Annotated in this window: 56 protein-coding genes and 1 pseudogene (1 of these 57 cut by a window edge); 21 read left to right on the top strand and 36 right to left on the bottom strand. The window is 62.3% G+C overall.

Going from position 1 to position 56,359, the window contains the following annotated elements:
- Positions 1–192 precede the first annotated feature (192 nt).
- Positions 193–855, bottom strand: a complete 663-nt coding sequence (locus RXV90_RS15755) for a hypothetical protein (RefSeq protein ID WP_316649827.1) — start codon at positions 853–855, stop codon at positions 193–195.
- A gap of 109 nt (positions 856–964) precedes the next feature.
- Between RXV90_RS15755 and RXV90_RS15760 the strand changes: the two genes are divergently transcribed.
- Positions 965–2,284, top strand: coding sequence for an MFS transporter (locus RXV90_RS15760; RefSeq protein WP_316649828.1), 1,320 nt, complete (start codon positions 965–967; stop codon positions 2,282–2,284).
- Here RXV90_RS15760 and RXV90_RS15765 read toward each other — a convergent pair.
- Genes RXV90_RS15765 through moaA form a run of 3 tightly spaced genes read right to left on the bottom strand, consistent with a single transcriptional unit; the run spans position 2,281 to position 5,617 of the window.
- Entirely contained in the window at positions 2,281–3,342 is a 1,062-nt protein-coding gene (locus RXV90_RS15765) for a glycosyltransferase family 4 protein (RefSeq protein WP_316649829.1), read from the bottom strand. The two genes, RXV90_RS15760 and RXV90_RS15765, sit on opposite strands and share 4 nt — an antisense overlap.
- Entirely contained in the window at positions 3,339–4,607 is a 1,269-nt protein-coding gene (locus RXV90_RS15770; RefSeq protein WP_316649830.1) for a 3-deoxy-D-manno-octulosonic acid transferase, read from the bottom strand. The genes RXV90_RS15765 and RXV90_RS15770 overlap by 4 nt, the downstream gene beginning before the upstream one ends.
- Complete coding sequence (moaA, locus tag RXV90_RS15775) at positions 4,607–5,617, bottom strand: GTP 3',8-cyclase MoaA (protein WP_316649832.1); 1,011 nt, start codon at positions 5,615–5,617, stop codon at positions 4,607–4,609. Before moaA ends, RXV90_RS15770 begins: the two co-directional genes overlap by 1 nt.
- Positions 5,618–5,757: 140 nt before the next feature.
- Between moaA and RXV90_RS15780 the strand changes: the two genes are divergently transcribed.
- Positions 5,758–7,380, top strand: coding sequence for an AMP-binding protein (locus RXV90_RS15780; RefSeq protein WP_410482376.1), 1,623 nt, complete (start codon positions 5,758–5,760; stop codon positions 7,378–7,380).
- Positions 7,381–7,395: 15 nt separating this feature from the next.
- Here RXV90_RS15780 and RXV90_RS15785 read toward each other — a convergent pair whose 3' ends face one another.
- The 3 genes from RXV90_RS15785 to RXV90_RS15795 form a co-directional block, all read right to left on the bottom strand.
- On the bottom strand, positions 7,396–8,562 hold the full coding sequence (locus RXV90_RS15785) for a M20 aminoacylase family protein (protein ID WP_316649834.1): 1,167 nt from the start codon (positions 8,560–8,562) through the stop codon (positions 7,396–7,398).
- Positions 8,563–8,644: 82 nt separating this feature from the next.
- A complete protein-coding gene (locus RXV90_RS15790; protein WP_316649835.1) occupies positions 8,645–9,235 on the bottom strand; it encodes a DUF2585 family protein in 591 nt (196 codons plus the stop codon).
- A 67-nt stretch (positions 9,236–9,302) separates the two neighbouring features.
- Positions 9,303–10,586 carry a DUF3422 family protein gene (locus RXV90_RS15795; protein ID WP_316649836.1) on the bottom strand — a complete coding sequence of 428 codons (1,284 nt, stop codon included), beginning with the start codon at positions 10,584–10,586 and terminating at the stop codon, positions 9,303–9,305.
- Between the two features lie 167 nt (positions 10,587–10,753).
- Here RXV90_RS15795 and RXV90_RS15800 point away from each other — a divergent pair, with 167 nt between their 5' ends.
- Positions 10,754–11,710 (top strand): NAD(P)-dependent oxidoreductase, encoded by a 957-nt coding sequence (locus RXV90_RS15800; protein WP_316649837.1) that lies wholly within the window; start codon positions 10,754–10,756, stop codon positions 11,708–11,710.
- Positions 11,711–11,801: 91 nt separating this feature from the next.
- Here RXV90_RS15800 and yghX read toward each other — a convergent pair whose 3' ends face one another.
- The 5 genes from yghX to RXV90_RS15825 form a co-directional block, all read right to left on the bottom strand.
- Complete coding sequence (gene yghX, locus RXV90_RS15805; protein WP_316649839.1) at positions 11,802–12,695, bottom strand: YghX family hydrolase; 894 nt, start codon at positions 12,693–12,695, stop codon at positions 11,802–11,804.
- Between the two features lie 67 nt (positions 12,696–12,762).
- Positions 12,763–14,085, bottom strand: a complete 1,323-nt coding sequence (locus RXV90_RS15810; protein ID WP_316649840.1) for a multicopper oxidase family protein — start codon at positions 14,083–14,085, stop codon at positions 12,763–12,765.
- A gap of 163 nt (positions 14,086–14,248) precedes the next feature.
- Positions 14,249–15,769 (bottom strand): NAD(P)(+) transhydrogenase (Re/Si-specific) subunit beta, encoded by a 1,521-nt coding sequence (locus RXV90_RS15815; protein ID WP_316649841.1) that lies wholly within the window; start codon positions 15,767–15,769, stop codon positions 14,249–14,251.
- Between the two features lie 15 nt (positions 15,770–15,784).
- Positions 15,785–17,359 (bottom strand): Re/Si-specific NAD(P)(+) transhydrogenase subunit alpha, encoded by a 1,575-nt coding sequence (locus tag RXV90_RS15820; protein ID WP_316649842.1) that lies wholly within the window; start codon positions 17,357–17,359, stop codon positions 15,785–15,787.
- A 115-nt stretch (positions 17,360–17,474) separates the two neighbouring features.
- Complete coding sequence (locus RXV90_RS15825) at positions 17,475–17,930, bottom strand: methyltransferase family protein (RefSeq protein WP_316649948.1); 456 nt, start codon at positions 17,928–17,930, stop codon at positions 17,475–17,477.
- Positions 17,931–18,318: 388 nt separating this feature from the next.
- Here RXV90_RS15825 and RXV90_RS15830 point away from each other — a divergent pair.
- The 4 genes and pseudogenes from RXV90_RS15830 to RXV90_RS15845 form a co-directional block, all read left to right on the top strand.
- A pseudogene (locus tag RXV90_RS15830) lies at positions 18,319–18,627 on the top strand (GNAT family N-acetyltransferase); the annotation flags it as partial.
- Positions 18,628–18,705: 78 nt separating this feature from the next.
- Entirely contained in the window at positions 18,706–20,100 is a 1,395-nt protein-coding gene (fumC, locus tag RXV90_RS15835) for a class II fumarate hydratase (protein ID WP_316649843.1), read from the top strand.
- Between the two features lie 6 nt (positions 20,101–20,106).
- Positions 20,107–20,286: a DUF4169 family protein gene (locus RXV90_RS15840; RefSeq protein WP_316649844.1), complete on the top strand. Its 180-nt coding sequence runs from the start codon at positions 20,107–20,109 to the stop codon at positions 20,284–20,286.
- On the top strand, positions 20,283–20,519 hold the full coding sequence (locus RXV90_RS15845; RefSeq protein WP_316649845.1) for a ribbon-helix-helix domain-containing protein: 237 nt from the start codon (positions 20,283–20,285) through the stop codon (positions 20,517–20,519). The genes RXV90_RS15840 and RXV90_RS15845 overlap by 4 nt, the downstream gene beginning before the upstream one ends.
- On the opposite strand, the gene RXV90_RS15850 is transcribed toward RXV90_RS15845, so the two are convergent.
- From RXV90_RS15850 to RXV90_RS15865, 4 genes are all read right to left on the bottom strand, one after another.
- Positions 20,495–20,755 carry a hypothetical protein gene (locus RXV90_RS15850; RefSeq protein WP_316649846.1) on the bottom strand — a complete coding sequence of 87 codons (261 nt, stop codon included), beginning with the start codon at positions 20,753–20,755 and terminating at the stop codon, positions 20,495–20,497. The genes RXV90_RS15845 and RXV90_RS15850 overlap by 25 nt on opposite strands.
- Positions 20,756–20,960: 205 nt before the next feature.
- Positions 20,961–22,295, bottom strand: a complete 1,335-nt coding sequence (locus RXV90_RS15855; RefSeq protein ID WP_316649847.1) for a cytochrome P450 — start codon at positions 22,293–22,295, stop codon at positions 20,961–20,963.
- Positions 22,292–23,572: a hypothetical protein gene (locus tag RXV90_RS15860; RefSeq protein ID WP_316649848.1), complete on the bottom strand. Its 1,281-nt coding sequence runs from the start codon at positions 23,570–23,572 to the stop codon at positions 22,292–22,294. The genes RXV90_RS15855 and RXV90_RS15860 overlap by 4 nt, the downstream gene beginning before the upstream one ends.
- An 84-nt stretch (positions 23,573–23,656) precedes the next feature.
- Entirely contained in the window at positions 23,657–24,409 is a 753-nt protein-coding gene (locus RXV90_RS15865) for a cytochrome c biogenesis CcdA family protein (protein ID WP_316649849.1), read from the bottom strand.
- Positions 24,410–24,523: 114 nt separating this feature from the next.
- Here RXV90_RS15865 and RXV90_RS15870 point away from each other — a divergent pair, with 114 nt between their 5' ends.
- Positions 24,524–24,754 carry a sulfurtransferase TusA family protein gene (locus RXV90_RS15870; protein WP_316649850.1) on the top strand — a complete coding sequence of 77 codons (231 nt, stop codon included), beginning with the start codon at positions 24,524–24,526 and terminating at the stop codon, positions 24,752–24,754.
- A gap of 79 nt (positions 24,755–24,833) precedes the next feature.
- Here RXV90_RS15870 and RXV90_RS15875 read toward each other — a convergent pair whose 3' ends face one another.
- The 10 genes from RXV90_RS15875 to RXV90_RS15920 all read right to left on the bottom strand — a co-directional run bounded on the left by RXV90_RS15875 (position 24,834) and on the right by RXV90_RS15920 (position 35,409).
- Positions 24,834–27,467, bottom strand: coding sequence for an Rne/Rng family ribonuclease (locus RXV90_RS15875; RefSeq protein WP_316649851.1), 2,634 nt, complete (start codon positions 27,465–27,467; stop codon positions 24,834–24,836).
- 151 nt (positions 27,468–27,618) lie between these two features.
- Positions 27,619–27,852 carry a hypothetical protein gene (locus RXV90_RS15880; RefSeq protein ID WP_316649852.1) on the bottom strand — a complete coding sequence of 78 codons (234 nt, stop codon included), beginning with the start codon at positions 27,850–27,852 and terminating at the stop codon, positions 27,619–27,621.
- Between the two features lie 24 nt (positions 27,853–27,876).
- Positions 27,877–28,761, bottom strand: a complete 885-nt coding sequence (locus RXV90_RS15885; RefSeq protein WP_316649853.1) for an endonuclease/exonuclease/phosphatase family protein — start codon at positions 28,759–28,761, stop codon at positions 27,877–27,879.
- Positions 28,692–30,023 (bottom strand): sigma-54-dependent transcriptional regulator, encoded by a 1,332-nt coding sequence (locus RXV90_RS15890; RefSeq protein WP_316649854.1) that lies wholly within the window; start codon positions 30,021–30,023, stop codon positions 28,692–28,694. The genes RXV90_RS15885 and RXV90_RS15890 overlap by 70 nt, the downstream gene beginning before the upstream one ends.
- 22 nt (positions 30,024–30,045) lie before the next feature.
- Positions 30,046–31,812, bottom strand: coding sequence for a sensor histidine kinase (locus tag RXV90_RS15895; RefSeq protein ID WP_316649855.1), 1,767 nt, complete (start codon positions 31,810–31,812; stop codon positions 30,046–30,048).
- A gap of 31 nt (positions 31,813–31,843) precedes the next feature.
- Positions 31,844–32,512 (bottom strand): phosphoribosylformylglycinamidine synthase subunit PurQ, encoded by a 669-nt coding sequence (gene purQ / locus RXV90_RS15900; protein WP_316649856.1) that lies wholly within the window; start codon positions 32,510–32,512, stop codon positions 31,844–31,846.
- 265 nt (positions 32,513–32,777) lie between these two features.
- A complete protein-coding gene (locus tag RXV90_RS15905) occupies positions 32,778–33,815 on the bottom strand; it encodes an alcohol dehydrogenase catalytic domain-containing protein (RefSeq protein ID WP_316649857.1) in 1,038 nt (345 codons plus the stop codon).
- Entirely contained in the window at positions 33,815–34,045 is a 231-nt protein-coding gene (gene purS, locus RXV90_RS15910; RefSeq protein WP_316649858.1) for a phosphoribosylformylglycinamidine synthase subunit PurS, read from the bottom strand. Before purS ends, RXV90_RS15905 begins: the two co-directional genes overlap by 1 nt.
- 71 nt (positions 34,046–34,116) lie before the next feature.
- Positions 34,117–34,878: a phosphoribosylaminoimidazolesuccinocarboxamide synthase gene (gene purC / locus RXV90_RS15915; protein WP_316649859.1), complete on the bottom strand. Its 762-nt coding sequence runs from the start codon at positions 34,876–34,878 to the stop codon at positions 34,117–34,119.
- 102 nt (positions 34,879–34,980) lie between these two features.
- Positions 34,981–35,409, bottom strand: a complete 429-nt coding sequence (locus tag RXV90_RS15920; RefSeq protein WP_316649860.1) for a hypothetical protein — start codon at positions 35,407–35,409, stop codon at positions 34,981–34,983.
- A gap of 249 nt (positions 35,410–35,658) precedes the next feature.
- Here RXV90_RS15920 and RXV90_RS15925 point away from each other — a divergent pair, with 249 nt between their 5' ends.
- From RXV90_RS15925 to RXV90_RS15945, 5 genes are all read left to right on the top strand, one after another.
- Positions 35,659–35,973 (top strand): DUF1476 domain-containing protein, encoded by a 315-nt coding sequence (locus tag RXV90_RS15925; RefSeq protein ID WP_316649861.1) that lies wholly within the window; start codon positions 35,659–35,661, stop codon positions 35,971–35,973.
- A 134-nt stretch (positions 35,974–36,107) separates the two neighbouring features.
- Positions 36,108–37,127, top strand: a complete 1,020-nt coding sequence (gene bmt, locus RXV90_RS15930; RefSeq protein ID WP_316649862.1) for a betaine--homocysteine S-methyltransferase — start codon at positions 36,108–36,110, stop codon at positions 37,125–37,127.
- 62 nt (positions 37,128–37,189) lie between these two features.
- The gene (locus RXV90_RS15935; protein ID WP_316649863.1) at positions 37,190–37,567 is read left to right on the top strand and encodes a HesB/IscA family protein; all 378 of its coding nucleotides are present in this window, start codon (positions 37,190–37,192) and stop codon (positions 37,565–37,567) included.
- 163 nt (positions 37,568–37,730) lie between these two features.
- The gene (gene tpiA / locus RXV90_RS15940; protein WP_316649864.1) at positions 37,731–38,486 is read left to right on the top strand and encodes a triose-phosphate isomerase; all 756 of its coding nucleotides are present in this window, start codon (positions 37,731–37,733) and stop codon (positions 38,484–38,486) included.
- Positions 38,479–40,179 carry an ABC transporter permease gene (locus tag RXV90_RS15945; protein WP_316649865.1) on the top strand — a complete coding sequence of 567 codons (1,701 nt, stop codon included), beginning with the start codon at positions 38,479–38,481 and terminating at the stop codon, positions 40,177–40,179. Before tpiA ends, RXV90_RS15945 begins: the two co-directional genes overlap by 8 nt.
- 105 nt (positions 40,180–40,284) lie before the next feature.
- Here RXV90_RS15945 and RXV90_RS15950 read toward each other — a convergent pair whose 3' ends face one another.
- The 3 genes from RXV90_RS15950 to dksA all read right to left on the bottom strand — a co-directional run bounded on the left by RXV90_RS15950 (position 40,285) and on the right by dksA (position 43,151).
- On the bottom strand, positions 40,285–41,313 hold the full coding sequence (locus RXV90_RS15950) for a Fe(3+) ABC transporter substrate-binding protein (protein WP_316649949.1): 1,029 nt from the start codon (positions 41,311–41,313) through the stop codon (positions 40,285–40,287).
- A 136-nt stretch (positions 41,314–41,449) separates the two neighbouring features.
- The gene (locus RXV90_RS15955; protein WP_316649866.1) at positions 41,450–42,568 is read right to left on the bottom strand and encodes an FAD-dependent monooxygenase; all 1,119 of its coding nucleotides are present in this window, start codon (positions 42,566–42,568) and stop codon (positions 41,450–41,452) included.
- Between the two features lie 160 nt (positions 42,569–42,728).
- Positions 42,729–43,151, bottom strand: coding sequence for an RNA polymerase-binding protein DksA (dksA, locus tag RXV90_RS15960; RefSeq protein WP_316649950.1), 423 nt, complete (start codon positions 43,149–43,151; stop codon positions 42,729–42,731).
- A gap of 181 nt (positions 43,152–43,332) precedes the next feature.
- Here dksA and RXV90_RS15965 point away from each other — a divergent pair, with 181 nt between their 5' ends.
- The 5 genes from RXV90_RS15965 to RXV90_RS15985 all read left to right on the top strand — a co-directional run bounded on the left by RXV90_RS15965 (position 43,333) and on the right by RXV90_RS15985 (position 47,136).
- Entirely contained in the window at positions 43,333–44,172 is an 840-nt protein-coding gene (locus tag RXV90_RS15965; protein ID WP_316649867.1) for an AAA family ATPase, read from the top strand.
- A 1-nt stretch (position 44,173) separates the two neighbouring features.
- On the top strand, positions 44,174–45,082 hold the full coding sequence (locus tag RXV90_RS15970) for an AEC family transporter (protein WP_316649868.1): 909 nt from the start codon (positions 44,174–44,176) through the stop codon (positions 45,080–45,082).
- Between the two features lie 79 nt (positions 45,083–45,161).
- The gene (locus RXV90_RS15975; RefSeq protein WP_316649869.1) at positions 45,162–45,608 is read left to right on the top strand and encodes a GNAT family N-acetyltransferase; all 447 of its coding nucleotides are present in this window, start codon (positions 45,162–45,164) and stop codon (positions 45,606–45,608) included.
- On the top strand, positions 45,605–46,975 hold the full coding sequence (locus tag RXV90_RS15980; RefSeq protein WP_316649870.1) for a DUF2927 domain-containing protein: 1,371 nt from the start codon (positions 45,605–45,607) through the stop codon (positions 46,973–46,975). Before RXV90_RS15975 ends, RXV90_RS15980 begins: the two co-directional genes overlap by 4 nt.
- Positions 46,972–47,136, top strand: a complete 165-nt coding sequence (locus RXV90_RS15985) for a hypothetical protein (protein WP_316649871.1) — start codon at positions 46,972–46,974, stop codon at positions 47,134–47,136. Before RXV90_RS15980 ends, RXV90_RS15985 begins: the two co-directional genes overlap by 4 nt.
- A gap of 3 nt (positions 47,137–47,139) precedes the next feature.
- Here RXV90_RS15985 and RXV90_RS15990 read toward each other — a convergent pair whose 3' ends face one another.
- From RXV90_RS15990 to RXV90_RS16010, 5 genes are all read right to left on the bottom strand, one after another.
- Positions 47,140–47,829, bottom strand: coding sequence for a D-lyxose/D-mannose family sugar isomerase (locus RXV90_RS15990; protein ID WP_316649872.1), 690 nt, complete (start codon positions 47,827–47,829; stop codon positions 47,140–47,142).
- Positions 47,830–47,959: 130 nt separating this feature from the next.
- Complete coding sequence (locus RXV90_RS15995; RefSeq protein ID WP_316649873.1) at positions 47,960–48,736, bottom strand: gamma-glutamyl-gamma-aminobutyrate hydrolase family protein; 777 nt, start codon at positions 48,734–48,736, stop codon at positions 47,960–47,962.
- A gap of 100 nt (positions 48,737–48,836) precedes the next feature.
- Positions 48,837–49,265, bottom strand: coding sequence for a GlcG/HbpS family heme-binding protein (locus RXV90_RS16000; RefSeq protein ID WP_316649874.1), 429 nt, complete (start codon positions 49,263–49,265; stop codon positions 48,837–48,839).
- A gap of 12 nt (positions 49,266–49,277) precedes the next feature.
- On the bottom strand, positions 49,278–51,416 hold the full coding sequence (locus RXV90_RS16005) for a malate synthase G (protein WP_316649875.1): 2,139 nt from the start codon (positions 51,414–51,416) through the stop codon (positions 49,278–49,280).
- Positions 51,417–51,510: 94 nt separating this feature from the next.
- Complete coding sequence (locus RXV90_RS16010; protein WP_316649876.1) at positions 51,511–51,651, bottom strand: DUF2256 domain-containing protein; 141 nt, start codon at positions 51,649–51,651, stop codon at positions 51,511–51,513.
- A gap of 154 nt (positions 51,652–51,805) precedes the next feature.
- Here RXV90_RS16010 and pepN point away from each other — a divergent pair, with 154 nt between their 5' ends.
- From pepN to RXV90_RS16025, 3 genes are all read left to right on the top strand, one after another.
- Entirely contained in the window at positions 51,806–54,364 is a 2,559-nt protein-coding gene (gene pepN, locus RXV90_RS16015) for an aminopeptidase N (RefSeq protein ID WP_316649877.1), read from the top strand.
- Positions 54,354–54,785 (top strand): hypothetical protein, encoded by a 432-nt coding sequence (locus RXV90_RS16020; protein ID WP_316649878.1) that lies wholly within the window; start codon positions 54,354–54,356, stop codon positions 54,783–54,785. The genes pepN and RXV90_RS16020 overlap by 11 nt, the downstream gene beginning before the upstream one ends.
- A gap of 115 nt (positions 54,786–54,900) precedes the next feature.
- Positions 54,901–55,449, top strand: coding sequence for a VPLPA-CTERM sorting domain-containing protein (locus RXV90_RS16025; protein WP_316649879.1), 549 nt, complete (start codon positions 54,901–54,903; stop codon positions 55,447–55,449).
- Between the two features lie 22 nt (positions 55,450–55,471).
- On the opposite strand, the gene RXV90_RS16030 is transcribed toward RXV90_RS16025, so the two are convergent.
- Entirely contained in the window at positions 55,472–56,065 is a 594-nt protein-coding gene (locus tag RXV90_RS16030) for a transglycosylase SLT domain-containing protein (protein WP_316649880.1), read from the bottom strand.
- A gap of 99 nt (positions 56,066–56,164) precedes the next feature.
- Positions 56,165–56,359, bottom strand: partial view of a type 1 glutamine amidotransferase domain-containing protein gene (locus RXV90_RS16035; protein WP_316649881.1) — the 3' end only. It continues 366 nt past the right edge of the window; 195 of the gene's 561 nt are visible here — the last part of the coding sequence; its start codon lies off the right edge, out of view — the gene reads right to left on this strand; the stop codon is at positions 56,165–56,167.

Consider the following 56,359-nt stretch of genomic DNA (forward strand, 5'->3'; position numbering starts at 1 on the left):
CTCTTTCCACCAAACGAGTGCCGAAACCTCTTCAAGGCTGCCGGATATGTTGCAGATTAAATGGACGAGGCTCTAGACGAAGGGCGCATCACCGGCACAGGACATGCCCGCGCCAACGTCGTCGCAGGTGCCATGGTCCACCGAAGACATCCGGCCCGGAACTGTCTGATCCGCTCTGTCCGCCAACGCGGATCAGGGCCGCTCGGTATCGAACACGATATCCCATGAAACGATCTGCGCGAGATATGCGCAGCCATCCGGCCTTTGTGAGAAATGTGCCCAGACACGGGCGGCGAACGCATTGGGGTTCATCATCAGGAAAATCTGACTGAACTCCTCTCGGCTCACGCGCCGATCGATCCCGCCGGCGTCTTCGAAGGCCGCAATCTGCTCGGGCGACAAAGAGCGGACCTGCATCGCATAGGCCACGTATTCATCCGTGACCGGACAGGTTTCAAACGGGCACCCTGCGGCATCATAGGCGGCGTGGGCAAGCTCATGGGTAACGACACTGGCGAAGAAGTCTTCCGGCGACAGGTGCCGGAAAGGGCTTTCCGTAGATCGCTCTTGTTCCGCGTAGGCCGGCGCGACGAGCTCGATTTGGTCTTCACCGCAATGATAGAGACCGACGCAGCCTTCGCGCATCGTCTCCACGATGTTGACCCGAATAGGTCGGTCGAGCACGAGAGAGCAACTTGCGAGCCCCTTCAGCGCCTTATCAACGAATCCACAGGTTTCGGCCCGCAAGGCCGGGTCCCCACCGGCCACGGTCACACTGCCTGCACAAAATGCGGTCTCCGCTCCAGCAGAGGCGCACCAAGAGGCAAACAGTACGGAAAGGGTGAGGGAGCGCATTCCGGATCTCCTGATCACAGCCTAGAAGGGCCCTTCTCCCGCGGCAATGACAGTGTGGTGCCCTAAATCCCCATTCCAGTTCTCCCATCTCTTCCCTTAAGCTGGCGAGATGTTCGGCATCCTCGCAGATCGCACATTCCGCACGCTTTTCGCCGCACAGGTCTCGGCACTTCTTGGGACCGGGCTGATGACGGTCGCGCTTGGACTGCTGGCCTACGACCTTGCAGGTGGAGACGCAGCGCTCATACTCGGCACGATTTTCACCATCAAGATGATTGCCTATGTCGGGCTTTCACCAATCGCCGCGGCCCTCGTCGAACGCCTGCCGCGCCGCACCGTCCTCGTCTCGCTTGATCTTGTTCGCGCTGCCGCAGCCTTGGTCTTTCCCTTCGTCACAGAAATCTGGCAGGCATACTTTCTTGTCCTCGTCCTGCAATCTGCCTCAGCCGCCTTCACACCGGCATTTCAAGCGACGATTCCAGACGTTCTGCAGGAAGAGGATCGTTATACGAACGCCCTTTCACTCTCCCGCCTTGCGCAGGATCTCGAAAACATCGCCAGCCCTCTAATAGCTGCAGCGCTTCTTCTCGTGTTCAGCTTCGATGTGCTGTTTTTCGGCACACTTGCCGGATTTCTTGCTTCGGGCCTGCTGATCCTTTCCGTCACATTTCCCACAGCCAGCCCGCCAGAACGCCGCGGCATCTGGGAGCGCACAACACGAGGCATTCTGATCTACCTCGCCACCCCGCGACTACGCGGTCTTCTGGCCCTCAACGCCGGCGCAGCGGCCGCCGGCGCAATGGTCCTTGTGAATACGGTCGTGCTGGTCCGCGACACGCTTGGCCGCGATGACAGCGCAGTGGCCCTGACCCTAAGCGCATTCGGCGCCGGCTCGATGGTTTCCGCCCTTGCCTTACCCCGGATGCTCGAACGCATTGGCGACCGAAAGGTCATGGTGGCCGGAACACTTGGCCAGATCGGCGCTTTGTCCGCGCTCGCAATCTGGACTATCGCCATAGGCCTGAGTTGGTCTGCGCTGCTTGTTACATGGACCGTCACGGGTGCTGCCTATGCTGCAGCTCTCACACCGGCGGGCCGTCTCCTGCGCCGATCGTCCCATTCCGAAGATCGCCCCGCCATCTTCGCCGCACAGTTTGCACTGTCCCACGCCTGCTGGCTGGTCACCTACCCTCTGGCGGGCTGGCTTATGACGGTGGCGGGCCCAGTGCCAGCTCTGATCGCCCTAACAGCTATCGCGATCCTCGGCCTCGTCATCGCGCTCCGGCTCTGGCCCAAAAGCGATTCGAGCCTGATGCCACACACCCATGACGATCTTCCGCCCGATCACCCCCACGTCCGGGATGGCAGGCACCACGTTCACGAAATCAGGATTGACGCACTACACCCGAGTTGGCCGACGAAGGGTTAGGTCCGCGGCACGCCCGCTTCTGACCAAAGGGCGAGATAGACATCTGTGATCGCGCGCGCCTCGCGTTCCACGGAATACATTGTCTCCACCTGGGATCTGCCCGCCGCCTGCGCCGCCCGATAGCGATCCGGGTCCGTCAGCATCGTGCGGATCGCCGCGGCGGCCGCATCGGCATCTCCGACAGGCACCACGAGACCGGCTGTCCCCTGAGCGGAAAACTCGCGGTAATGGCCAGCTTCGCTCGCAACGAAAGGTGTCCCGGAGGCCATCGCCTCAAGCGGTACTACGCCATACCCCTCATAGCGTGGCAAGTTGACGACCAGAGTTATGGAACGGATCAGCATCGGTGTCTCTTCCGGGGCGATCTCGCCCACGAACAAAATCCTTTCGGAAAGACCTGCAGCTGCAATTCGTGCCTTAAGCGCCTCGGCGAACCCCTTGTGTTCCCGCGCTATCTTACCAATGACGAGGGCTGTGAGATCCGGCAAGTCCGGCAGAACCCGAAGCATCGCCTCGACAAACACATCCGTGCCTTTCTCGGGCCTCACCCGCCCGATCGTTGCCACACCCCGCATGCCGGGGAAGCCGGTTTCACCCCAGGCGGCCGCCTTTTCCGAAGATGGATGAAACCGTTCGGTATCCACGCCGTGAGGAACCACCGACCGTACGTGAGGCACGAAACTTGCGGCGGCTTCGGATGTGGCGATCACCGCATCCATCCGGTTGATCAGCCACCGTGGCACCGCCGAATGCCGCCTCTGAGCCGCCGAAGTGAAGACGATCCGGATCGGCCTCCGCAACACGTCACGCGCCCAGATGGCAGCCCGCATCTCTGGATTGCGACGCACATGCCAGATAGAGAACGGTCGTCCCTCCGGCACAGTACGGCAAAGGCGGATTGCCTCAGCCCGACTCACAGGATCGGGACAGTCAGGCAAGGGATATCCCACCATCTGAACGGCCAGTTTACGCGCCTGCACGCGGGAAACCGCCGCTGCTGTCGCCGACACCCCGGTGAAGTTCGGGTTGAAGTTCGTGATGTAGACCTCGGGGGTCATGGCGCCAAGAGCGGCAACAACCGTTCCGCCACCACCCGTCGCACGTCTCCTTGCGCCTCTGCAAACCGGCGAGCACCAGCCTGCAGCGCCATCAGATCATCGGGCCGACCTAGGACGTCAAGCGCCGCCGCAAGTCCGGTGGCATCCGGCACTTCCACCGCGCCACCCGCCGCAACCATCCGCGCATTCGTTTCCGCGAAATTCGTCGCGCCGGGGCCAAAGATCACCGGCACACCGAATTGTGCGGGCTCGAACGGGTTATGACCGCCGATGGGCATAAGCGAGCCGCCAAGAAAGGCGAGCGGTGCGAGGCTGTACCAAAGCCCCATCTCGCCAAGCGTATCGGCCAGATAGACATCGGTCTCGGGCTCCACAGGCTCGCCCTTCGAGCGCTGCGCTACCGTCAATCCACGGCCACGCATCATCTCTGCCAGCGCATCCCCCCGCTCCGGATGCCGTGGCACCAGGATCAGAAGCCGCCCGCGCGGCCTCGCGTCAAGCACCTGTTCTTCTTCCCCAGGATGCGTCGATGCAGCAATCCAGAGAAGCCGATCTGCCAAAACCTGCATCATGCCGGCAAGCTCTTCGTCATCCACCGGCAACGGATCCGCGGCCGATTTCAAATCCCCGGTTGCCGTCACTCGATCCGCATCTGCGCCCAACGCGACAAGCGCCTCCGCAGTTTCCGACGTCTGGGTCGTGATCGCTTCAAACCGACTCAGAAGCGCCGCCGCGAGATTCGGCAACCGTCGCCACCGCCGCAAAGACCGCGACGAAAGCCGCGCGTTCACCAGCGCAAGCCGGGTACCCCGCCTATGCGCTTCCACGATCTGGCGCGGCCAAAGCTCACTTTCCACGAACACCGCAAGGTCCGGTCGCCAATGGTCGAGAAAGCGGGACACAGCACCAGGCGTATCGAGCGGGGCAAACTGGTGCCATGATCGCGGCGGCAGGCGATCTGCCACCATGCGGGCCGACGTTGCCGATGTCGTTGTGATCAAGAAAGACACATCGGACCGGGCCCGCGCAAGATCGCCGATCAGCCCGAGGACCGACAGGCTTTCGCCTACGCTGACGGCATGAACCCAGGCCAGTGGCCCAGACGGGCGCTTTGCGGCCGCGATCCCGTTACGTTCGCCCAGCCGATCTGCAGATACTCCTGCCTCGCGCAGCTTGGTGGCATCACGTGAGCGGATTGGCGCTTCCAAAAGGCCGGCAAGAACGGAATAAACCCGGTAAACGGAACCGGGATCCGGGGAAGTCATCAGCCGCCCGTATGGCTCATGTGCCGCGACATTTGCCCGCCAAGCTCCTGGCGGGAATAGTCGAAATCATGTCCCTTGGGCTTCAGCGCAATTGCGGTGCGGATCGCTTCTTCCAGGGGTCGATCGTCCTCTGGATGGCTACGCAACGGTGCGCGCAGATCTGCCATATCCTCCTGTCCGAGGCACATGTAGATCTCGCCGGTGCAGGTGATCCGCACCCGGTTGCAGCTTTCGCAGAAATTGTGTGTGAGCGGCGTGATAAATCCGATCTTCTGCCCGGTTTCCTGAAGCTGGACATAGCGGGCAGGACCACCAGTGCGTTCAGCCAGATCGATCAGCGTGAACCTCTCAGCAAGTTTCGCCCGCAGATCTTTCAGCGACCAATACTGGCCCAGCCGGTTTTCATTGCCGATATCACCCATCGGCATGACCTCGATGAAGGTAAGATCCATGTCGCGCTCTGCGCACCAGTCAACGATCGGAAAAAGCTCGTCCTCGTTGAAGCCCTTGAGCGCGACGACATTAATCTTGATGCGCATTCCCGCCGCTTGCGCAGCATCGATCCCCTTCATCACCTGGGGCAAACGCCCCCAACGTGTGATCTGCGCGAACTTGTCTTCGTCAAGCGTATCGAGCGAGACGTTGATGCGCCGCACACCGGCAGAACTCAGTTCGCCGGCAAACCGCGCAAGCTGGCTTCCGTTTGTCGTCAGCGTCAATTCCTTCAGCGCGCCGCTGTCGAGGTGCCTCGACATTGCGTTGAAGAAAGTCATGATCCCCTTGCGCACCAGAGGCTCGCCCCCGGTGATCCGCAGTTTTTCTACCCCGAGACGCACGAAAGCCGAACACATCCTGTCAAGTTCTTCCAGCGTCAGAAGCTCTTTCTTGGGCAGGAAAGTCATGTTCTCCGACATGCAATAGACACAGCGAAAATCGCAACGGTCCGTTACCGACACCCGCAGGTAGGTGATGGCACGATGAAACGGGTCAATAAGCGGTGCATCTGTCATTGCCGGGAGACGGTACTGAAACGCCTTGACCCCTGCAAGCCTGAGACGTCACGGATTATGAGCAAGGTCACACCGGCGCGATTGAAGATCGGCGCAATCCGTGACATAACTGAACATATGTTCAATTAAAGGGAACGTGCATGGCCCGCCGCGCAATTGAGCGCCCCGCAAATTGGGACAGTTTGAGGTCGGAGTTCCGCTGGTCAATTCCCGACGAGTTTTCCATGGCCGCAGCCTGTTGCGATGTATGGGCCCGTGCAGAGCCACAGCGCCCCGCGATCCATCACATCACCTCAGGCGGAACAACCGAAACCTGGACATACGGTGATCTCAAACGTGCTTCCGATCGCCTTGCAAATGCCCTTCGAAGCCGCGGTGTAGAACGAGGCGATCGCGTCGCGATCCTCCTGCCCCAGTGCCCCGAGGTGATGATCACTCACTTCGCTGCCATGAAACTCGGCGCAATCGCCCTCCCGCTCTTCACTCTGTTCGGGGAAGAAGCACTGGCATTCCGCCTTTCCGACTCCGGGGCGCGCGTATGCGTTACGGATCCCGACAATTCGGCCAAGCTTGCCACTCTCGATTGCCCCGAACTCTCGCATATCCTCGTCACCGGCGCCGGCACCTCTGGACTGCCGTCCTTTGAGGATGAAATCAAAGCGGCATCCGAAGCTCATACCCCTATCCTTAGCCAGGCCGACGACCCTGCCATCCTGATCTACACCTCTGGTACGACCGGGGCACCGAAAGGCGCGCTGCATGCCCATCGCTTCCTGATCGGCCATTTGCCTTCAGTCGAACTCCAGCACGAATTCCTGCCCCAAGCCGGTGACATGGGCTGGACACCGGCAGACTGGGCATGGATCGGCGGCCTCATGGATCTTGCAATGCCCTGCCTCTACCACGGCGTCCCCCTCATCAGTCATCGAATGCGAAAGTTCGACCCCGACGAGGCCTTTGCCCTGATCCGCGATCACCGGGTCCGCAACATGTTCCTTCCGCCCACGGCGCTAAAACTCATGCGCCGGGCCAACGTGCCAAAGGGTGTCGATATTCGTTCGATCGGTTCAGGTGGTGAAAGCCTTGGCGCAGATCTGCACGACTGGGGGAAGAATGTGCTCGGCGCCCCGATCAACGAGATTTACGGACAAACCGAGTGCAATCTCGTGATCTCCACCTGCCACCAGGCGATGGATATCCGCCCGGGCACCATGGGCCGCGCCGTACCTGGCCACGAGGTTGCGATCCTGGATGCCGCGGGAAAGCCTGTCCCCGATGGCGAAACGGGCGAAATCTGCGTCCGCGCCCCCGACCCGGTGATGTTTCTCGGGTACTGGAACCGGCCAGATGCGACGGCAGAAAAGGTGAAGGATGGATGGCTGCGAACCGGCGACCTCGGCACTTGCGATAGCGAGGGCTACTTCACCTTCGTCAGCCGCGATGATGACGTTATCACGTCCGCGGGCTACCGTATCGGTCCCACCGAAATCGAGAACTGCCTAACCGGTGACGAGGACGTGGTGAACGCCGCTGTTGTCGGCCTGCCCGACCTGGTCAGGACAGAAGCAGTAACGGCCTTTGTCGTCCTTCGGGAGGGGGCGGATCGGGATGGCGCCATGAAGGCAAGGCTGATCGCCCGCGTCCGCGACCGTGTCAGCCCTCATGCCGCCCCACGCCGTGTCGAGATTGTCGAAAGCCTGCCTACGACTGCCACTGGCAAGGTCATGCGCCGGGCCCTCCGCGACGAATGGCGCGACAGATAACTGCGAAAAATGCGGCTACGCCGCCGGCAGGCGCTGCTCCACGATCTCGGCGAACCACGAGCATCCGGCAGGGATCGTCTCGTCGTTGAAATCATAAGTCGCGGTGTGGATCATCGCCGAGTCCTCACCATTCCCGACCAGCATGTAGGCACCGGGACGGACATCGAGCATGAATGCGAAATCCTCGCCGCCCATCACCAGGGGCGCATCCCCGCAAGACCCCGCCACCACCGCCGCGGCTTTCGCTGCAAAGCCGGTTTCCTCCTCGGTATTCCGCATCACCGGATAATTCCGCTGGTAGTCCACCTCGGCCGTCGCGCCGTGGGCTTCCGCTGTCAGCGTCACGAGTTCCTTCAGGCGCGCCTCTGCCAGATCCTGCACTTCGGGATTATGCGTGCGAACCGTACCCCGCATCGTCACGTCCTCCGCGATCACGTTGAATGCGACGCTGTCAGTGTGGAACGAACTGATTGTGACGACGACCTGCTCCACGGGGCTCACGTTCCGGCTGGCAATCGACTGGACAGCCAGAACGATATGGCTTGCCACCACCGTCGTATCGATTGTCACATGTGGCCGCGCCGCATGCCCGCCCCGACCCTTGACCTTGATTTCGAAAAGATCCGCGGCGGCAAAGAATGGTCCCGGCCGGGTCATGAACTCGCCCGTCGCGATCCCGGGCCAATTGTGCATGCCATAAACCTCGTTGATCCCAAATCGCTCCATCATCCCGTCATTGACCATTTCTCGGCCGCCGCCGCCGCCCTCCTCGGCAGGCTGAAAGATTACCGCCACCGTACCGTCGAAGTTTCGCGTCTCGGAAAGGTACTTCGCCGCGCCCAGAAGCATCGCCGTGTGACCGTCATGGCCACAGGCATGCATCACCCCTTCGGTCTTGGAGGCATAGGGTTTGCCGGTCGCTTCATGGATAGGAAGCGCGTCCATATCGGCTCGAAGCCCCACGGTGCGCCCCGATGTATTGGTCCTGCCCTTGATGATGCCGACGACACCCGTCTTTCCGATCCCCGTCACGATCTCGTCACAGCCGAATTCCTTGAGTTTCTCGGCCACCAGTCCGGCTGTTCGGTGCGTATCGAACTGCAATTCCGGATGAGCGTGTATATCGCGGCGCCACTCGGCGATCTCGGGAAGAAGTTCGGCAAATCGATTGCGGATGGGCATGGTGAAAAGCTTCCTTGCGCGGCTCATTCGGGACCCTTTGGACCTAGGCGCAGGCCACGCAGCCGTCAATCGAAACCGGCGATCACTTAACCGCGTTGGGGTTGATCTCCTGCTGCCATGCCTCGATCGCCTCTACCGGGTAGATCAGCATCAAAGTTGTAAGGGCCAGGCTGTCCCTTGCAACGCTGGCGGCCACGATCTCGAAACAGAGGATGATCAGAAGTACCCAGAATGACCGCAACTGCCATGCCACAAGGAACCCGCCCAGCATCCAGAGGTAATCACTGACGGCGTTCAGCACGCTGTCGCCCAGATACCCCTGATAGAGGGTCGTCGCGCGGAACTGATCGAGTACCCAATCGGTGTGCTCCACGATTTCCCACGCAACTCCGGTAACGATGGCAACGGCAAAGAGCCCGGCGAATCCCCATCCCGGCACCAAGAGTCGCCCGAGAAGCACAACCAGCAACCCGTGCACGATATGCGACAGCGTATACCAGTCCGCGATATGCTGAGAGTTCCCGCTGGAAAAGACCGAGCCCACCCAGAACCGCACCTCCCCGCAGGTGCAGATCAGAGGCTGGCCCCAGGCGTAGAGGGTGATACCGATCAGCGCGGCTCCGGCCAAGGCAGCCGCGAAGGACCAGATCGTGTGGGGGCTTTCGCTGCGCATCCTCGGCAACTTCTGTCGCGTTACCTATTCGTGCGCAAGGCATCGCGATATGCAGGATGCAAAAGCATCACCGTTCCATGTCCCGCCTGAGCCGCCGTATAAGCGCCCATACCGCGAGGATGACCACCGGTGTCACGACTGCTGTCAGAACAAGCTTGGAAACATCGAGTTCCGCCCCCACCGGCCCGAGAACGTAGATTGCAAGGTTCACCGCGTAGTAGCTGATCGCCACCACGCTCAAGCCTTCGACAGTGCGCTGCAACCTCAGTTGCAGGTCGGCCCGGTGGTTCATGCTTTCCAGAAGGTCCTGGTTCTGCGCGGAACGTTCCACATCCACGCGGGTACGAAGAAGGTTGCCCGCCCGCATCGCCCGCTCCGACATCGCGTGAAGCCGCCCTTCCCCCGCCTTCACGGTACGCATGGCCGGATCGAACCGGCGCATCATGAACTCCCCGAAGGTTTGCCGTCCGTGATACCGCTCTTCGCGCAGCACTGCGATCCGCTGGGTCACAAGCGCCTCGTATGCCCCGGTCGCTCCAAAACGGAAAGCGCTCCGCGCCAGAATATTCTCGAGTTCCGACGAGATCTTCAGAAGTGCCCCGAGAGTCTCTTCGGCTCCCGCCGAACTGCCTGTCATCTGCCCCATCAGCGTGGTCAGCTCGTTGTCGAGTTGCGCCATCGTGGGACCAAGCTCGCGCACCCGCGCCAGGCCAAGCATCGACATCGCCTTGTAAGTTTCGATTTCGCAAAGCCGCTGAACGATACGTCCCACCCGACGCGGGCCAGTATCTGGTTTGACAAATACGCCGAAGCGCATGTGCCCGGCACTGTCGATCCGGAAATCACCTGCAACAAGCGCCGTCCGATCGAGGACAACGCTGGCGGCCAGGCTCTCCGGCACGAACCAGTCGTCTAGCTTCGGACGGATATCGGCCTCGCCATCCCACATCTCGACACGGATCAGAGCAGAGGTGATCCGCACTCCGGGCGCACGATCAAGCCACTCTTCGGGAAACACCTCGAAGGTGCGCGCATCAAACGGCCGCTCAGCATTGCCAGGGCCAAATACCGTGTAAGTCACGAATTCCGTGTGACTTTCCCATTTCAGTTGGTGCTTGCCGATCTGCCCGAACCAATGCGTCGCCCCCGGCTGCGGATGCGGTGCGCCAAACCTGTCGAGAAGATCGATAAGATGCGCACGATCGACATCACGATCCCGCGCTGCTGCCTCTTCGGGCCGTTTGATCGCCACGTAGGCCGCCCGGCAAGGCGCCTCGAGCGGCGGGAACGGCCGCGCGTGAAGCTCGTTCGCAAGCGCATAGCGCAGGGGGTGATCCTTCAGTTCCGCCATGCCAGCGACCCTAGCGCGCGAAACGCCCCTGTAAACAAAAAAAGACAACGTTTCTGACGGCTTAGCTGTACACCATCGTGGACCGACCGGGATCGGTCGCAAACAAGCAAGACCAGATGGCTCCCGCTATGGCCGGTTGGCCGCGAAACTTGCAGGGAGCGAATGACATGAAAATCGGGTTCATCGGGCTGGGCAATGTGGGCGGCAAGCTTGCAGCCAGCCTTCTCAGAAACGGCTACGACCTGACGGTGCGCGACCTCGATCGCGGAATGGCGGAACCGTTCCTCGCGCAGGGCGCCCATTGGGCCGAAAGCCCGCGCGAGATGGCTGAAGCCTGCGACATGGTCATCACTTGCCTGCCGTCACCCGCGGCCTGCGCGGCGGTGATGGAAGCAGAGGACGGCCTTCTTGCCGGCCTCTCGGAAGGTAAGATCTGGGCCGAGATGTCGACAACCGATACCGATGAAGTACGCCGCATGGCGTCCCTGGTGACGGCGAAGGGCGCGCTGGCGGTTGACTGCCCGGTCTCTGGCGGCTGTCATCGCGCGGCCACGGGCAATATCTCGATCTTTGCTGGCTGTACGCGAGAGACTTTCGAGGAAGTGCTCCCCGTGCTGACCACGCTCGGGCGGCGCGTTCTTCACACTGGCGATGTCGGCACCGCATCAACGCTCAAGGTGATGACGAATTACCTCGCCACGGTCAATCTGGTCAGCTGTGCCGAGGCACTGACAACAATGAAGGCCGCCGGGCTCGATCTCGCCACCACGTACGAGGCGATCCGCATCTCCTCGGGCACCTCATTTGTTCATGAGACCGAAAGCCAGGTAATCCTGAACGGCTCCCGAGACATCAGCTTCACGATGGATCTCGTCCTGAAGGACGTGGGGCTCTTCCAGGAAATCGCAGAAAGCCGCGGTGTCCCGCTTACGCTATCGCCGATGATCGTAGAGATATTCCGCGAAGCAATAGAAGCGTATGGGCCGCGCGAGAACTCGCCAAACATCATCCGTCGCTACGAGGAACCAACCGGCCTCGACATCCGCGCTCCGGGCTTCCCCGCGGAAATTGTCGATGACGAGCCCGAAGAACCGGGCTACGAGGTCACCGTCTGGCGCGGCTGAACATTTCATTTTGGCAACAATACTCCGGGGAGGTCCGGAGGGGCAGCGCCCCTCCGGTGGATCGGATCGCGAAGCGATCCGACGCCTTAGCTCAGCTCAGGTGCCGTCCGAAGAAATCGAGCGTCCTTGCCCAGGCTAGCGTCGCAGCGGCTTCGTCATAGCGTGGCGTCGTGTCGTTGTGGAACCCGTGGTTCACATCCGGGTAGAAGTGGACCGTAAACGCCTTCTGATTGGCGGCGAGAGCCTCCGAATAGGCCGGCCAGCCTGCGTTGATCCGCTCGTCCAGCCCTGCGTAATGGATCATGAGCGGCGCCTGGATCGAGGGAACGTCCTCCGCCGCGGGCTGCCGCCCGTAGAATGGCACCGAGGCGGCAAGATCGGGATAGGCAACCGCAAGCGCATTGCACACTCCGCCGCCGTAGCAGAAGCCCACGGCACCGACCTTGCCGGTCGATCCATCGTGATCGCGAAGAAACTCAAACGCGGCAAAGAAATCGGCCATCAGCTTCGCCCCGTCGAGGCTCCGCTGCATCTCGCGCCCCTCGTCGTCCGTCCCGGGATACCCCCCGAGCGGTGTCAGCCCGTCTGGCCCGAAGGCAAGGTATCCCGCTTTCGCCGTGCGGCGCACCACATCCTCGATGTAGGGGTTGAGCCCCCGATTCTCATGAACGACCAGAACGGCGGGCAAGGGCCCGTCCGCGCCAGCGGGTTTGGCCATCAGCCCCTTGATCGTGCCATGCCCTTCGGGGCTTTCATATTCGGCAACCATCGTTTCGATGTCCGGATCGTCAGGTGCAACCTGCTGGGCCAGGGCATAATTCGGCTTCAGCTGTTCAAGCAGCATGGCTCCTGTGACGCCAGCGGCGGCATAGCGTCCCGCCTGCGAGATGAACTCGCGCTTGCTGATCTTGCCATGCACATAGCCATCGAAGATTTCCAGGATACGCGGATCGAAATCCGACGCTTTCTTGCGTGGGGCAGTCATGAGGGCAGCTCCTTCTGGGTTGAGACACCCGAAGCCTATTGCGTCAGCCTGTCGCAGGCGAGGAAATTCATGCGCCGACCCGAATCCAGGTCATCATGCCGCCAGCGGAATGCTCGACCATGTGACAATGAAGAAGCCAGTCACCGGGGTTGTCCGCAACGAAGGCGATTTCCACCGTCTCGTCCGGATTGACGAGTGTCGTGTCCCGTAGCGGCCCCTTACCCTCGGGCCCAATAACGCGGAAATGGTGGCCATGCAGGTGCATCGCATGCGGCCAGGCGGTGTCGTTGATCATGGCGATCCTGACCGTCTGGCCCAGGTCGGCTGCGATCAATGGGCTCTCCGGCAGTTCCGCCATCCCGTTGAACGCCCAGACCTTGCCTTCGCCAGCCAGGTCTCGCGGCGCCATCATGCGCCCGCCCATCATCGCACCCGACATGCGCCCCATCGCACCGCCCTCCATCCGCAGGACGGCCCGTGGGGCCTGATCGAGGTCGCCAAGCCGCGGCACTGGGTTGGGCGGCAGCGCGATCAAGGGCGCACCGGGCGTCCGGCCCGAACGTCCCTCAACAGGGAAGTCGGCCACTGCCAGAAGTCCCTCGCGATCCTCCTCGAGAATATGCGCCGTTTCTCCCTCGCTCGCCGTGACATCGACAATCAGATCGGCCCGCTGCGCCGGAGCAAGGGTAATCCGCTCGACCACCCGCGGCGCATCGAGCGGCTGCCCGTCGAGCGCGACCACACGCGCCTCGAATCCCCTCAAAACAAGCGGAAAGATCCGCGCATTGGCGACGTTGACAAGCCGAAGGCGCAACCGCGCGCCAGCCTTCACGGGCTGCGCGTACTCGCCGACGCCATTCACTGTCACCCAGTTACCGATCCGGCCGGCATGGGACCAGTCTCGCAATGAACCGAAGCTTTCATGCAGGGTTGCATCCGCTGCAAACCGCCAATCGTCGATCAGAAGCACAAGATCAGCGTCGACATCGGGCGGTGTTTCTTCAACCACCACAAGCGCACCGTAGAGGCCGCGTGCCAGCTGCTCCCAGGTTCGGTTGTGGGGGTGATACCAGTAGGTGCCGGCATCCGGCACGCGAAAGCTGTAATCGAAACTCTCCCCGGGCAAGACGGCGGCCTGCGTCATATCGGGCACCCCGTCCATCGCGTTGTCGATGCGAATGCCATGCCAGTGGATCGTGGTCGCCTGCGGCAGTTCGTTGATCAACCGCCTGCTGAGCTCACCACCCTGCGGAATCCGGATCTCTGGCCCGGGCACCTTCGCCCCATACCCCCAGATAGGCGTCGGCGCGTAGTCGGCTGGCGCAAGCTGCGCCGTGCCGGGGGCCGCCCGCAGGGCAGCCACACTCGAACCCGCAGCAGGCCGGGTCATCAAGGCAGCGCCGGACGCCGCCAGAAATACTCGCCGTGAAATCACCGCTCATCTCCTGTCACCACAAGAAAGGAGATAGGCCCTGCGGTACGTCTCGAAAAGCCTCGCCGGATAAGCCAGCGAAAATGCGGCGGGGCCCTTCGTCGGGCCCCGCCGATCCGCCTCAGTCGATCTTCGGCAGAAGCGCGTCGAGCGACGCCTTCGCATCGCCGTAATACATCCGCGTGTTCTCCTTGTAGAACAGCGGGTTCTCGATCCCCGAATACCCGGTCCCCTGGCCACGCTTCAGAACGAAGGTCTGCTTCGCCTTCCACACTTCCAGCACAGGCATGCCAGCGATCGGAGAATTCGGGTCGTCCTGCGCTGCCGGATTCACAATGTCGTTCGAGCCGATGACGATGGAGACATCGGTCGACGGGAAATCATCGTTGATTTCATCCATCTCCAGAACGATGTCGTAGGGAACTTTCGCTTCGGCCAGAAGCACGTTCATGTGCCCCGGCAAGCGGCCCGCGACCGGATGAATCCCGAAGCGCACTTCCTTGCCCTTGGCCCGAAGCTTGCGGACGAGATCCGACACCGCCCCCTGAGCCTGCGCCACGGCCATGCCGTAGCCCGGTACGATGATCACGCTGTCTGCGTCGTTCAGTGCCGCAGCCACCCCATCGACGTCGATCGCCACCATCTCGCCCTCGACCTCCGCCGCAGGCCCACCGGTGCCGCCGAAGCCGCCCAGGATAACGCTCACGAACTGTCGGTTCATGGCCTTGCACATGATGTAGCTCAGGATCGCACCTGACGATCCCACCAGCGCACCCACCACGATCAGCAGGTCGTTTGACAGCGAAAAGCCGATCGCCGCCGCCGCCCAGCCGGAATAGCTGTTCAGCATCGAGACGACGACGGGCATGTCCGCCCCGCCGATCCCCATGATCAGGTGGTATCCGATGAACAGCGCCGCAATTGCCAGCAGAACAAGCGTCCAGCTTCCGGCTCCCGAAAGATACATGACCAGAAGAAGAAGCGACAGCGCCGCCGCCGATGCGTTCAGGAAATGCCCGCCGGGCAGCTTCTTCGCGGCCGTGTCGATCTTGAACGGCAGAAGGCTCGAGTTGCCAGAGAGCTTGCCATAGGCCACGACCGAGCCGGTGAACGTCACCGCGCCGATCCAGATCCCCAGAACCAGCTCTACCCGCAGGATCGTGATCTCGACCGGGGTCTTCTTGGCCACGAGTTCCCCGAACGCCGATAGCTCGTCGAGCGCCGTACTGCCGGCAGCCTTCGCGCAGGCAAGATAGCTCAGTCCTTCGGAACACCGCGCGCCAACATCAGCGATCAGCATGCCCTGAACGGTGTTGATCATCATGTCGGCGTTGAAGCCAACGAACACCGCCGCCAGGCCCACCAACGAATGCATGATCGCGACCAGTTCGGGCATCTGGGTCATCTCGACACGGGTGGCAAGCTGATAGCCCACGACCGCGCCGATCGCGATCAGCACGAGCGACAGGATCCAAAGTCCCTGGCCCGGTCCGATCAGTGTCGCGACCACGGCAATGAACATGCCCGCGATACCGTACCAAACCGCGCGCTTCGCGCTCTCCTGTCCAGAGAGCCCGCCGAGCGAGAGGATGAAGAGAACTGCCGCGACGACATAGGCCGCTGTGGTAAAACCGAATTCCATATGCTCCGCCCCCGCTTACGACTTCTGGAACATGGCGAGCATGCGCCGCGTCACGAGGAAGCCCCCGAAAATATTGACCGCCGCCATCAGGATGCCCGCCGCGGCGAGAATCGTGATGAGCACCGATGACGACCCGACCTGCATCAAAGCCCCTAGGATGATGATCGACGAGATCGCATTCGTTACCGCCATGAGCGGGGTGTGAAGAGAATGCGCGACGCCCCAGATCACCTGGAAGCCGACGAAAACCGAAAGAACGAACACAACGAAGTGCTGCATGAAACTCGCGGGCGTGTAGAGACCGGCCAGCAGGATCAGCCCGCCGCCGATCGCGATCAGCGTCACCTGATTGCGGGTTTCCTTTTTGAACGCGGCAACTTCCTGTGCGCGTTTCTCCTCGACCGTCAGCTCCTTCGGCTTCTCCTTGGGCTTCTGCGCCGCGATTGCCTGCACCTTTGGCGGCGGCGGCGGGAAGGTTATCTCGCCAGCATGGGTCACCGTCGATCCGCGGATCACATCGTCTTCCATGTTGTGATTGACCGCGCCGTCCTTTTCGGGTGTCAGGTCGGTCATCATATGCCGGATGTTCGTGGCATAGAGATTCGAGGATTGGGTCGCCATCCGGCTGGGGAAGTCAGTGTAACCGACGATCGTCACACCGTTATCCGTCACTATCTTCTGGTCAGCGACCGTCAGTTCACAGTTCCCGCCCCGCTCTGCCGCGAGGTCCACGATGACCGAGCCGGGCTTCATCGCCTCGACCATGTCCTTCGTCCAAAGAACCGGCGCATCGCGGCCCGGGATCAGCGCAGTGGTGATCACGATATCGATCTCCGGTGCAAGCTCGCGAAACTTCTCAAGCTGCTTTTCCCGGAACTCGGGCGAAGACGGTGCGGCATAACCGCCCGTGGCCGCGCCATCCTGCTGCGTCTCCTCGAAATCGAGGAAAACGAACTCGGCCCCCATGGATTCGATCTGCTCCGCCACTTCGGGCCGGACGTCAAAAGCATAGGTGATCGCACCAAGCGACGTCGACGTGCCGATTGCAGCGAGACCGGCCACGCCGGCACCAACGACCAGCACCTTGGCGGGCGGCACCTTGCCTGCAGCGGTCACCTGGCCTGTAAAGAACCGGCCAAAGTTGTTGCCCGCCTCGATCACCGCCCGGTAACCCGCGATATTCGCCATCGACGAAAGCGCATCCATCTTCTGCGCACGGCTGATCCGCGGGACCATGTCCATTGCGATCACGCTCGCGCCCGTATCCTTCGCGCGCTCCAGAAGCGCTTCGTTCTGAGCGGGATAGAAGAAGGATATCAGCGTCTTACCACCCGACAGGCGTGCGGTTTCGTCGTCACTTGGCGGACGCACCTTTGCGATGATGTCCGCCTCCCGCCAAAGCGCATCGGCCTCGCCGACAACTGTCACCCCGGCCGCCTCGTACGACGCGTCGGAATATCCGGCTTTCTCACCGGCCCCGCTTTCGATCAGGCAGTCATAGCCGAGTTTCTGAAGCTGCGCGGCGCTGTCCGGCGTCATCGCGACGCGCGCCTCACCCTCGAATATTTCCTTCGGTGTTCCGATCTTCATCGGTGACGTGTCCCCTCTATCCCAAGGCGCCCGTGCGCCGGTATCTGGCGCAAGAAATGGGTCGAATTCGCGGAGGTTCCAATAAACGGATCGCGGGCGATCCACAAGCAAGCGCCTACTGCCGGCCGAACCACCGTGCGACACGTGCAGAATAGTCCGCAAATGCCTCCGGAAAGGCGGCCTCGAGCCGGGCCTCCTCGGCGCGAATGAATCGCGCTTGGATCAACGCCATGAAGGCCGGCACCAGGACGAGCGACAGTACGGCATCCCACCAAAGGACGAGACCGAGCAGAATGAAAGCGTCGCCAAGATAAATGGGGTTGCGACTGAGCCGAAAGATGCCCGATGAAACCAGGGCTGAGGGCTGTTGATGCGGGATCACCGTTGTGCGGGCGCGCGCGAACTCGCGGACTGCAAGAAGGGCAAGGCCAATCCCGGCAACGACGAGAACCCCGCCAGCCACATCGCCAAATGTGCCGAACATGTTCATCGGCAAAAGCCGAGATTGCCCCCAAGCGAGAGCCGCGAAAAGGCCCAACCACACGGGCGGAAGATCAACAAACTTGCTCATCGCCCGATCATAGAAGGAAAATCCAGGCGGGGCATAGCAAGTGCTGCCGACTTTAACACAACGGATATCGCCCAGCATAGGTGCCGCCATGCTGTTTCGGGAATGCCGGATATGACGGCGCCCTTGGCATCCCCTTTGAACTGCTCGACAAGGAACTCTGCGACAGACCCGGGTATGCACCTCCGACGCACTTGATATGACATCTGCCATTCGCCCCTTTAGAAACGGTGACGGAGCCGCCTGCTACGATGTCTATTTCGACGCGGTACGCAACGGCACGGCTCCCGCCTACACAGCTGAGCAGGCCCGGGCCTGGGCTCCTACCGAGACCGATGACGGGGAGTGGACCCACCGGCTTGCAGACGGTCTCACATAGGTCGCAGAGGGCCAGAGCCAGCTTTATGGGTTCATCACTTTGCGTCAGGATGGCCACCTCGATCTCTTCTTCGTCCGTCCTGAAGCTCGCCAACACGGCACCGCCGCCGCTCTATACGACACGCTCTTGAACGAAGCCCGCGCACTTGGGATGACACGTCTTTTCACCCATGCCAGCCACCTCGCCCGAAGTTTTCTCGAGCGGCGCGGCTGGCGCGTGCTCGAAGAGCAAGACACCACTCGAAACGGGGTAAGGCTCACACGCTTTCGGATGGAACTCGCGCCGATCGGCCCTTCCGATCGAGACGGGAACACCGGCTGAGCGCCCTTCCGCATCCGCGCCGCATTGCCCCCGGCGCACTCTCCCGGTATCGGGTTCCCAAAGGAACCGGAGGACACCATGGCAGACACCCGAACCGAGACCGACAGCTTTGGCCCACTTGAGGTTCCCGCGGATAAATACTGGGGTGCACAAACCCAGCGCTCTATCCTGAACTTCCCGATCGGATGGGAAAGGCAACCCGTCGCCATCGTCCACGCGCTCGGTGTCATTAAACAGGCCTGTGCCGAAGCCAACAAGGAACGCGGCGCCCTCGACGCACGCCTCGCCGACGCGATGATCGAAGCGGCCTCCGAAGTCGTCGCCGGCAAGCTTGACGACAATTTTCCGCTGGTTGTCTGGCAAACCGGCTCGGGCACCCAATCGAACATGAACGCCAACGAAGTCATCGCAAACCGCGCGATCGAGCTTCTGGGCGGCGTCATCGGCTCGAAAGACCCGGTTCACCCAAACGACCACGTGAACATGGGGCAGTCCTCGAACGACACCTTTCCCACCGCAATGCACATCGCGACCGCCACCACGGCACGCGACGTTCTTCTGCCGGGGCTGAAAAAGCTTCACGCGGCGCTGGAGGAAAAAGTCAACGAGTTCGAAGGCATCATCAAGATCGGCCGCACCCACACGATGGACGCGACGCCGCTTACACTCGCGCAGGAGTTTTCGGGCTACGCGCACCAGGTCGCGATGAGTATCGCTCGGATCGAAGGCGCCCTTCCCCGCATCTATGAACTTGCGCAGGGCGGCACCGCCGTCGGCACCGGTCTCAACTCGCCGCTCGGGTGGGGGGAAACGGTCGCAGCCAACATGGCCCGGATCACCGGCCTGCCCTTCGTCACCGCCCCGAACAAATTCGAAGCCCTCGCAGCCCATGACGCGATGGTGGAGATGTCAGGCGCGCTGAAAACCGTCGCCGCTTCGCTATTCAAGATCGCCAACGATATCCGGCTCCTCGGCTCCGGCCCCCGCTGCGGCCTCGGCGAACTGATGCTGCCCGAGAACGAGCCCGGCTCCTCGATCATGCCAGGCAAGGTGAACCCCACACAGTGCGAGGCAATGACCCAGGTCTGCGCGCACGTGATGGGCAACGACGCCGCCGTTGGTTTCGCCGGCTCCCAGGGCCATTTCGAACTCAACGTCTACAAGCCCATGATGGCCTACAACGTTCTGCAATCGATGCAGCTTCTGGGTGACGCTGCCGTGGCCTTCACCGATAACTGCGTCGCGGGCATCCGGGCGAATACAGATCGCATCGAAAAGCTGATGCGCGAAAGCCTGATGCTGGTGACAGCCCTCGCGCCCACCATCGGCTACGACAACGCCACAACCGTCGCGAAAACCGCGCACAAGAACGGCACGACGCTTAAGGAAGAGGCCATAAACCTCGGGTTCGTCGACGCAGAGACCTTTGATGAAGTCGTGCGGCCCGAGAAGATGATCGGTCCGAAGGGCTAGGGCCGCGTGGCGACGCCGATCAATCTCAACAAGGCGCGGAAGGCGAAAGCACGCGCCGACAAACGGGCCAAAGGCGACACCAACGCCGCGAAGTTCGGCCGCACAAAGGCCGAGCGCGCATTAGAAGCCGATCGGGACAAGCGCGCGCAGCGGTTTCTCGACCAGCATCGGCGCGACGAGGAATGAGCGCGAGACCAGTCAAACGCTCCCTGACACTGCGGGGCCACCGCACCAGCGTCTCGCTGGAAGATGCCTTCTGGCGGGAGTTTCAGGCAATCGCCGGTGCTCGGGGCCTCGCCATCAACGCCCTCGCCGCAGAAATCGACGAGGCGCGCGGTACCGAGTCCGGCCTCGCGTCGGCAATTCGTGTCTTCGTCCTGAAAGAACTAAAGGCTCAGGCGCAGCGCGGCGCGTCGTAAAGCGCACGTCTCAACCGGCGCGCCAGTGCAAGTTGCCGCCGCTCGGATCTGGTCAGGCGAAGCTCTGTCAGATCGGTCGGATCAAGCGCAGTGTCGAGCAATTCCTTGAAGTCGGCGATACCGGGCGCAACCGGTCCTTCAACTTCCGCCGTCCGCCGGGCGCCGATCCGCCATGCAGGAATAGCGATGCGGAGTCGCGCTGGTGCGAGATCCGCTGATGCACTCAGTGTTGTCATACCGTACCCCCCGGGTTCCGCAGATATGCATGCAAAATGCGAACTCTTCAGAGTACGAAATGGAGGAATGACAGCTGCCGGCGCTCGCCCCAACGAACACCCCTCCCCAAGTGTGGAAAACTATGTGGGCGATTCGCACAGGCGGGCAAGCACGAAGGGCGAAACACGTTGTATATCACACGCTGACGTTGCGGAACTGCCCGCTTTATCGGCGGGATAAGTTGATGTGGATGCCGTCTGCGGAACGCACCGTGAGGTGCGCCACCGGGACCGGTGGCGGGCCGTCGGAGAGGCTGACTTTCCAGGCCGCCAGAAGAACCGCCAACATTACCTGTGCCTCTATGGTTGCAAAGCCGGCACCAGGACAAATCCGTGGTCCGGCGGAAAAGGGCATGTAGGCTGCCTTCGCGATCTCCCGCGTCTCGTCCCGCTCCCATCTCGCCGGGTCGAAGGCATCGGGATCGGGCCAGAGCCTTGTCTGACGGTGAAGATGCCAGGGCGAAAGAACAACCTGCGTACCGCGCCCCAACTCCCTGTCGCGAAAGCATTCCTTCCGCGTCGTTTGGCGCACCATCATCGGCACCGGTGGATAAAGCCGCAGTGTTTCGCGAAACACGTTCCGCGTCAGCGTCAGGTTCCGCAATGTGCGAAGCGTCGGGTCCGCCGCAAACCGCCGTGCCTCTCCTGCCACCCTGTCCTGCACACCGGGGTGCATCGCGAGAAGATAAAGCGCCCAGGCCAGAGCTGCTGCGCTCGTCTCGTGCCCCGCGAGAAAGAAAATTGCCACCTGGTCGATCATCTCAGGATCTGAAAACCCTGCACCGGTCTCCGGATCGCAGGCCATCAGGATCCGCGTGGCAAGATCGTCCGGCGCTTGGCCCGAAGCGATCGCTGACCTCCGGCCTTCCACAAGTCGCGCGATCAGTTGTCGGATCCGTTTCGCGCGGGCCCTGCCGCGCCACGCGGGGATGTGTCTAAGCATGGGCACGAGGGCTGCCGCCGAAAGAACAGGCTGCGTTCGCTGATATCCCCGAAACGCCTCGTAAACATCTGCCGCCATCTCGTCCTCGATCGGGATCGAAAAGAGCGTACGAAAGATGACATCTGCAGTGGCGTGGCTCGTCAGCGGCTCAACATCCACCGTCCCGACATCCAGACGCATCGAAAGGGCGCGCGCCGCGGCCAGCATGGACGGAAAGGTGTCCTCGACCTTTCCGCCGGCGAAGGCCGGGTCGATCAGCCGCCGCTGGCGGGCCCAGGTCTCACCATTGGTGACGAACACCGCTTTTCCCAGAAGGGGCTTCAAGCCATGTGTCACACGGTCCGACTTCGGAAAATCCTGTGGACGCCCCTTCAATACCTCATCGACAAGCTCGGGCTGATTCACAAGGACGGAGCGGAAGAACGGCGTCCGGAAATCGGCCATCCACGCGCGATAGAGGCGCTCGGGCTGCGCCGAAAGAATATCCTTACGAAACGCCCGCGCATACCGCCAAAGCGGCACCCGGCCCGCGCGCGACGCGGGCTTCGGCGGAATCATGCTGCCATTGATCGGAAGCGCGAAACAGGCACGTCGATGCGATTCATTGAAGGCTTCCGGTCAGCAAAACTCTCACCAAGCGTATCCGGTCCCGCCGTGATCTTGAAGTAGTCGTAACTGCCAGGGCGATCGAAGGCGCACAGGTACTGGATATGAAGCCTGAAGAACCGGAAGCGCAGTGATCGGAACGTCTCTTCACTCAGGGTCTGGCTATAGGCCGCCGACAGGACAAGCGGCCAGCGCTGCGTCTCCGGCGCAACCCCGGTTACCGCGACGGGATCGCAAAGCGCGAAGGAACAGCCGTCTCCGGGCGCCGTGATATCGACCCAGGTAATACGCTCATCGCCCGCAAGTTCATGCAGGTCACGTCGGAGCGTATCGGCCTTCGGCAGGAAAGAGACCATGGGGATCGCTTGCCCAAGGGTAAGAAGCGACAGCGCCGGCCCGTTTGCCGGCAACATTCCATCCCGCATCAACCCCGCAACAACCGAAACGGCAAGTTGCGCGCCTGAGGAATGCCCAATCACCAGAACTTCGTCCGCAGGCCCCGCCAGCGCCGCCGCAATCTGGCGCTTAAACTCCTCCATCCGAGCCTCTAGCACAGAGGGATACGCTCCGCCCTCGCTCACCGAAAACGCGAGATCATGCATGAGGTAATAAGCGCAGAGCTTCCCGTCTCGCGCCTTCGCCCAACTCAGCAGCGCCACGGTAACAGCCCCGAAGATCACCCAACCCAGTGCGAAGTCGGCCACCGTCCAAGCCATCGTCTCCGTGGCGACCGCGCCGAAAAGGCCCGCCAGCCAATCGGCCCCAGACGCCAACGCGCCCGTGACGAGAACTGCCGCGATCTTGCCCGCCAACATCGCGGCCGCAAGCTGTGCCAGCAGCATCAGAACAGGGTAGAACCCGGCAATGATCGGACCTTTTCGAAGCCAGGCGAGCCGCCGCAGCGTGCCACGGGCGAGATAGGTCCAGGCCACCAAGAGCAGCTGAAGGTAACTCGCCCCGAGGGAGGCCTGCATCGTGTCCCGAACGATGTCCGACCATGCGAGCACCTCGATGCCCGCCCGGGTCCGCGCACCATCGATTTCCGCCGTCACCTCCCATGCATTCGGGCGGTCCTTCGCCGTCGCGACCGAAAGGTGATAGCCGGATATATCGGCCTGTTTCGGCCCCTCGGTTTCGTAAAGCTTGCGATAGCGCTGCGGTGGATAGGGATCATAGCCGGGGATATAGAATACCCGCCTTGTCTTCACGGTATTGGTCGTTCCGGGCATCGACGCCATTCCCTTTTCCGGCTTTTCGCGCCACCCAGCCCGTTGATTATGCGCGAGAGGTCTTCCTCAGGGCAAGTGCCCGGTTCAGCCGAAAGCCTGAAGCGCCGGAAACCGCTCGTTCAGCCACCACGCAAAATCGGTGAACTTCCCTGTCAGCATCAGAAGGCCGACAGTCCACAACAGCAACCCCATCACCTTCTCGATCCGCTCCATATTCCGCTTCATGAAGCTCATGATCCCCGTAAGGCGAGGGAAGAACGCCGCAACGAGGAGAAAGGGTATACCAAGTCCGGCGGCGTAGGCCGCCAACAGCGCAGTGCCACGCGCCGCGTCCGCTTCGTTCGCAGCGATCGAGAGAATAGCACCCAGGATCGGGCCGATGCAGGGCGTCCAGCCGAAAGCGAAAGCCAACCCGAGAACATAGGCGCCGAAGGCAGATCCGCCTCGGTCGCCGGCATCCATTCGCATCTCGCGATCCATGAAGCCGATCCGGTAAACACCAAGGAAATGTGCCCCGAATATCATGATGATCGCGCCTGCCGCCATCACGAACCAGTCCTGGTTCTGCAGGAAGAAGCGCCCGAAGACCGACGCAGTGAACCCGAGAATCAGGAAGACCGTCGAAAGCCCCAAAACGAAAAAGAGCGCCGAGGTGATAACGCGAGACCGTCCCTGGCCCCTCTCTCCCATTTCCGACATCGAGATACCGCCCATGTAGGCGAGGTATGGCGGAACGATCGGCAGAACGCAGGGCGACAGGAATGACAGGATGCCCGCCGCCACGGCCACCGCCATGGCAGGCAGAAGACTGGCGTCTATGATGTCGATGCCGAACATTGCGATCCTTCAGGCCCTTCGCCGCAGAACTTACGCGCAGGCATCGCGAAGGTCACCTGTCCGTAGCTCACAAGTCAGTGGACAAATTGTAACATCCCCGCTAGCGCGGTCCGCATGGAGTTCGACGAAGACCTTGACGCCCGTGGGCTTCTCTGCCCCTTGCCCGTGTTGAAAGCGGCCAAGCGCATGCGCACGCTTGCCCCGGGCCAGGTGCTTCGCCTTCAAGCGGATGATCCGGCGGCAATAGTCGACGTCCCGCACTATTGCCGAGAAAGTGGAAACGAGTATCTCGGGTTCGAAGAGGCCGGCTGCGCCCAGCATCATTTCCTCCGCAAGGCCGGCTGACCCGAACGAAAAAGGCCCGCGCCACAGGCACGGGCCTCATTCAATTATCTCCGGCGGGTGACCTCTCGCCGAAAAGGGCTTAGCGCCCGAGGTTCCACCAGCCGCGCCGCTTGGGCTTGTCACCGTCATCCGCAGCAGATGCATCCTCGGCCCCGGCGCCGGCGGTCTCGAGCTGAGGTTCGGCCTCCGGCTCAGGATCGGGCGTGGGTTCGGCAGTCGGCTCTGGCGCCTGTTCCGGCGTTTGCTCCGTCTCTGCTGCGCTGGCTTCCGCTTCCGGCTCCTTTTTCTTCCGGCTCCGGCTCCGCTTCGGCTTCGGCTTCTCTTCGGCTTCTGTCTCTGCGGCCGGTTCCGCGCTGTCGGCAGGTACCTCTTCAGCTACAGCACCCTCCGCCTGCGCTTCTTCAGTTGCAGGATCTGCCTTCTTGCGGCTTCTCGACCGGCTGCGCTTTTTCGGCTTCTCTTCCGCCTGCTCGGCCTCAGCCGGTTCAGGCGCCTCTGCCTCGTCAGCTGCCGCATCATTGTCTTTCGCCGGTGCGTCGGCCTCGGCTGCATCCGTCTCACGAGCCTCGGTCTCGTCCCGTTGACCACTGCCGCTCCGGCGACGGCGGCGACGGCGGCGCTTCTTCTTCGGCGGCTGATCGCTTTCGACTTCCGCGTCAACGCCATCGGTCGCTTCGTCCTCTTCAGCAACCTCTTCGTCGATTTCTTCCATCAGGGAAGCGTCAACGGACACAACCGGGGCCGCTTCCTGCACAGGCCGCGTGGCGGTCTTGAACTTCTCAAGCGAGAAGTCGGGGCTGATCAGGAACGGATCGGCTTCGATCCGCACGCTCATGCCATAGCGCGCCTCGATCCCCGCGATGTGTTCGCGCTTGTGGTTCATGAGGAAGTTGACGATCGCCACTGGCGCCTTCACCAGCACCTCGCGCGACCGGCGCCGCGTGCCCTCTTCTTCGATTTGGCGCAGGATCGTCAGTCCAAGCGAGTCGTCCGACCGCACGAGCCCCGTGCCGTGGCACGCCGGACAGGCCTGGGTCGTGACCTCGATCATACCGGGGCGAAGCCGCTGGCGGCTCATCTCCAGAAGACCGAAGCCCGAGATGCGGCCCACCTGGATCCTTGCCCGGTCCGTCTTGAGCTTGTCCTTGAATCGCTTCTCGACGGCGGCGTTGTTCTTCCGCTCTTCCATGTCAATGAAGTCGATAACAATGAGACCCGCGAGGTCACGCAGGCGCAACTGGCGCGCAACCTCTTCCGCGGCCTCGAGATTTGTCTTGAGCGCGGTGTCCTCGATTGACCCTTCCTTCGTCGCGCGGCCAGAGTTCACGTCGATTGCCACCAGTGCCTCGGTCACACCGATCACGATGTAGCCGCCCGATTTCAGTTGGACGACGGGGTTGAACATACCGCCAAGATAACTCTCGACCTGGTAACGCGCGAAAAGCGGCATCGGGTCGGTATAGGCTTTCACGTTCTTGGCATGGGACGGCATGATCATTTTCATGAAGTCCTTGGCCGTGCGGTATCCGGCCTCGCCCTCGACGATCACCTCATCGATCTCGCGGCTGTACAGATCGCGGATCGAACGCTTGATAAGGTTGCCTTCCTCGTATATCTTCGCCGGCGCGATCGACTTCAATGTCAGTTCGCGGATCTGTTCCCACATCCGCTGCAGGTATTCATAATCGCGCTTGATCTCGGTTTTTGTCCGCTTCGCACCGGCAGTGCGAACGATAAGGCCCGCGCCCTTCGGCACGTCGATTTCCGAAGCGATTTCTTTCAGCTTCTTGCGGTCGGCGGCGTTGGTGATCTTGCGGCTGATCCCGCCACCCCGTGCCGTGTTCGGCATCAGCACGCAGTAGCGGCCGGCCAGTGACAGGTACGTGGTCAGCGCCGCACCCTTGTTGCCGCGTTCTTCCTTAACCACCTGCACCAGAAGGATCTGGCGCACTTTGATCACTTCCTGGATTTTGTACTTCCGCGCGCGCGGTTTGCGGGGGCGGCGGATTTCTTCGGTTACATCTTCTTCGGCGACGGACTCGATCGTATCGTCGCGTTCGGCCGCCGTGTCGGCGGCCACGTAAGGTGCATCGTCATGCCCGCGATCCTGGCCGCCTTCACCAGAGTCGGCATCTTCCGAAGCATCCTGCGCCTCGGGTTCCTCATCGTCCGGCTCTTCTACAGGCGTTTCGGCCACGCGCTCCATCGGAGAGACGGCCTCATCCTCTGCAAGCAGCGGTTCGTCGCCTTCTCCCACAGGCTCGACGACGTCCATACCGGGTATCGCCGACTCGACGTCCTTGGTTTCGACAGCATCGTCGTTCGACGTCTCGGCAGCCTTCGAACGCGAGCGCGACCTGCCTCCGCGCGACCGGCTCCGCCGCTTCGGCTTCTCGTCCTCGTCCTCCTCGGCTTCGGCGCGCGCAAGCTCGGCCTCTTCCGCCAGAAGCGCTTCGCGGTCCGCAACCGGGATCTGGTAGTAATCCGGATGGATCTCCGAGAACGCGAGAAAGCCGTGCCGATTGCCACCGTAGTCGACAAAGGCGGCCTGCAGCGACGGTTCGACCCGTGTTACCTTGGCGAGATAGATGTTTCCGGCGAGTTGCCGTTTGTTTTCTGATTCAAAGTCGAATTCCTCGACCTTGTTTCCATCGACCACCACAACGCGGGTCTCTTCCGCGTGGGTGGCATCGATAAGCATCTTCTTTGGCATTGTGTCTTTCGGCGAACGCGCGAAAATCTCCCGCCCGGGGGCGCAAGGGTTCTGGCGGTTCGGCTTGTTATGGTGATGTCGTGCGGCATGCCAAGGCGGGGCCCGGTCTCTTCGACCACCCTTCTCAGCCCGACGATGCCCTCGCGCGTCATCACAGTTCTTCTCCGGCGTCCGTTTTGGTGGGCGCCCGTTCAATCGCCCGCTGGCGCTCTTTTTTGGGCGCTCGGGCATCTGTCAGACCCTTTTGGGGTCGATCTTTCTCGTTTTGAAACAGGCCCTTAACTGGGATCTTCCACGTCTCAAAACAGCGAAACCAATGCGGGCCGACGATCGCGTCGCCAATGCCCGTCTTTTCGATATACGGTGAAGCCTCCCGCGTTTTCAATGGAAAAACTGCCAAACGGGAACTCTATATCCCGATGTCGAGCACCAGGGGGCGGTGATCGGAAACCTCGGGTTCGGCAGGCGCGTCGAACGCGAGAACCTCCACCTCCTGCGAGGCAAGGACATAGTCTGCATATCGCTCAGCCTTCTTGTAGAGCGACGTGCGTGTATCGGTGATGCCGTTCTGCACCACGAGGTTCGCGAGCCCCATTGCCTCTAGCGCCTGAAATGTCGCGCTGTCCGGCAGAAGGTTGAAATCTCCGGCCACCACAAGCGGCTCGCCTGGTTCGCGAAATCCTTTTAACCCATTGATAAGATTTGCGCATTGAACCTTCCGATCCGGCGTGTCCAGCTTGCCGCCGGGCTGGCGGATTCCGTGGAGATTTGCGCCGACAAGTGTTTTGCCCGTATCCGGAGAGGCCAGGCGAACGATCTGTAACGCGCGCGGAACCGGCTCCGCGCCCCATCCATCGTGCCGAAAACGACCGAAAACGAACCCGTCGAATGATCCGCTCACCGCAAGATCGTCGCGGACCCAAAGCCCGAGGCCGTGCTCCGAAACATAGCTCCGCCCGTCGTCGCCGGTCAGCGGCCCCCGGGCCGCTGCCGCAAAGCGCGCTTGATGACGCGGGAGGCATCGGCAGATTTCGCCGAACAGATCCGAACGTTGCGCGAGGCGCCGGTTCGGGTCTTCGTAGCAAAGCCACTCTGGCTGCGGGTCGGGCGCCCGGATCACCTCCTGCGCGCAGAACACGTCAGCGTCGAGGCGTTTCAACCAGGGTTCAAGCGCCGCCCACTCGCGTCCACCCCAGGCGTTCAGGCTGACGATCCGCAGACGTCTCAGAGATAATCCGCCCGCTGCAGACCGTACTTCGCCATCTTCTCGTTCAGCGTCCGACGAGGCAGGCACAGCTCTTCCATCACCGCCGCGATAGATCCCTTGTGGCGTCGCATCGTGTTGTCGATCAGCATCCGCTCGAAAGCCTCGACATACTCCTTGAGCGGCTTGCCCTCTGTCGTCATCGCCGGCTGCGCTGCCTCATCCTCAGCCATCAGAAGCGAGGCGATCGTGCCGGTGCCCCTGCGGTTCTGCAATACCGCACGTTCGGCCACGTTGATCACCTGGCGGATGTTCCCCGGCCAGGGCGCCTGCAGCAGCTGCGCGGCCTCCTGGGCCCCGATCTCAGGCGCGTCGCAGCCATACTCATCGGCATATTGCTCGGCAAACCGCTGGAACAGCGTCAAAACGTCCTCGCCCCGCGCCCTGAGCGGCGGCAGCGTGATCTTCATCGATGCAAGACGATAGTAAAGATCGGGCCGCAGCACATCTTCACAGCTCTTTCCCTGCTGCCGCAGGTTCGAGATCGCGAAAATGCGGGTCTCGGGCGGCGTCCCCTGATCGTTGATCCAGTTGAGAAGCCGGCCCTGAACCGCCTGGGGCAGCGCATCTATATCTTCAAGCACTAGCGTGCCGCCACGCGCCTCTTCCACAAGCTGGATCTGACCGCCCTCTTCCATCGGGCCGAACAGGCGTTTGCCAAGGTTCTCCTCGTCGAGGGATGCACAGGAAAACACCACGAACTTCCGCCCCGGGTTGGCCCCGACGGCATGAAGCGCATGGGCCACGAGCGTCTTGCCCGTGCCGGTTTCCCCATCGATCAGCACATGGCCGTCTGCCTGCCCGAGATCGAGTATGTCCTCACGCAGGCGTTCCATCACCGGCGAAGAGCCCACGAGCTTCTTCATAAGCGTTGTACCGTCGCCAAGCTCACGCCGGAGCGCCCTGTTGTCCAGCGTCAGCCGGCGCGAACTCGTGGCCTTCTTCGCCAACTCTGTCATCCGGTCAGGATTGAATGGCTTTTCGAGGAAGTCGAATGCACCCACCCGCATCGCCTCGACTGCCATCGGCACATCGCCGTGACCAGTGATCATGATTACCGGAAGGCCCGAATCGACGCTCATCAGCCGCTTGAGAAACTGCATCCCATCCATGCCTGGCATCTTGATGTCCGACACGACCACGCCCGGATAATCCGCTCCCACGGATTTCAGCGCATCCTCGGCGGAGGAAAACGTCTCTGTATCGAACCCCGACAGGGCCAGCCACTGGCTGATCGACTGCCGCATATCCTTTTCGTCATCCACGATTGCGATCTTCATAGCCTGCGCCATGGGTCCGCTCCTCATTTCCCGATCACTCGGCCGCCTGTGCGCCACCCGCGTCATGGCTTGGAAGGCGCACTTCAAACACCGCACCGCCCGAGCGCCCATTGCGCGCGGTCAGCCGGCCGCCTAGGTCGTTCACAATACCCGAGGAAATGGCAAGGCCTAACCCGACGCCATCCCCGGGGGCCTTGGTGGTGTAAAAGGGCTCGAACAGGGCGTCCAGATCCTCGATCCCCATGCCGTTGTCCCGCACCTGGATCATGACGGTCTCTCCGCCGGTCAGCAGAAGTTCGATCCTCGGATCCGCCTTTCCAGATGTCGCGTCGAGCGCGTTTCGCATCAGATTGATCAGCACCTGCTCCAGCCGGATGCGATCGGCCATGATCATCACGGGCTCCTTTGGCACAGAACGCACGATCTCCACCTTTCGCCGCTTGAGTTGAGGCTCCATCATCTCAAGCGCAGAACTGAGGCAAAGCCTTGCATCTATGGGCTCGAACGCATCGCCACCCTTACGAGCATAGCTCTTCAACTGCCGGGTAATCGCCGTCATCCGCTCGATTAGCCCGTCGATCCGCTGGAACGAGGACAGCGCCTCTTCGCTTCGCTTCCGCTGAAGCAGAAGCTTCGCACCGGCCAGGTAGGTCTTCATCGCGGCAAGCGGCTGGTTGAGTTCATGGCTCACCGCCGCCGACATCTCCCCCAGCATCGCCAATTTGGACGATTGTTGGATCGTCTGCTCCGCCACTTCAAGGTTCTTTTCCGCCCTCTCCCGCTCGGCGATTTCCCGCTGCAGCGCATCGTTAAGCTGGCGAAGTTCTGCCGACTCCCGCTGGAACAGGATCGACCGCGACTGGGCCCTCCGGCTCACTAGGTAGAACGCGCCTGCGAGCAGGATCGAAAATCCCATGATCTCCATGGCGATCACGGCGTTCACCCGCTCCCGCACGCTTGAATAAGTGGTGAACGATGTCATCCGCCAGCCCTGGAAACCGATCCGCGCCTCCTGCCGCATCACGGCATCACCGGAAAAGAACGCCTCGACCGGCAGCGCCGCCCAATCGGCAGTCGCACGGATTGCCCGTTCGATTGCCGACGGCGCCGATCGTACCGAAAGCGCCTCCGCCTCAGTCAGCCCGCGCCAGCGGCTCTCGGTCGCAAGAATAATCTGGCCCTCGCTATCGCTCACCATCACCGCATCCGAAAAGCCCGACCATGAGGTTTCGAACTTCCGCAGGTCGACACCGACCACGATCACCCCGATCTGCTCTCCGGCGATTTCGATGCGACGGGAATAGGTGAAATCAACCGATCCGCTTTCCTGCCGCGTCGTGGAAAAGACCGTGTCGTTCGATCTGAGGGCATCGACGAAATAACCCGCATTCCGAAGGCCGGTGCCCAGAAGGTTCCGGTTCGTCGCCGCAACCACCCGGCCGTCGGCATCCAGCAGCATCAGGCTCGCCGCCCCGATCTCGTCGCGATAGTCGATAAGCCGCGCCGTTGATTGCGAGAAATCGCTCGACGTCAGCGCCCCGATCAGCGCCGGATCCCGTGAAAGTAGAAGCGGCACGACGGAATTCCGCTGAAGCTCCGACAAGAGGTTCCCGGAATAGAGCGCCAGCCGCACTTCCGCCCGGCTTCGCGTGCTTTCGGTGAACCTTTGGGTCAGGAAGTGATTGGTGATCCAGACAACCGAAACGGCAATCGCAATGAAAAGGATAAACACGCCCCGGATACGCCACAGGGCGCCGGGCTCGATCGCGGTTTCACGCGCGCCGCGTTCGGATCCGCTCATATCGATAATCTAGGCGCGTTCGGGCCTGCGCTCAAGCGTCGGCAAGCGCGTTGACAAGTCCCTGAAAGAGGCGCGCGCCGTCCTGGCTCGGATGCGCGGCATCCATGGCCCGTTCTGGGTGCGGCATCAGCCCCAGGACCCGGCGGTTTTCCGATAGGATGCCGGCGATACCGGCGGCCGATCCGTTCACCTCTTCGGTATAGGTGAAGGCGATCCGGTCCCCGTCCCGCAATTTCGCGATCAGATCCGCGTCAGCGGCATAATTCCCGTCGTGATGAGCCACCGGAAACCGCACCGTCGCCCCCGCCTCGTACTCGGAGGTGAACGCGCTATCCGACGTCTCGACGCGAAGCCCGACCGTCCGGCACACGAATTTCAGCCCCGCATTCCGCATCAGCGCCCCGGGCAACAGCCCCGTCTCAGTCAGCACCTGAAACCCGTTGCAGATTCCCAGAACGAACCCGCCCCGTGTCGCATGATCCCTCAGCGCCCCAACGATGGGCGACCGCGCCGCAATCGCCCCGCAGCGCAGATAATCCCCGAAGGAAAACCCGCCCGGCACGCCGACGATATCCGTCCCGGCCGGAATCTCGGTATCCTTGTGCCAGACCATCGAGACATCCATGCCCACCGTGCGGAAGGCGACGGCAAGATCCCGGTCGCAGTTCGATCCGGGGAAGACAATAACAGCAGCTTTCATAGGGTGGGTTTTGCACCGGTTTGGCCGGGGTGACCAGAGAGAATCGAAGCGTTTCTAACGCACCAACCCCTAGTGTCGCGTCCCCTGGGGCTCTCCGCTGGCAAGCGTCGCGATCTCCACCGCCGTCTCCCAGCTGATGCCATCCAGCTGATCGACCGCCTGCTGGTGCTCGCTGTCCCAACGCGTGAGAGTGGGCCTATTTCCGGGCAATCCCCGGCAAACGAAACATCCCGCATCCAGTCCTCATGCGAGACGCACGTCGCGCCTACCCCAGTAGGTCCGTCACAACCGCCACCCCCGGCGGCGTCGGCCCATTCATCGCGCGCAGCTCCGCCGAAACGCCGCTAAGCCCGATCTCGCGGGCAATCATCGGCGCCACATCGACCCGCCCCGCCTCGATCAGCCCCAGAAGCGAGGGGTATTTCCACGCCGGCATCCCCCGCGTCCCATAAAGCGCAAGGTTGCCCATGTAGACCGCGTTCATATTGATCTCCATCCGCGCGGTATGGCCCACGGGCATCCCCACCTGCACATGGCGCCCCAAGGGCCTCAGGCACTCGATCGAGGCATTTGCCGTATCGGCAATCCCAAGGGCTTCGACGCTCACATGCGCCCCGCCGCGCGTTATCTCCCGGATAAGCGCCGCAGTGTCTCCGTCCCGCGCATTTACCGCCGCCTCCGCGCCTAGCCCCAAGGCATGGCTCAGCTTTTCTTCCACGACATCGACGACGACGACACGCGCCCCAAGCGCCCGGCCCAGGATCAGCGTGGCCAGCCCGATCCCGCCCGTGCCATGTACCGCGAGCCATTCGCCCGCCTCCAAGGCCGCCCGCCCGGTCAGCGCGTGCCAGGCGGTCGTCACCCGGCACCCCAACCCCGCCGCCACCGTCGGCGTCAGGCTTTCGGGCAACCGGGCGAGGTTATGATCGAACGGCACCGCCACGTACTCCGCAAAGGCACCGGGCTCGACGAACCCCGGCAGGCGCTGGTTCGGGCAGGTGTTCGAATGCCCCGAATGGCAGGACGGACAGGTCCCGCAGGCCAGAATAAACGGCGCAACCACGCGATCACCCACCCGGTAAGTCGCCCGCGGCCCCGCCGCCACGACCTCCCCGGCATATTCATGGCCCCCGATCTGCCCGGGCTTCACGCGGGGATGCTCACCCGACCAGCCGTGCCAGTCGGATCTGCACACGCCGCAGGCCAGAACCTTCAGGACAACCCCGTCCTCCGGACAGTCCGGATCAGGCACATCCTCAAGCGCGAGGTCGGCGTTATATTCCCGAAGAACCGCCGCCCGCATCAGCCAAGCTCAATGCGGTAGCTTTCGATGACCGTGTTGGCCAGCAGTTTCTCGCACATCTCCCGCACGGTTGTCTCGGAGGTACCGTCGGCCAGGTCAAGTTCGATCACCTTGCCCTGCCGCACGCCCTCGACACCATCGAAGCCCATCGCACCCAGCGCGTGCCGCACCGCTTCACCCTGAGGGTCGAGCACCCCCTCTTTCAGCATGACATGCACGCGCGCTTTCATGGTGTTTCCGGCCCCTTCATTTTGGCAAAAATACTCACTGTCCCGCCGGCTGCGGTGGGTACCACTGTCAGCTAATTGATCAGCGTCGGCTTCGTCGTGTGGGTCACGTTTGTCGGAAGCACGCCAAGACGCCGCGCCACTTCCGTATAGGCATCGGCAAGCGAGCCCAGATCGCGCCGGAACACGTCCTTGTCCAGCTTCTGGCCCGTCTCGATATCCCACAGGCGACAACTGTCAGGGCTGATCTCGTCGGCAACGATCAGCCGCTGGAAGTCACCGTCCCAGATCCGTCCGATCTCGATCTTGAAATCGACGAGCTTGATCCCGACCGCCAGCATGCAGCCTGACAGGAAGTCGTTCACCCGCAAGGCGAGAGCGACCATGTCATCCAGATCCTGCTGGCTCGCCCAGCCGAAGGCGATGATATGCTCTTCCGACACCAGCGGGTCGCCCAGCGCATCGTCCTTCAGGCAGAATTCCACGATCGGCCGCGGAAGGGGCGTGCCTTCCTTGATCCCCAGCCGCTCACTCATCGAACCGGCCGCGAAGTTCCGCACCACAACCTCGAGCGGGATGATCTCCACCGACCGGATAAGCTGCTCGCGCATGTTGATCCGCTTGATGAAATGCGTCGGCACTCCGATCTGCGCGAGACCATTCATGAAGAACTCGCTCAGGCGGTTGTTCAGAACGCCCTTCCCTTCGATCACATCCCGTTTCTGGGCGTTGAAGGCGGTTGCATCGTCCTTGAAGTACTGAACGAGCGTGCCCGGCTCCGGCCCCTCATAAAGGATCTTCGCCTTGCCTTCGTAGACCTTCTTGCGCCGTGCCATCGTATCTCCAATGAAAAGCTGCGCGAGGGAGCAGCTCCCGCGCGCGGTTCGCCGGCACCTCTACTTTATCGGGGGCCATCGGGCAAGGATCGTGCGCGGCACTCAGGCGAAAGGCGGCTGCAGGGTCCGGGTGATTTCATAAAGCGCGCGAAACACCGGTTCGGGCAGATTGAGGCGGGCCGCCGTCAGTGCCAACCTTTCCGATGCATCGCCCCGCGCCCCGTTCCCGGCAAATGCGGCCCGGATCGCGAAAAAGATTGCTGTCTCCGAAAGCCCGGGCGTCAAGTCGGCCCGTGCTTCCGCCAGAACTGCCAACGCACCACGCCGGCAGATATCCCTTTCACAGTCATCGATGATTTCGTGCGTCCGCGCCGGGCCCAGTGCATGGAAAACCGGGCTCAATCCGCAGAGGCGCGCAATACGCAGCTTGTCCTCGCGCGTCAGCCCTTCTGCTGTCCCAAGCGCGGCGACCGGCACCGCCACGATGGCGCGCGCAACGGCATTCTCCGGAGGTGCGCGGAAACTTGTCACGGTCTTGAGTTCGGATGTACGACCCAACCGGCCCATTCCTTCCGAAATACAAAAATAAGGGCCCCCACCAGTTCTGCGGGGTCCGCCCCCGTTCTGCTTCTGCCTCCGGGCCGATTTGTGGCCCACGAAGGCCGTTTTCGGGGCGTACCTGCGGGTTTTCGGGCTGATCACGAACCTGCCTCCCTTGCAGGCCCCGCGCGGCGCGGTCATATAACGCCAAAATGAACGTCCAACGCCAGGAGAGTCGCCGTGACCACATTCGACGATCGCGAAAGCGCCTTTGAAAACAAGTTCGCCCACGACGCCGAAATGCAGTTTCGGGCAGAGGCGCGCGCCAACAAGCTCCTCGGTCTCTGGGCAGCGGAACTTCTGAACAAATCCGGCGACGAAGCCGATGCCTATGCGAAAGAGGTGATCAAGGCCGATTTCGAAGAGGCCGGCCATGATGATGTGATCCGGAAGGTGGCGGGCGATCTCGGCGATCTCGCGACTGAGGAAGAGATCCGCTCGAAGCGCGCGGATTGCGTCAGGATGGCCAAGGCTCAGCTCGCCGACGAAGGCTGACCACAAGCGAATATTAATTCGCCTCAAGGTCTTCATGATAATTATGCGGTTGCCTCACATGAGGCAGCCATGGCACTCCGCATCTGACGAGGCGGGCCCGCACCTGCCACGTTAGTCTCTGGCCGGATACTCACATGACAAACGCACTTTCCGCCCTGATGGCCGAACGCGACTGGATCCTCGCCGACGGCGCCACAGGAACAAACCTCTTCAATATGGGGCTCTCCTCGGGCGATGCGCCCGAGTTCTGGAATGCCGAGAAGCCGGATGACGTCCGAAAGCTCTACAAGGGGTCGGTCGATGCGGGCTCTGATCTCTTTCTCACGAACACGTTTGGCGGCAACGCCTCGCGGCTGAAGTTGCATGACGGGCAGGACCGGGTGCGCGAGTTGAACCGTCTCGGCGCCGAAATCGGGCGTGAAATCGCGGACGCGGCAGGTCGGCCCGTGATCGTGGCCGGCTCCATGGGGCCGACGGGCGAGATCATGGCCCCGATGGGATCGCTCACTCACGAACGGGCTGTCGAGATGTTCCACGAACAGGCCGACGGGCTGAAGGAAGGCGGCGCCGACGTGCTATGGGTCGAAACGATCAGCGCCCCTGAGGAGTTCAAGGCCGCTGCAGAAGCGGCGAAGCTCGCCGATATGCCCTGGTGTGGCACCATGAGCTTCGACACGGCCGGGCGCACCATGATGGGGCTCACCTCGTCAGACATGGCTTCCATGGTGGACAAGCTCGATTTTCCGCCCCTTGCCTTTGGGGCGAATTGTGGCGTCGGCGCCTCCGATCTTCTTCGCACGGTCCTGGGCTTCGCCGCTGCAGGCACGGAGCGGCCGATCATCGCCAAGGGCAACGCGGGCATTCCGAAATACGTCGATGGGCACATTCACTACGATGGAACACCCGATCTGATGGCCGACTACGCGGCACTGGCCCGCGATGCAGGCGCCACGATCATCGGCGGATGCTGCGGGACGACGCCTGCGCATCTTGAAAAGATGCGCGCGGCGCTGGAGACGCGGCCCCGGGGCGCCCCGCCGTCGCTCGAAGCGATCGCCGCTGCCCTCGGTGGGTTTTCTTCTGAAACCGATGGCACGGGCGACGCAGCCGCTGGTCCGCAGCGCGAACGGCGCGGGCGCAGGCGGCGCGGCTGACCATCCACTTGGAATCTCAGGTGGCCGCGCTTATTTTGCCAGTGAGTCAGCGGAGTCCACCCATGTTCGGCATTCCCGGCAAGCAAGCCGTCACCATCACCCCGCGCGCCGCGGCGCAGATCGCGAAACTGATGGAGCGCGACAGCCACAAGGGCCTGCGGATCGGCGTCAAGAAAGGCGGCTGCGCGGGCATGGAATACACCATGGAATACGCGACCGAGGTCGACCCCCACGACGAGGTGGTCGAACAGGACGGCGCGCGGGTAATGATCGCGCCGATGGCGCAGATGTTCCTTTTCGGTACCGAAATCGACTACGAGGTGTCTTTGCTCGAAAGCGGGTTTAAGTTCAACAATCCGAATGTCGAAGATGCCTGCGGCTGCGGGGAATCCATCAAGTTCAAGGATGTGGACGCACTCGCCGCCGAGCAGTCGAAGTAGCGTCGATCGGCTTCGTTTCCGGGGGCTCTGCCCCCGCCGCCCTGTCGGGCGGCTCCCCCGGGATATTTACGGCCACATGAAGGGTTTGGCAGCCCTTTTTCTTCGGATTGAAACCCGGTACTCCGGGAGTAGCTATAGACCGTCCCGAAGGAGCCGTATCGCGATGCGCCGTAAACTTGCCGCCGGAAACTGGAAAATGAATGGCACGGGCGCCACCCTGTCCGAGGTCACCGCTCTGATCGGTGCCCACGGCGGTGCGGGTTGCGAGATCCTGCTCTGTCCACCCGCGACGCTTCTTTCGCGGATGGCCGATGCGGCCGCCGGGTCGGCGGTGCAGGTCGGTGGACAGGATTGCCACATGGCCGCATCAGGGGCCCATACCGGCGATATCGCCGCCGGCATGCTGGTCGACGCCGGCGCCGCCTACGTAATCCTCGGCCATTCGGAGCGCCGGGCCGATCACGGCGAATCCGATGCGCTGGTTCGCGAGAAGACAGAAGCAGCCTGGGAGGCCGGCCTCACAGCCGTCGTCTGCATCGGGGAAACACTTGAAGAGCGCGAATCTGGCGAGACACTCGCGGTCGCCGGCGCGCAGCTGAGCGGCTCCGTCCCCGACGGCGCGACCGCCGCCAACCTCGTTGTCGCCTATGAGCCTGTGTGGGCGATCGGCACCGGTAAGGTGCCCACGCTCGAAGAAATCGGTGAAGTCCACGCGTTTATCCGTGCCGAACTGTCCAGCCGCTTCGGCGCCGACGTCGCTGGTGGCATTCGCCTTCTCTATGGCGGCTCGGTCAAGCCGTCGAACGCGGGCGAGATCTTCGCCGTCGCCGATGTCGACGGTGCGCTCGTCGGCGGCGCGTCGCTGAAGGCGGCAGATTTCGGCGGCATCATCGCCGCGCTCGACGCTAGCGATGGCTAGCACGGCCAAGGCTTCCGCTCTGAATCGCCCCGTACGCTGGCTTCCGGCCGCGCTGAAAGCCGGGGCGCTTCTGTCAGGCGCGCTTTGCCTTCTACCCATGGTCGCCGTTGCGCTCGCCGCTCTGCTGGGGGGCACCGATACGCTGTCCCACCTGATCGAGACGGTGCTCGGCCGCTATGCGATGGCCACTGGTGCGCTTGTCATTCTTGTCTCCGCCGGCACTGTCCTGATCGGCACTGGCGCCGCCTGGCTTGTGACGATGACGCGCTTTCCCGGCGTCCGCCTGTTCGAGATCGGCCTTGCTCTGCCGCTTGCCTTCCCCGCCTACGTGCTGGCCTATGCCTATACCGATCTGCTCGACCATCCCGGGATCGTCCAGACGACATTCAGGGATCTGACCGGCTGGGGCCCCCGCGACTACTGGTTCCCAGAGGTCCGCTCACTGCCCGGCGCCGCGGCGATGCTTACCCTCGTCCTCTACCCTTACGTCTACCTCCTCGCCCGAGCCGCATTTCTGCAGCAATCAGCAACCGCGTACCTCGCCGCCCGGGCGCTCGGCCGTTCCGCCTGGGGCGCGTTTTTTCGCGTAAGCCTGCCCATGGCACGACCTGCCATCGCAGGCGGAGCACTTCTGGCGGTGATGGAGACGATCGCCGACTTCGGCACGGTCGCCTATTTCGGCGTCCAGACGTTTGCGACCGGCATCTACACGTCCTGGTTCTCTCTCGCCGACCGATCGGGCGCGGCTCAGCTCGCCCTGGCGCTGCTGGCCTTCGCGCTGCTCCTCGCAATGCTGGAACGGATCAGCCGGGGCGCGGCCCGCCACCACGGGGCCGGGGCGCGATTCGAACGGCTCGCCCCGGCGCACCTCACCGGCACGCGTGCCGCGGGGGCGATCGTCCTCTGCGCCCTGCCCGTTCTGTTTGGCTTTATCCTGCCGGTTGTCGTGCTGGCGGAAATGGCGATCGGTTCGGGGCAGGATCTTCTGTCCCCCCGCTACCTCGGCTTCATTCGCAATTCGGTGACCCTTGCAGGCGCCGCCGCCCTCCTGACCGTCCTCGCAGCAATCCTGATCGGCTTCAACCAGCGGCTGACCCCGGGGCCTGTATCGAATGGCGCGGCCCATATCGCACGGATCGGCTACGCGGTGCCGGGGGGCGTGATCGCGGTCGGGTTGCTGGTGCCCTTCGCCGCCTTCGACAACGCCCTCGATGCCTTCATGCAGGGCACTTTCGGGGTCAAGACCGGCCTTCTGATCACCGGATCGATCTGGCTTCTCGTCATCGCCTACATGGTCCGGTTCATGGCCGCCGCCCTTAACGCATATGACGGCGGTCAGGCATCGATCCACACCAACATGGATGCCGTCGCGCGAACACTGGGATCGAGCCCCGGCGCGATGCTTCGTCGCGTGCATCTGCCGATCCTGCGTCCCTCGGTCCTGACCGCGGCGCTTATCGTGTTCGTCGACGTGATGAAGGAACTTCCGGCGACGCTGATCATGCGCCCGTTCAACTTCGACACGCTGGCGGTACAGGCCTATCGCCTCGCCTCAGACGAACGGCTCGCAGGGGCGGCGGTTCCGTCTCTCGTAATTGCCGCAGTCGGGCTTCTGCCGGTGATACTGGTCTGCCGGGGCCTGGGCCACAGGCCGAATGCCGCCGAAACAGGGATGGCGCCCGAACTTTCCTGATCCCAAATAAAAGAGGCCCCGAAGTCGATGCTCCGGGGCCAGGAAAATACGTGCTCAGGAAGGGGTTTGAAGAGTCACGTATCTCGCATTTTTGTCAGAGGCCCGTCACTCCCACCCGACCTGGTTGAAGATCTTCTGGGCTGCCGAGAGGTGTTGCGCCACGGCCGAAAGATCCACGTCATCGGGCTTGAAGAAGCCTAGCTGCGCCACCGACGGGGCCAGAGCTACACCGGGAACGGCCGGGTACTCGTCATTCCCGGCGGAGAAATATTCCTGCGCCTGATCCGAAGCGAGGTACTCGAGGAACTTCACCGCGTTCTCGCGGTTCGGCGCATGGGCCGCAATGCCACCGCCCGACAGGTTCATATGCGCGCCGACCGTATTCTGGTCGGGGAAGATCCATCCAATCTGGTCGAGGCTGTCGCTCAGTCCCTCGACATCCGTGCGGATTGCCCGCGCGAAGTAATAAGTGTTCGACACCGCGATGTCACATTCACCGGAAACGATACCGCGAAGCTGGTCGGTATCCCCGCCCTGCGGATCACGGGCCATGTTGTTCTTCACGCCGGCCGCCCATTCGGTGGCCTTCTCCTCACCCATGTGCTCGATCACTGCCGCCAGAAGCGTCTGATTATAGACGTTCGAGGAAGAGCGAATGCAGATCTGGCCTTCATAGGCCGGGTCAGCGAGATCGGCCATCGACAGCGGCGGGTTCTCGACCCGGTCCTTAGCGTAGAAGATCACCCGCGCACGCTGCGAAAAGCCGAACCACTGGTTGCTTTCGTCCTGCAGATTGCCAGGGATGCGATCCTCCAGAATGTCGGATTCGACGGCCTGCAAAAGCCCCGCTTCCTTCGCACGATGTAGCCGCGATGTGTCGACCGTCAGAAGAATATCGGCCGGGCTGTTTGCCCCTTCAGCCGTCATTCGCGCGATCAGCTCATCGGCATTACCCTCGATCCGGTTGATTGTGATCCCGGTCTGCTCGGTAAAATCGGAGTAGAGCCGCTCGTCGGTATCGTAATGACGCGACGAGTAGAGGTTGAGCTCGCCTTCAGCAGCAGCGGGCGCGACGGCCCCGAACAAGGTTGCTGCAACGGCAGCGCTGAGCACCAGGCAATTTCGGCAGGACATGGGTGTCTCCCTGACTGTCATGATTAAATCCTAGTGGATTACTCAGATATATTTTCAGGGCCGTCAAGATCATCCTGACTAAATCAGTCGGAAACTTGGGCTGACAGTGTGTCGCAGCTTGGCGAGGGCGCGCTGTTCAGCGCGCCGCTGTCACGTCGTGGCCGTAAAGCCAATCGAACTGGCCCAGCGTAGATCGGGGATTCAGCGCGGTGTTCACCCTCAGCGCCACATGCGCCGCCTCGGCCAGTGGCGATCTCAGGTGATAATTTCGTGCATTCGACAGGCTGACCTTAACCACACGGCTAACCCGCGCCCGCCGCGCCTTGCGGTAGGAGGCGAGCGCTGCGTCCTGATCCATCCGCTCAAGGCGATCCGCCACCACCCAGATATCCTCGAGCGCCATGTTCGCGCCCTGTGCTAGGAACGGCAGCATCGGATGTGCCGCATCGCCCACCAAAACCGCACCGTCATCGAACCACCTCTTGGCAACCGGATGCCGGAACAGACCCCAAAGGTTCACCTGTTCCACCCGGTCCAGCCAGTCGCGCACGGGGCCGCCGAAACGCGCGAACGCCTCTCTTAAATGGTCAGGGTCGTCTTCCTTGTGCCAGGTCTCGGGAACCCAGCCTGTCCGTTCTTCCACCGCAACGATGTTTCGCCGACCGCCCCTTAGCGGATAGCTCACGAGGTGCCGCCCGGGGCCCATGAAGACCTCTGCAACCGGAGGTGCCGACGGATCCTCGGGAATAACAGCCCGCCAGGCCACCTGTCCGGTGAATTTCGGCTCCCGCGGCCCGCCTTCGATTCGCGCGCGAAACTCGGAATGAAGCCCGTCTGCCGCGATCGTCAGCCCGGGCGCATCCCCCGGCTCAGTCCGTGTATCCAGGAGAATCTGCACACCCGCCGAACGCGCCCCGTCCAGCAAAAGCTGGATAAGATCCGCCCGATGCACAAAATGATAGGGCACCTCGGCACCGCTCAGGTCGATCTTCAGAACTTCGCGCCCCGATCTTCCCTTTCGCAAGACCACACCGTTGGCCTTCAGGGCAATGGCCCGAAACGGCAGCGCGAGGCCCAGCGCATGAAGAACACGATACCCGTTCGGGCTGATTTGAAGCCCTGCCCCAACCTCCTTGATCTCGGGTGCCTGCTCAGTCAGCGTGACCAGTGCACGCCGCACGGCGCAGGCGCGCGCCACGGCCAGCCCGGCCACACCGCCGCCCACTACCGAAATTTCGCGCTCTGCCAGTGTCACACCCGGTCCCCCGAACCGATAACCCTAGCGCTGCCAGAGAATCCGCGCCCCGGCAATCCCGCGACACAACAAAAAAGAGCACCGAAACCCGCTGGTTTCGGTGCCCCTCCTCCTCCCCTAACCGGGGTCGCTGCTCTCTTGGTGGAGCAGTCAGCAATACTCAGTCGTCGCGATGAACCTTCTCACGGCGCTCGTGACGTTCCTGCGCCTCGAGGCTCAAGGTTGTCGTCGGACGGGCCACTAGCCGTTTCAGAGAAATCGGCTCTCCGGTGTCCTGGCAATAGCCGAATTCGCCTTCGTCGATCCGGCGAAGCGCCGCATCGATCTTGGCCACCAGTTTGCGCTGACGATCACGGATCCGAAGCTCAAGCGCCCGGTCCGTCTCTTCGCTCGCGCGGTCGGCAATGTCAGGGATGTTGCGTGTGCCGTCCTGAAGTCCGGCAATGGTATTCTTCGATTCGCTCAGAAGATCTTGTTTCTGACGTAGCAACTCACGACGGAAAAACTCCAACTGGCGCTCGTTCATGAATGGTTCGTCTTCGGCCGGACGATATGAGTCGGGCAAGAAAACCTCAGCCTTCATTCCAGTTCCCTTTTTATTGGCGGCGTTCGCGGTCGGACTAATTTCACTCATCCGCGCCTCCTTTCGCGGGGACATACCGCAAGGTCATGGCGTTGTCACGCCCCGATCTCGGCATATTGATGGCAATCGCCCCGCGGGATAGGTTGTCAGGAACTCATCCCTGAAGGACCGTTGAAATCTCATGCAATTCTCCGGCACGGAGGCCTATGTTGCGCCCCGCGATCTCATAATTGCAGTGAACGCGGCCGTCACGCTGGAGCGCCCGCTTCTCGTGAAAGGCGAACCCGGAACCGGCAAGACGGAACTTGCCCGACAGGTGGCGCTTTCGCTTGGTCTCGACCTGGTGGAATGGCACGTGAAGTCCACGACCCGCGCGCAGCAGGGGCTTTACGAATACGATGCGGTATCGCGCCTGCGCGACAGCCAACTCGGCGACGAGCGCGTTCACGACGTCAGAAACTATATTCGCAAGGGCAAACTCTGGCAGGCCTTCGAGGCCGACAGGAAAGTGGTGCTGCTGATCGACGAGATCGACAAGGCCGATATCGAGTTCCCAAACGACCTTTTGCAGGAACTCGACCGGATGGAGTTCCACGTCTATGAAACCGGCGAGACCGTCGCGGCCCGCCAGCGCCCGATCGTCATCATCACATCGAACAACGAAAAAGAACTGCCCGACGCGTTCCTGCGCCGCTGCTTCTTCCACTACATCCGGTTCCCGGACATGGAAACGATGCGGGCGATCGTCGAGGTGCACTTTCCGGGCATCAAACCCCGCCTTCTGACCGCTGCGCTTACACAATTCTTTGAAGTCCGCGATGTCCAGGGCCTGAAGAAGAAACCCTCGACCTCCGAAGTCCTCGATTGGCTGAAACTGATTCTCGCCGAGGATCTCGATCCCGAAGATCTCAGGGCCGAGGGCGGGTCGCTCCTGCCGAAGCTTCATGGTGCACTTCTGAAGAACGAGCAGGACGTACACCTCTTCGAACGCCTCGCGTTCATGAACCGGGGCCGCAGCTAGGGTGCTATCCTCCCTCGCCGATCCGATTCTCCCGATCTTCGCCGTGCCCGTTGCGGGTTACTTCCTGACCTTGCGTGGATTGCTGGCGCTCGAAGACGCGCGCTCGATCAACCGCTACACGTTCTTTGTCGCCGTCCCTGCCCTCGTCATGTCCGTGATCGGCAGCGCGCAGCCCGGCGAAATCTGGTGGACGCCCGCGCTGATCTACCTGGCAGCAGAGCTTCTGGTCTACGCTCTGATTTTTTGCATTATGCGTTCCGTCTTCCGGCGCGAAAAAGGCGAAGCCCTGCTTCTCGGTATGACCGCTGTCTTCGCGAACCACATCCTTTTCGTCCTGCCGATAGCAGAACGCTTCTACCCCGACGCCCGTAGCGGGATGGCTGGTATGATGGTGCTGGACGGGATCGTGCTGTTTTGTGGATCGGTCTTTCTCACCGAACTCATCACTGGTGACGGCGGCCTACGCGGCGCGATCCGGCGGCTTTCCTCCAATCCATTCGTCTATGCGGTCCCCCTGGGGTTGCTGCTGGGCGTCTTGGGGCCGAACGCGCCAGCCGGCATCTGGACGTTTCTCGACTTCGCGGGGGGCACGGCAGCGCCCGTGGCGCTTTTCACCCTCGGCATCACGCTGACGGCGGCCCCGATCTGGCCCATCCGCCTGCCGTGCTGGAGCGTATCGGCCGCAAAGCTTCTCCTTATGCCCGGACTCGTCTGGTGGGGCTTCGGCTCGGTGGACGTCCCCCGTGAGAGCCTCGATCACGCAATTCTGATCCTCGCCGCCGCCGGGCCCTGCGGCGCCATGCCGTTCGTGATCGCGACACAATATGCTGTGCCCACCGGGACCATCGCCAAGACGATCTTCGTTTCGACCGTTTTGTCACTGATTTCGCTCGCTTTGCTCCTGCCGTGACAGGACCGTTGTCGCCTGCGTCGCGTGAGGCTACCAATCTCGGGATGACGCTCTGCTATTCCATCCGTGGGGCCGCCCCATGGCGGTGATCGTGCGCCCCCTTGTCCGTGAAGACCGGGCAGCATGGGGTGCGCTTTGGCACGCCTATCTCGCATTCTACGAAACCGCGCGGCCGGACGAAATCTACGACACCTACTTCGAACGCCTCCTCGGCGACGATCCGCGAGATTTCCACTGCCTTATCGCCGAGATCGGCGGCACGCCTGTCGGGCTCACCCATTACCTCTTCCACCGCCACGGCTGGCGGGAGGAGGATGTCTGCTACCTTCAGGATCTCTATGCCGATCCATCGGTGCGCGGCACCGGCGTGGGCCGGGCGCTGATCGAGGCGGTCTATGCCGCCGCCGACGCGCATGGCGCACCCTCTGTCTACTGGCTGACCCAGGATTTCAACGAGACCGCCCGGCAGCTCTACGACCGGATCGGTCGCGTCACCCCCTTCATCAAGTACGAGCGCGCCTCATGATCCGAGCCCTCGCCCTCCTGACGCTTTTCGCCCTCGCCGCCTGCGCAACGCCTTCCGCCAATGCGCCGGTCGAGCGCCTCGCGCCTGATGCCATCGCACTTCCGCCGATGAAGCAATTCGGCCCGCCCCATTCCGATCGGCCCGCACGCTCCAACCGCTCGATCGAGACCGACATCCTCGATCTGACGTTCCGGCTTGAAAGCGGTCGCGAACTGCCGATCTTCTCGCGGTTCGAGGGGCCGATCACCGTGCGCGTCGTGGGCCGCGCCCCGCCCTACCTCCATGCCGACCTTGACCGGCTTCTGGTTCGGCTGCGTCGCGAGGCCGGAATCGACATCTCGAAGGTCGGCCCGAAAGATCCCGCCTCCATAACCATCGAAGTCCTGTCCCGCAGCGATCTGCAGCGCGCGGTCCCGCAGGCGGCCTGTTTCGTCGTACCCCGCATGACGTCCTGGGGCGAATTCCGCCGCAATCGGCGCTCCGCACAGCTTGACTGGACAACCTTGGAACTGCGCGAAAAGATGGCGATTTTCCTCCCGGGCGACGTCAGCCCCCAGGAAATCCGCGATTGCCTGCATGAGGAACTGGCCCAGGCCATCGGGCCACTCAACGATCTCTATCGCCTGTCCGATTCCGTCTTCAACGACGACAATTTCCATACCGTGCTTACAGGGTTCGACATGCTCGTCCTGCGCACGCTCTACGCCACGGAACTCCGTTCCGGCATGACCCGGGCCGAGGTCGCCGTGCGGCTACCGGGTATCCTCGACCGGCTGAACCCGGCGGGCCGGAATGCCCCCGACGGCGTCGGCACCGCAACCCCCCGCACCTGGATCAACGCTATCGAAACGGCCCTCGGGCCGCGCACGCCTCCCTCGCGCCGCCGCCTCGCCGCAAGGCAGGCCGTCGAAATCGCCCAGGCCCAAGGCTGGACCGATGCGCGCGCCGGCTTCTCTCTCTACGCCCTCGGCCGGCTCTCCATCGTGGCCGAACCGGAACTCGCCATGGCGGCATTTCTGCAATCGGGCTCCGTCTACCGGCAAAGCACCTCGACCGATCTGCATGCCGCCCATGTCGCGATGCAGCTTGCGGCATTTGCACTTTCCGCCGGACAGGCCGATATCGCCATCGACATCGTGGACCGGAACCTTCGCCCCGTCGCCCGGGCAGAGAATGCGGCACTTCTGTCGACGCTCATGATGGTCAAGGCCGAGGCGCTCGAACTGAAGGGCGACAAAGCCACGGCCCGAAAAGTGCGCGAAGACGCACTGGGCTGGGCGCGCTATGGCTTTGGCTCAGACGCAGAGGTGCGCGCCCGCTACAGCGAAATCGCTGCCCTCGCCCCCGACAGGATACAGGGCTCATGATCGTTCTCGCAGGTGTGGTTCTGGGCGGCAGCTACGGCGCGTGGCTCGCAAAGAAGCGCGAAGGCACGCGCGCCGACATGGCGCAATACGCGGCGGGCTTCGGCATCGCCTTCGGCCTTCTCGGCCTCTTCCTCACGATTATTCTTGAGCGGATGGCCTGAGCCTCATCCTGCCCTGAGCCAGGTATCGTAGTCGCTGACCAGAAGATGCGCAGGTGCCGTGTCTTCCTCGATCTCGGAAAACCGTCCGATCGGCTCACGAAAGATGTTGTCGGTCACATCGTCATTCACTGTCGATACTTCACCGATCAGCACATCGCCCCCCTCGCCCCAGAAGGCGTGCCAGTCGCCGGGCATCAGCGTCACGCTTTCCCCCGGTGCGAATTTCAAAACCTCTCCCGCCGCGAATGTCCGCTCGATTCCGTCGCACAATACGCGCCCTCCCCGGTCCTCCGCGAAATTGCCCGCATCGTCCGACCCGAACAGTTCGACCGCAAGCGTCGCTCCGCCACGGTTGATGATGTCCTCGGATTTGATGACATGGGTGTGCATCGGGCTCAGCTGATCCTGTCGCGAAATCAGAAGCTTCTCGGCATAAACCATCCCCCGGCCCCGCTCGAGATCGGCAAGGCTGCCGTTCCTGAGAGTGAAGAGGAACAGGCCAAGCTCATCGAACCGCCCCTGCCCATAGTCGGTTATGTCCCAGCCCATCCGAGCCTCGACGATGCGCCTGGCGTCCGTGCGGGCCCGGAATTCATCGGGCGTCCAATAGGCGAAAGGTGGCAGGGTGAAGCCGTGGCTACGGATCAATTCGTCCGCCACGGCCATGATATCGTTGATGCGAGAGCGTTTCATGGCCTCCGGATATACCCTGAGCACGCGGCTGCGAAAGCGGAAAATACACAGGCGCCAGCGGGATTGCCGCGCGGCAGGAAGGGAATGGAATGATCCTTGCTTGCGGCGCGAAGAGACGGGCGTTCCTATCTCAGACCGCGTGAAGCTGTCGCGGGCGCTCCCCGTCCGACCAGGCCGCCACCGCTGCCCCAAAGGCCGTGAACAGCGGGCGTGAGACCGGGTCATCGGCCGCATTCCACTCCGGATGCCACTGCACACCCATCGCGAAGCCCCGCGCCCCATCAACATAGATCGCCTCTTCGGTGCCGTCATCGGCTTTGCCATCAACCACGATGCGGTCCCCGGGCCGCTTGATCCCCTGCCCGTGCAGCGAATTCGTCCGCACCACCGTAGACCCGAGAAGCCTGTGAAAAACCCCGCCTTCGGTCAGATGCACATCGTGGCGCAGCTCGAACTTCTCCTCAAGCGTACCATCCGGCGGCATCCGGTGGTTCATGCGCCCCGGAAGCTCGCGGATCTCAGGGTAAAGCGATCCACCCATCGCAACGTTCATCTCCTGAAACCCCCGGCAGATCGCAAAGAAAGGTTGGCCCCGCTCCACGCATGCCCGGACAAGCGGCAACGTGATCGCATCCCTGTTGCGGTCGAAGGTCCCGTGCGCCTCCGTCTCGTCCTCGCCATATTCCTCGGGGTGCACATTCGGGCGCCCTCCGGTCAGGAGGAACCCGTCACAAACCTCAAGAAGCTCCTCGACGCTTACAAAGGCCGGATCCGGCGGGATGATCAAAGGAATTGCCCGCGCCACGTTGCTCACGGCGCAACTGTTCATCGTCCCGCCCGCATGGACGGGATACTCGTCATTCAGAAGATTGCTGTTGCCGATGATACCGACGACGGGACGTGCCATCCTTTACCTTTATTCTCGGGCTTCCACGCGGGTATATGCGCGCCGTCCGGCGAAAAAAAGGCCATCTCGTGCACAGGCCGATGTGCAGGGCGGCAGGTGCCTAAATTTCAGGCGTCAGCCCGGCAGACTCGATCCCATGCGCGGCAGCGGCGGCATCGTTGTCTGACGTATCGCCCGTCACTCCCAGCGCGCCCACCACTGCGCCACGCGCATCGCGGATCAAAACGCCCCCGGGCACCGGAACCACCTGGCCGCCGTAAAGCCCGTTGATCGCCCCCATGAAATAGGCCTGCTGCTCGGCACGCGCCATCTGCGCCGTGCCCGCCATGCCCAACATAATCGCGCCGTAAGCCTTGCCATGGGCAATCTGGAACCGTCCGGGGCTCGCCCCGTCCTCGCGTTCGAACGCTTTTACATGCCCGCCGCTGTCGAGAACGACCACCGACAGGGGCTTCAACTCCATCTCGCGACCCTTCTGCAGGGTCTGGCGAATGATCTTACGGGCGCGGGTCAGGCTGATCTCGGCCATGGGCGTCTCTCCTCAGGCAGATTTCTTTTCAAGGCGGCGGGCATGCAGAATTGGCTCGGTATAGCCCGAAGGCTGCGTGCGTCCTTCAAAAACAAGGTCCGACGCTGCCCGGAACGCCACACCATCAAATCCCGGCGCCATCGGCTCATAGACCGGGTCGCCGGCATTCTGGCGATCCACCACCTCGGCCATCTTCCTCAGAACACCTTCAACCTCGTCGCGGCTCACCACCCCGTGGTGCAGCCAGTTCGCGATGTGCTGGGCCGAGATGCGGCAGGTCGCACGATCTTCCATCAGGCCCACATCGTTGATGTCGGGCACCTTGGAACAGCCGATCCCCTGATCGATCCAACGCACCACGTAACCAAGAATGCCCTGTGCGTTGTTTTCCACCTCGCGCAATATCTGTTCGCGGCTCCATTTCCGAAAACTCGCCAGCGGAATATCCAGAAGCCCGTCCACATGCGCCCTCCGTCCCCCAGCGCGCAGCTTCTTCTGCACCGCGAAGACATCGACCTTGTGATAATGCAGCGCATGGAGCGTCGCCGCCGTAGGCGACGGCACCCAGGCACAGTTTGCGCCCGCTTTCGGATGCTCGATCTTCGTCTCCAGCATCGCAGCCATCTGATCCGGCATCGCCCACATGCCCTTGCCGATCTGCGCCTTGCCGGACAGGCCACATTCAAGGCCGATATCGACGTTTCGGTTCTCGTACGCGGTGATCCACGATTTCCGCTTGATGAAGTCCTTGCGGCTGAATGGCCCCGCCTCCATCGAGGTATGAAGTTCGTCCCCGGTCCGGTCGAGGAAACCGGTGTTGATGAACGCCACACGATGCTTCGCTGCTCGAATGCATTCCTTGAGGTTCACGCTCGTGCGGCGCTCCTCGTCCATGATCCCGATCTTGACGGTATATTGCGGCAGGCCTAGCGCCGCCTCCACGTGAGTGAAGATTGCATCCGTGAAAGCCACCTCGTCGGGGCCGTGCATCTTCGGCTTCACCACATATACCGATCCGGTGACCGAATTCCGTAGGCCTTCGATCTTCTTCAGGTCGTGCATCGCGATCAGTGTCGTCACCATCGCGTCCATCAGGCCCTCGAAAACCTCGCCCTCCGCGCCTTGCACGGCAGGGTTCGTCATCAGATGCCCCACGTTCCGCACAAGCATCAGCGCGCGGCCCTTCACCGTCACCTCGCCACCGCCCGGCGCTGTGAAAACGAGATCCGGGCTGAGGCGGCGCGTCACCTGTTCGCCCCCCTTCTCAAAGGTGTCCTCAAGATCGCCCTTCATCAGGCCAAGCCAGTTGCGATAGGCCAGCACCTTGTCCTCGGCATCGACGCAGGCGACCGAATCCTCGCAATCCATGATCGCAGAGACGGCCGCCTCCAGCCGAACGTCGGCCAGCCCACATTGATCCCGCGCGCCGATCGCGCTCGTGCGATCGAAGACAAGCTCCACATGCAGCCCGTTGTTCTTCAGAAGCACCGCGTCAGGCGCGCGGGAATGGCCGCGATAGCCGACGAATTTCGCGGGCTCCAAGAGCGGCAGGTCATCGACCAGAAGCTGGCCGTTATGCACGTGATAGCGCCGCGCATCAGCATGGCTCGTGCCCTGAAGCGGAAACGCCTCGTCCAGAAACACCCGAACCCTCGCGACGACCCGTGCACCCCGGCCCCGGTCATAGGCCCCCGAAGGCGCCGGGCTTCCGATCGCGTCGGTTCCATAGAAAGCGTCGTAAAGGCTCCCCCACCGCGCATTGGCGGCATTGAGCGCGTAGCGCGCATTGGTAATCGGCACCACAAGCTGCGGGCCGGCAACGCTCGCGAATTCCGGGTCGGTATCGGCTGTCTCGATCTCGAACGCTTCGCCCTCCTGCACAAGATAACCGATGTCGTACAGGAACGCCTTGTAGGCCTCGTGATCGTGCGGCTGGTTCTGCCGTTTCAGATGCCACTCGTCGATCTGCGACTGAAGCTCTTCCCGCCGTTTCAGCAAGGCGGCATTCCGAGGGCCTAAGTCCCGGTCGAGATCCGCGAAGGCTTTCCAGAAGGCTTCCGGCGTTACACCGGTACCGGGCAGCGCCTCAGTCTCGATGAAATCCTTCAGAACGGTTGCAACGGTCAGACCTGCGATCTCGGTAGTGCTCATGGCGTCCCTGCTCGTATGCGGTGGTATGCGGGGTTTCTAGGGCGCGATATGGCCGCTGGCAACCAATTTGGTTCATTTACCTTACCAATTACGCTTAACGCTGACGCCTGCACCGGTCCGAGCAATAGCGAACCTCTTCCCAGACCTTCGCCCACTTCTTTCGCCAGACGAATGGCCGCCCGCAGCGCTCACAGGTCTTTTCCGGCAGGTCCGCCTTCCGTCGCATCTTACCCATGTCCCCCGGCCTCTCCCCATGCACTGCCATCCCGTCGGACCTATCCTAACGCTGCTCCTGATCAATGCCGGCCAACCCGGCTTGACGCGGCAGGCCAGAATAATACCGTCCGTCGACGCCACCCGAGCATCCATACTCCAAGGACGACAACCCGATGAAAGACGCCGCGCCGAAGGCCGTATTTCTCTCAGATTACACGCCGCCCGCCTATCTGATCGACGAGGTGCACCTGACCGTCAGGCTTGATCCGGAGCGGACCCGCGTCATCAGCCGCATCGCGTTCCGGCCGAACCCCGCGACAGAGGATCGTCGCTTCTTTCTTCACGGCGAGGGCCTCACGCGTATTTCCACCCGCATCGACGGGGCCGAGGTCTCACCCACCCAAGCCGAAGGGGGAATCACTTGCACCGCTCCCGACGCCCCGTTCACCTGGGAGGCGGAGGTTGAAATCAATCCCTCCGCCAACACCGCCCTCGAAGGGCTCTACATGTCGAACGGCATGTACTGCACCCAGTGCGAGGCCGAAGGCTTTCGCAAGATCACCTACTATCCCGACCGCCCCGATGTGATGGCCCCCTTCACAGTACGGATCGAGGGGAATTGCCCCATTCTTCTCTCGAACGGCAATCCTGGCGCCTCCGGCGCAGGCTGGGCCGAATGGCACGATCCATGGCCGAAACCCGCCTATCTCTTCGCCCTCGTGGCCGGCGATCTCGTGGCCCACGAAGACAGCTTCACGACGGCTTCGGGCCGACCTGTCGCACTCAATGTCTGGGTCCGTCCCGGCGATGAAGCCCGCTGCGCCTATGCCATGGACGCTCTCAAACGCTCCATGCGCTGGGATGAAGAGGTCTATGGACGGGAATACGACTTGAACGTTTTCAACATCGTCGCCGTGGACGACTTCAATATGGGGGCGATGGAGAACAAGGGCTTGAACATTTTCAACTCCAAGTATGTTCTCGCCAGTCCGGAGACCGCAACCGACCGCGACTTTGAGATGATCGAAGGGATCGTCGCCCACGAATACTTCCACAACTGGACCGGCAACCGCATCACCTGCCGCGACTGGTTCCAACTTTGCCTGAAGGAAGGTCTTACCGTATTCCGCGATCAACAGTTTTCTGGCGATCAAAGATCTCATTCTGTCAAAAGGATAGACGACGTACTTCAACTTCGCGGCCGCCAATTCCGCGAAGATGGCGGACCGCTCGCGCACCCGGTAAGACCGGCCAGCTTCGTCGAGATCAACAACTTCTACACCGCTACGGTCTACGAGAAGGGGGCCGAGCTGATCGGCATGCTGAAAACGCTCGTCGGCGATGCGGGCTACGCCAAGGCGCTCGACCTGTACTTTGATTGCCACGACGGCGATGCGGCCACCATCGAGGATTGGATCCGCGTGTTCGAAGACGCCACCGGCCGTGACCTGTCCCATTTTGCCGAATGGTATTCCCAGGCAGGCACGCCGCACCTGACTGTCCGGGAAGAATTCAACAACGGAACCTACAGCCTTCATTTCGAACAAGAAACGCCTCCAACGCCCGGGCAGCCCGACAAGCGCCACATGGTGATCCCGATCGCCACCGGCCTTCTTGCTCCCGACGGCCGCGAAATCGTGCCGACCACGATTCTCGAAATGACGGAACCCGCTCAGACTTTCACCTTCGACGGCCTCGATGCGCGCCCGATCCCTTCGATCCTCAGAAACTTCTCGGCCCCGGTCATTCTGAAACGCGAAACGAACGCGGAAGAACGCGCCTTCCTTCTTGCCCATGACACCGACCCGTTCAACCGGTGGGAGGCGGGCCGCCAGCTCGCCAAGGATGTTCTGACGGCAATGCTCACCGATGGCGCGGCGCCTGGCCCGGCTTATCTCGACGCGCTCGAACGCATGCTGCGCGATGATGGGCTCGATCCAGCCTTCCGCGCCCTCGCCCTGCGGCTGCCGTCCGAGGATGATCTCGCCCAAACCCTAACCGACGCGGGTGTCACCCCCGATCCCACGGCGATCCAAGAGGCCCGCGAACGTGTCGCCCTCATGCTCGCCGAACGCCTCTCTGGCCTCCTGCCCGATATCTACGAGGCGATGAACCTCCCCGGCCCCTACACCCCCGATCCGAAGGCGGCGGGTTGCCGCGCCCTGCGGCTCACGGCGCTCGGGCTCCTGAACCGCATCGACGGGGGCGACCGGGCCGCGGCGCTCTACCGCGCGGCCGACAACATGACCGAGGAACTCGGCGCGCTTGCCTGCCTACTCCGCCACGGCAACTCTACCGGGAAGGAGGCCGCAAGCCGCTTCTATCGCCGCTGGTCCGGCGACCGTCTGGTGATGGACAAGTGGTTCTCCCTCCAGGTTCTGGAAGCCGCCCCCGAAACTGCCGTAACCGTTGCCGAAACGCTCGTACAACATCCTGATTTCGAGTGGAAAAACCCCAATCGCTTCCGCTCGGTCATCGGCGCGCTTTCCGCCAATGCCGCCGGTTTCCACGACCCATCCGGTCGCGGCTACGCCTTCCTTGCCGACTGGCTGATCCGTCTCGACCCGGTGAACCCGCAAACGGCGGCCCGGATGACCACGCTGTTCGAAACCTGGCGGCGCTATGACGGCGACCGGCAGGGTATGATCCAGGACGCGCTCCGCCGCATCGCTGCCACCCCAAACCTGTCCCGCGATACGACCGAGATGGTGGGGCGCATTCTTGGCGGCTGAGCCCTTCAGTTTCGAACGTCGCGCCCGTCGCCCCTTTGGCCTCGCCATGGTGACGGCGGCGCTTCTGTGCCTCTCTCTGCTGATCTTCGCTGTCGACGCCCATCCGGTCATCGTCGCGCTCTTTGCGGTTGTTACCGGCCCGGCAGTTTGGGATGTGTTCCGCGACGCGCGCGCCACCCTGCAGATCAACGACAAGAGACTTGCGTGGAACACCGGCCACCACGAGATCACCGTGCCGCTGGGCGAGATACGCGAGGCCGTTCTCTCCACAAGTTTCGACTTCTCTCAGCGCGGCAAGATTCACCTCAGCGACGGTCGCCGCCTGCGCATTCCGCCGCAATGCATGCCGGGCGGGCGCACCCTCGACGCCGCGCTTGAACTTCGCGCAGTTCCTTATCGCCGCTCGCTCTTCGGGAACTGACCTGCCAAAGTGCGTCGTGAGGCGAAAAACGCCTTTAGAATCGGCCGCTATCCAACCGGAAAAACATTGAAGGCTGACCCGATAAAGGCTATACTTACCGAGTTGGGGGTAATTGATGTCGAAAGTATTTCGCAACCTATGGTCCGCCGCCCTTGCGATAGTGATCGCTGGGGGTGTTTCCGTGTCCGCTGCCAGCGCGACGGATTGCGGATCGGACACCTGCTTCAGCAGCTTGCAGCAGAGACTTCAGGCAATCCGCGCCGAAAGAGGCACACTTGATCCCGTGGTCGAGACCGAGACGCTCGACGGCGAATTCGTAAACCGGATTTCCTTCTTCGTGAACAGACGCGATTTCACGGCAACCGGTGTCAAAACCGTGGTCCGGACAAGGTTCAACAGCTTCATCGATCGCGATTTCAGCGTCATGCCAAGTCTGACGGAAACGTCACCTCGCCTGACCGGCCTGTTCGGTCGTCTCGACCGGAACCGGTTCAACCCGCAGGTCTTCATCGAAACGCCAGAACAATCGATTTACACGGCAGAATCGATTCTCGAAGGGCCGGATTACAAGGTTGCTTCGGTGCCTCTTCCGGCATCCCTTCCGCTGATCCTGGCTGGGCTTGGATCGTTCGCGGTCTTGCGCCGTCGGAAGCGTAACATCTGAATTTTCAGGCAGGTTTGCTGATTTACGTTCGACAGGACGGCAATTGGCGTGTCCACGCGATCATGTCCTCACGCTTGTTCGCCTGATGAAACGGCCCCCAGTCGGCCGCCACACCGCGCCCGCCGCGTGAAACCACGCCGTCGCGTGGAACGGTAACGGCCATGATCCGCAACCCGCACCGCAGATTGGCAGCCCCGTTCTTCAGGGCCGACGCATCAGTGGCCGCGCAGCCATATCCCCGTGCCGTGCCCGGAGAAATCTGCAGAAGTCCGTGCCACCGCCCTTCCCCGCCCGAAACCTCGGGACGCCAGGTACTTTCGTGCTTCGCAAGTGCTGATACCAGACCAACCCAGAAGGCCTTCCGCCCGTCGATCGAAGCGGTCTCGTACCCAGGGCACCAGACATCGATATCCGAAGGGGTGGTCAGGGCCAGCGTCTGCCCCGGCCCGTCGAGCGCCTCGAGCGCCGCACGCGTCCAGGTTTCACCGCGCGGCAGGTGATCCCAGCGCGCCACGACACCACCCGACGCCTCGGGCGCTTCATTTTCGGGAATTGAACATGACACGGATAGAAGAAGGGCTGCCAGCAAACCGACGCGTTTCATCACGTTTTTCATTCAAGGGTCCTTGTGCACACCCCGCACCGCGCCAGACGCTACAAAGAGAAGCGCCCGAAGCAAAGGCCCGGGCGCATACAGTTTTTTCGATAGGCAAAGTTACGCCGCGTCGCGGGCGTGCTTTCCTTCTTCGACTTCCTCAACGATCTTCGACACGAAGGCCTTCAGATCTTCGGGACTACGGCTCGTGATGATGCCGTTCGAAATGGCAATCTCCTGATCCACCCAATGGGCCCCGGCATTCTGAACATCGGTCTTGATCGAATGGTACGAGGTCATCTCGCGGCCCTCCGC

This window comes from Ovoidimarina sediminis (genome assembly GCF_032586175.1).
GTDB lineage: Bacteria > Pseudomonadota > Alphaproteobacteria > Rhodobacterales > Rhodobacteraceae > Ovoidimarina > Ovoidimarina sediminis.

Bases quoted from the DNA above. Each gene is read 5' to 3' on its own strand.
- RXV90_RS15755 (WP_316649827.1), bottom strand. From the start codon at position 855: ATGCGCTCCCTCACCCTTTCCGTACTGTTTGCCTCTTGGTGCGCCTCT.
- RXV90_RS15760 (WP_316649828.1), top strand. From the start codon at position 965: ATGTTCGGCATCCTCGCAGATCGCACATTCCGCACGCTTTTCGCCGCA.
- RXV90_RS15765 (WP_316649829.1), bottom strand. From the start codon at position 3,342: ATGACCCCCGAGGTCTACATCACGAACTTCAACCCGAACTTCACCGGG.
- RXV90_RS15770 (WP_316649830.1), bottom strand. From the start codon at position 4,607: ATGACTTCCCCGGATCCCGGTTCCGTTTACCGGGTTTATTCCGTTCTT.
- moaA (WP_316649832.1), bottom strand. From the start codon at position 5,617: ATGACAGATGCACCGCTTATTGACCCGTTTCATCGTGCCATCACCTAC.
- RXV90_RS15780 (WP_410482376.1), top strand. From the start codon at position 5,758: ATGGCCCGCCGCGCAATTGAGCGCCCCGCAAATTGGGACAGTTTGAGG.
- RXV90_RS15785 (WP_316649834.1), bottom strand. From the start codon at position 8,562: ATGCCCATCCGCAATCGATTTGCCGAACTTCTTCCCGAGATCGCCGAG.
- RXV90_RS15790 (WP_316649835.1), bottom strand. From the start codon at position 9,235: ATGCGCAGCGAAAGCCCCCACACGATCTGGTCCTTCGCGGCTGCCTTG.
- RXV90_RS15795 (WP_316649836.1), bottom strand. From the start codon at position 10,586: ATGGCGGAACTGAAGGATCACCCCCTGCGCTATGCGCTTGCGAACGAG.
- RXV90_RS15800 (WP_316649837.1), top strand. From the start codon at position 10,754: ATGAAAATCGGGTTCATCGGGCTGGGCAATGTGGGCGGCAAGCTTGCA.
- yghX (WP_316649839.1), bottom strand. From the start codon at position 12,695: ATGACTGCCCCACGCAAGAAAGCGTCGGATTTCGATCCGCGTATCCTG.
- RXV90_RS15810 (WP_316649840.1), bottom strand. From the start codon at position 14,085: ATGACCCGGCCTGCTGCGGGTTCGAGTGTGGCTGCCCTGCGGGCGGCC.
- RXV90_RS15815 (WP_316649841.1), bottom strand. From the start codon at position 15,769: ATGGAATTCGGTTTTACCACAGCGGCCTATGTCGTCGCGGCAGTTCTC.
- RXV90_RS15820 (WP_316649842.1), bottom strand. From the start codon at position 17,359: ATGAAGATCGGAACACCGAAGGAAATATTCGAGGGTGAGGCGCGCGTC.
- RXV90_RS15825 (WP_316649948.1), bottom strand. From the start codon at position 17,930: ATGAGCAAGTTTGTTGATCTTCCGCCCGTGTGGTTGGGCCTTTTCGCG.
- fumC (WP_316649843.1), top strand. From the start codon at position 18,706: ATGGCAGACACCCGAACCGAGACCGACAGCTTTGGCCCACTTGAGGTT.
- RXV90_RS15845 (WP_316649845.1), top strand. From the start codon at position 20,283: ATGAGCGCGAGACCAGTCAAACGCTCCCTGACACTGCGGGGCCACCGC.
- RXV90_RS15850 (WP_316649846.1), bottom strand. From the start codon at position 20,755: ATGACAACACTGAGTGCATCAGCGGATCTCGCACCAGCGCGACTCCGC.
- RXV90_RS15855 (WP_316649847.1), bottom strand. From the start codon at position 22,295: ATGATTCCGCCGAAGCCCGCGTCGCGCGCGGGCCGGGTGCCGCTTTGG.
- RXV90_RS15860 (WP_316649848.1), bottom strand. From the start codon at position 23,572: ATGCCCGGAACGACCAATACCGTGAAGACAAGGCGGGTATTCTATATC.
- RXV90_RS15865 (WP_316649849.1), bottom strand. From the start codon at position 24,409: ATGTTCGGCATCGACATCATAGACGCCAGTCTTCTGCCTGCCATGGCG.
- RXV90_RS15870 (WP_316649850.1), top strand. From the start codon at position 24,524: ATGGAGTTCGACGAAGACCTTGACGCCCGTGGGCTTCTCTGCCCCTTG.
- RXV90_RS15875 (WP_316649851.1), bottom strand. From the start codon at position 27,467: ATGCCAAAGAAGATGCTTATCGATGCCACCCACGCGGAAGAGACCCGC.
- RXV90_RS15890 (WP_316649854.1), bottom strand. From the start codon at position 30,023: ATGGCGCAGGCTATGAAGATCGCAATCGTGGATGACGAAAAGGATATG.
- RXV90_RS15895 (WP_316649855.1), bottom strand. From the start codon at position 31,812: ATGAGCGGATCCGAACGCGGCGCGCGTGAAACCGCGATCGAGCCCGGC.
- purQ (WP_316649856.1), bottom strand. From the start codon at position 32,512: ATGAAAGCTGCTGTTATTGTCTTCCCCGGATCGAACTGCGACCGGGAT.
- RXV90_RS15905 (WP_316649857.1), bottom strand. From the start codon at position 33,815: ATGCGGGCGGCGGTTCTTCGGGAATATAACGCCGACCTCGCGCTTGAG.
- purS (WP_316649858.1), bottom strand. From the start codon at position 34,045: ATGAAAGCGCGCGTGCATGTCATGCTGAAAGAGGGGGTGCTCGACCCT.
- purC (WP_316649859.1), bottom strand. From the start codon at position 34,878: ATGGCACGGCGCAAGAAGGTCTACGAAGGCAAGGCGAAGATCCTTTAT.
- bmt (WP_316649862.1), top strand. From the start codon at position 36,108: ATGACAAACGCACTTTCCGCCCTGATGGCCGAACGCGACTGGATCCTC.
- RXV90_RS15935 (WP_316649863.1), top strand. From the start codon at position 37,190: ATGTTCGGCATTCCCGGCAAGCAAGCCGTCACCATCACCCCGCGCGCC.
- tpiA (WP_316649864.1), top strand. From the start codon at position 37,731: ATGCGCCGTAAACTTGCCGCCGGAAACTGGAAAATGAATGGCACGGGC.
- RXV90_RS15945 (WP_316649865.1), top strand. From the start codon at position 38,479: ATGGCTAGCACGGCCAAGGCTTCCGCTCTGAATCGCCCCGTACGCTGG.
- RXV90_RS15950 (WP_316649949.1), bottom strand. From the start codon at position 41,313: ATGTCCTGCCGAAATTGCCTGGTGCTCAGCGCTGCCGTTGCAGCAACC.
- dksA (WP_316649950.1), bottom strand. From the start codon at position 43,151: ATGAAGGCTGAGGTTTTCTTGCCCGACTCATATCGTCCGGCCGAAGAC.
- RXV90_RS15965 (WP_316649867.1), top strand. From the start codon at position 43,333: ATGCAATTCTCCGGCACGGAGGCCTATGTTGCGCCCCGCGATCTCATA.
- RXV90_RS15975 (WP_316649869.1), top strand. From the start codon at position 45,162: ATGGCGGTGATCGTGCGCCCCCTTGTCCGTGAAGACCGGGCAGCATGG.
- RXV90_RS15980 (WP_316649870.1), top strand. From the start codon at position 45,605: ATGATCCGAGCCCTCGCCCTCCTGACGCTTTTCGCCCTCGCCGCCTGC.
- RXV90_RS15985 (WP_316649871.1), top strand. From the start codon at position 46,972: ATGATCGTTCTCGCAGGTGTGGTTCTGGGCGGCAGCTACGGCGCGTGG.
- RXV90_RS15990 (WP_316649872.1), bottom strand. From the start codon at position 47,829: ATGAAACGCTCTCGCATCAACGATATCATGGCCGTGGCGGACGAATTG.
- RXV90_RS15995 (WP_316649873.1), bottom strand. From the start codon at position 48,736: ATGGCACGTCCCGTCGTCGGTATCATCGGCAACAGCAATCTTCTGAAT.
- RXV90_RS16000 (WP_316649874.1), bottom strand. From the start codon at position 49,265: ATGGCCGAGATCAGCCTGACCCGCGCCCGTAAGATCATTCGCCAGACC.
- RXV90_RS16005 (WP_316649875.1), bottom strand. From the start codon at position 51,416: ATGAGCACTACCGAGATCGCAGGTCTGACCGTTGCAACCGTTCTGAAG.
- RXV90_RS16010 (WP_316649876.1), bottom strand. From the start codon at position 51,651: ATGGGTAAGATGCGACGGAAGGCGGACCTGCCGGAAAAGACCTGTGAG.
- pepN (WP_316649877.1), top strand. From the start codon at position 51,806: ATGAAAGACGCCGCGCCGAAGGCCGTATTTCTCTCAGATTACACGCCG.
- RXV90_RS16025 (WP_316649879.1), top strand. From the start codon at position 54,901: ATGTCGAAAGTATTTCGCAACCTATGGTCCGCCGCCCTTGCGATAGTG.
- RXV90_RS16030 (WP_316649880.1), bottom strand. From the start codon at position 56,065: ATGAAAAACGTGATGAAACGCGTCGGTTTGCTGGCAGCCCTTCTTCTA.